A 56,055-nucleotide genomic window follows, 5' to 3' on the forward strand; every position below is an offset into this window, starting at 1 on the left:
TAGCGGGCCAGGTTCTTGGCCTTGCGCTCCAGATGGCGCGGATTGGGAATCTTCTCGCCCGTGGACAGGACGGCGAAATCGCTCACGCCGAGGTCGACCCCGACCTGGCCGCCGGTGGCGGGCACCGGCTCGGGTCCGGTTTCGGCCTCCACCGACAGGGAGGCGTACCAGCGGCCATCAGGGTCGCGGGAGACGGTCACCATGGCCGGGTTGATCGTGGCGGGGTCGACCTCGGGCCAGGACCACACGAACGCGATCGGGCCGTCCATCTTCGCGAGGAACAGCCTCCCGTCGCGCCAGCCGAACGCCGAGCGGGTGTAGGTCGCGCACTGACGGCTATGCCGCGACTTGAAACGCGGATACTTGGCGCGTCCGGCGAAGAAGTTCACGAACGCCGCGTGCTGGTGCCGCAACGCCTGCTACAACGGAACACTGGACACCTCGTACAGGAAGTCATGGTCCCCGTCGCGTTTCAACTCGGTCAGATACCGGTCGGTCTGCGCATACGAGGTTGCCACGCCCTCGGCACGGTAGCGGGCCTGCCGCCATGCCAGGACCCTGTTCCAGACCAGGCGTACGCAGCCGAACGTGCGGTTCAACACCGCGGCTTGTTCGGCGGTGGGGTAGACCCGCACCTTGTAAGCCGTACGCACGTTCGAACTTTACAAGCGTTTTGCCTAACCGGTCAGCAGAAGGAGCAAAGTCGTGAGCGCTTCTCGTTCAAGGCTGTCCCGGCTTCGCCGGGCCACTCCTGACGGGGTCCGGATTCCTCCCGGTCCTGAAGAACCGGGCTTCCTCCGGAGGACCCGGTGAGGATCCGGTTCCGCGCCGGCCGGTCAGTTCATCCGGGCCGTGTCGGAAGGCATGGCCACCGGATGGCGCAACGCGTCGGCGCGGGTCGGATACACGGTGAGCCGCGAGATGAGGCCGAGCAGCGAAAACAGGTGACGCATCTGCGGGCTCATCCCGCAGACGGCGCCGTCACCGTCCTTCGGCGGGGTGCGCACGCAGGCGTCGATGAGCACCCTCATGCCGGCGCTGTCGATGAACCGCAGCTTCTCCACGTCGAACAGGATGCGCGTCGCGGGCCGGGCCAGAAGGGGAGCCACCCGCTCACGCAGCTTCGGGACCGTGATCACATCGAGTTCGCCACTGAGGGTGACGAGGGTGAAGGGAGGCGACTGCGCCACCGACACCTGGAAGTCGTGCAAGGGTCCCACCTCCGCTGGTGAGACGACCCTATCCGGACCGCTTCCGGCCTCGCCCATATTACGCGCGAGGGGTGATTAATCCCATATAACCGACGAAAACTCTGTTCAGGTTTCACTTCCGCCGCTCGGGTAGTCGCGGTCCATGGGCATACGAGCAACGGCGGTCGTCTGCCTCGCGCTGGTCGCCCCCGCGCTGATCGTCACAGGGTGCGCCTCAGCGGAGGACACCTCGGTCGCCGGGACGGCGGAGCGGTTCCTGTCCGCGGCCGGAGAAGGCCGGGGAGGGGAGGCATGCCTGCTCCTGGCACCCAGGGCCGCGCGGTCACTGGACGACTGCGAGAAACAGATCGTGTCGGCCGGACTGCGGGCGGGCGCGGTACGCGGTGTCGACGTCTGGGGCGACGAGGCGCGCGTACGGGTGGACGGCGACACGCTCTTCCTGCACCGGTTCCCCGACGGCTGGCGGGTGCGCGCCGCGGGCTGCGAGCCCCGCCCGGAGCAGCCGTACGAATGCGAGGTGGAGACGTGAACGGTGCGCGCACGCTCTACGCGGTGCTGCTGGTCACGATCGCGCTGGTCCTCGCGTACGTGATCGTCGTCGGCCTCGCGGGGAGGTAGCGGCGATGAAGCGTCTGGTCAGGGAGAACGCGCTCGCGCTGTGCTTCCTGCTGCTGTTCCTGGTCACCCTGGCCGGGCAGTCGGTCGCGGGCGCGGCGGCCTTCAACGAGGAACAGGTGGCCGAAGGCGGCTCCCCCGTCACCTGGGCCCACTACGTCACCTCGTCGAGCTTCGCCGTCGACGTGGCCGAGAACTGGCAGTCGGAGTATCTGCAGTTCTTCCTCTACATCCTCATCACCGTCTGGCTGATCCAGCGCGGCTCGCCGGAGTCGAAGAAGAGGGGCGAGGAGGGCCTGGAGTCCGATGCCGAGCAGAAGGTCGGCCCGCACGCCGGCCCCGGCTCCCCCGCCTGGGCGGCGGCGCCCGGCTGGCGGCGGACGGTCTTCAGCCATTCCCTGGGCATCGTGATGGGCCTGCTCTTCCTGCTGTCCTGGCTGGCCCAGTCGGTCGCCGGTCTCGCGGCCTACAACAACGAGCAGCTCGCCCAGCTGGAGGACCCGGTCGACTGGGTCGGCTACGTGACCTCCCCCGACTTCTGGAACCGCACGCTGCAGAACTGGCAGTCGGAGTTCCTGGCGGTCGCCTCCATGGTCCTGCTGGCGATCTTCCTGCGCGAGCGGGGCTCACCGCAGTCGAAGAAGGTCGGCGACCCGCACTCCGAGACGGCGTCCACCGGCTGACGGACCCCACGCCACCGGATGACAATCCCGGTCAAAGCCTCCGAATGTCCACGTTTGTCGCATTCCACGGTTTGGGTACGCCCAGCGCCAATCGTGGGGAGGAGCACCGAGATGACGTTCAATCCGCTGCAGGAGCGGGGGATCCCGCTGGATCGGCAGGTGCGCAACTGGCGCGAGCTGAATGTCACGCCGATCGATCCGGATCGCGCCGATCCCTACACCCGGTGCCGGATCATCACGATGAACGGCATCGAGATCGAAGCGATCATGTTCAGCCATCATTTCGCCAGGCGCTGCCCCGACCTGGAGGTGCGGCAGCGCCTGGCGGAGGTGCGCTACATCGAGGCCCAGCAGCAGAAGGCGGTCAACTGGCTGCTGCCGGGGCTGGCCTCGGTGCTGGAGACGACCCTCGCCTACGAGCAGGTGGCGGTGGACCTGACCGCCTGGGTGGCCCGGATGGAGCCCGACCCCTATCTCAAGCAGGCCTACCAGTTCGGCGTGCTGGAGGACTTCGACCACCTGTACCGGTACGCCAACCTGTACGAGATGATCGAGCACCGCAAGGCCGAGAAGATCGTCGACCAGCTGACCGAGGTGATGCCGGGCCGGCCGACGAAGATGCACCACCGGCACCCGGCCGACAACGTCCGGGAGCACTACAACCGGGAGACGGCGCAGGCGATCTCCAAGCTGCACGCGTTGACGATCATGTCCGCGGAGCAGCAGACGATGAACTTCTACATGAACGTCGGCCCGATGTACATGGAGCCCATCGCGCGGCAGCTCTACCAGGAGATCGGGCTCATCGAGGAAGAGCACGTCACGCACTACGAGTCGCTGCTCGACCCGGGCGAGACGTGGTGGGAGCAGTGGCTCAACCACGAGTACAACGAGTGCTACCTGTACCACTCGTTCATGGAGACCGAGTCCGACCCGAGGATCAAGGCGATCTGGGAGCTGCATCTGAACATGGAGCTGGAGCACCTGCGGATCGCCGCGGACCTGTTCCGGCAGCACGACGGGCGCGATCCGGAGCAACTGGTGGCCCGGGAGTTGCCGAAGCCGGTGACGTTCGAGCCGAACAAGGAGTACCTGCGCGAGCTGATCGCCACGCAGATCGACTACACGACGCTGGGCACCGGGTACGTCCAGGAGGCCCACGAGCGGTTCCAGCGCTGGCAGGAGCAGCTCATGGGCGGGGAGGAGCCGCCCAGCGAGCGCGTCATCGACGAGAACCGCGCCAGGTCGGGCGACGAGTACCGCCTGGAGACCGAGGGCAGCCACCCCCTCTACAGCCTGCGCACCCACTGAAAACAGGGCCCGGCCCGGGCCCGCACGCACGCGTACGGACCCGAGCCGGGCTCACGCTCCTACCTGCGCAGCGCCTGGCGGATCAGGTCGCGCGCCCGATCCATGATCGCCGCGGGCGGGCCCAGCAGCAGGTTCCTCGTCATCGACTCCACGCCCGGGTGCGGACGGGTCGGGGCCATCGCCTCGGCGGCCCGGACGCCGAGCGCCATGGCCCGCCGCTCCGCGGCCGTCGTCTCGGCCCGGAGCCTGGCGAACTCGTAACGCTCCTCGGCCCGCGCGTGCGTGAGCACGGCCATCCGCAGCTTGTCCAGCTCGGGCATGAAGCCGGGGTGCTCCGGGCCCATTTCGTCCAGCCTGCGGAGCATCTCCTTGGCCTCGCGCTCCTCCTTGAGCCGGTCGGCCACCACTTCCGTTCCCCCGTCCACCCGCAGCCGCGTGTAAGGATGGACGATCTCCTCCTCGGCCGTCTCGTGGACGGCCAGCATGCGCACCAGCCGCCGGAACGGCTCGTGGCGCCTGCCCGGCGCGGCGTGCTCCACCTCGTCGAACATGTCCCTGATCAGCGAGTGCTGGTGGACGAGCAGGTCGACGACGTCGCCTTCCTTCATCAGTTCGGGCACCGGGTGCTGCACGTCGGTCATGTCCCTCTCCCCTCGGATACGGCGCCCGGCCTCCGACGGGAGGCCGGGCGCCGGACGAAACGGGACCACGGTCGAACCTGACCGCACATGGCGGACACCCGGCTATCTACCCCTGCCGTGCGGTGATCAGCAGCCGATGGGGCTCGATCCCAGCGCCACGTCGTCGTACCAGATCGTGTCCGAGTCGCCGCCGTAGCTCTCCCAGCCCAGACGGAACGTCGTGGGCCGCGGCGCGGTGGAGCGGCGCAGCCACTGTGCGTCCACGTCGGTGGTCGGCGTGCCGTCCACCCGCAGGCCGGCGATCTCCTGGTCGTCCAGGTACGTACGCATGGCCTGCTGCGTGGTGTCGATCTGGAAGCGCAGGCAGACCCAGCGGTTGACGGGCAGCGGGGCGCTCAGCGCGACGCCGGAGGGGCTCTGCTCGGGCAGCGTGGCGTCGTCGACTCCCGGTTCCACTGCAGCGCGCCGTTCTGGCCGCCGATGCGCAGGTCCTTGCCGCCGTCCCTGGAGTCCGACATCGTGATCATCGCGACGTGGCCGGCCGGGAGCGCGGTCGTGTGGCGCACCCACATGCGCCCGTACACCACGGGTGAGATGGCGGAGACGTTCTTGGTGGTCCCGGCGAAGATGTGGTTGCAGTAGTTGCCGCCGCCGTTGATCCGCAGCGACCTGCCGCCGCTGTGGGCGGTGGCGGTGTCGATCGTGGCGGTGCCGGTCCCCGAGCAGTTCGGAGTGGTCACCTGCCACTCACCCGACGGCGTGCCCGACTGGTCCTCGAAGCCGGAGCAGACGACCAGGCCGTTCCCCGAGCAGCCGGACGGCGAGGGCGTCACCGAAGGACTGGGCGAGGGAGACGGCGAAGGGGACGGCGAGGGCGAAGGAGACGGCGACGGCGAGTGGTCCACGGTCGGCGAGGGAGACGGCGACGGCGACGGTGTCGGCGAGAGTGAAGGAGACGGAGAGGGAGAGGAGGTGCCGCCGCACGGCACGCCGTTCAGCGACCAGTCGGACGGCGTCGTGAGGCTGCCCGACCAGGTGCCCTGGAACCCGAAGTCGGCGGTGCCGCCCGTGGCCAGCGAGCCGTTCCAGGCGACGTTGGTCGCGGTCACGGTGGTGCCCGACTGGCCGACCTGGGCGTTCCAGGCGTTGGTGATCTGCTGGCCGGTGCCCGCCGTCCAGCTCAGCGTCCATCCGCTGACCGCCGAGCCGAGGTTGGTGAGCCGCACCGACGCGGTGAAGCCGCCCGGCCACTGGTTGGTCGTGTAGTCCACCTTGCAGACGGGAGCCGCGGTCGCGGGGCCGGGCACCAGCACGACCACGAGGCCGGCGACCAGCGCGGCCAGGGCCGCGACCAGGCGCGCCGCCGGAGAGCCCGGCAGGTCGCGGGCGGCGGGGCGATGCCCTCGGACGGGACGGAACTGCTTCATGCGTACCTCGATTTCTGCGCATCTGCTCGTTCGGCACGCCACCCGGCTCGCGCGTCCCGCCCTCCTCCCGAAACGAGCACGGACAGGCGAGGTCAGGCGCTCCCGCTCGGGGCCGCGGCCACTGGGACAGATGGGTCGCGACGCTGCGGCCCCCGGACGCAGATGTTTTCTCCGGGTCGCGGAACCGGTCAACGGACGCCGCCGCTCCCGGGCCGGTCCCGCCCGAGCGGCGACGACGCCCGCGCAGCTCACGGGCACGACATGGGCCGGAGACGGCCGGGCGCGGGCGACGGGGCGAACTGAATCTTTCACCGCGGGCACCCCGGCGCGCCCGCCCACGTGACGCGCCCTGCCTGTCCGGCCCCCGGCCGGTGCCCCCGAGCGCCCGACTCTCGTAGTCTTCGCACTGACACGCGCGAACGCAAAGGACAACCCCCAATGGCAGATGCAGGGTCCTGGGTCGTCGTCGGGCTCGACAACGGCGGCACAAGCAACAACGCGACCGTTCTCGACGCCTCAGGGCGGTTCCTCGTGGACCGGATGGTCGAGACGCCCAGCCTCGTACGGGAGGGTCCTGAGGTCGCGGTCGAGCAGCTTCTGCTCGCCCTCGACAACGTGCTGGAGCTGACCGGCACGCCGCGCTCCACCGTACGGGCGGTGGGCCTGGACACTCCCGGCCCGGCCAGCGCCGACGGCGTGATCTCCTCGAAGGGCGCGACCAACTTCGTCGATCCCGGCTGGTTCGGCTTCGACTTCCGCGGGGCTCTGGAGTCCCGGCTGGGGCTGCCGGTCGTCTACAACAACGACGGCAACGCCGCCGCCCTCTACTCCCACCACGTACGCTTCGGGCCGGACGCCTGGCAGCACTCGTCGGTCTCGGCGATCGTCGGCACCGGCCTCGGCGGCGGCGTCATCCAGTCGGGGCACGTGGTGAAGGGCGCCGCCGGGATGGCCGGCGAGCTCGGGCACGTCCACATCCCCCTGCAGGGCCTGCTGGAGGAGGGCCAGCCGCTGCCCGAGTGCAACTGCGGCTTCGTCGGGGACGCCGAGAGCGTCGCCTCGCTGACCGGCATCGAGAAGAACCTGCTGCCCTACTGGCTGACCCGCTTCCCGGGCCACGAGCTGAACGGGGTCGAGCCCGTCGGGAAGGCCGCCAAGCTGCTGCGCGGCTACGCCGAGAACGGCGACCCGCTCGCGCTCAAGGTCTTCGAGCAGCAGGCCATGGCCATCGGCAGGCTGTTCACCATCGCGGCCAACTTCACCGACCCGGACGCGTACTTCCTGGGCGGCGGGGTGGTCGAGGCGGCCCCGCACTTCCGCGAGTGGTTCCTGGAGAAGGTCCGCGAGCACACCCTGCTGCGCGAGGAGCAGCGGCGGGTGGCCACGGTGACGCTGGTCGAGGACCTCGACATGGCCGGCGCCCGGGGCGCGGCGCTCGCCGCCCTCGCCGAGATCGTCGGCCGCTGACACCTGTTCGCGATCGGCCCCGGTCGCGGCGGGTGATCTGGACGGATCACCCGCCCGGCCGGGGTCCGGCGAACGGAACGTCCAGAGCGGGTTGCGAATCTCGTTCGGTTCGGCACGATGCGGGATCGTGAACGACACAGACCTGCTCAACGGCCGCCGCTTCGTCATGATCAGCTCCACGGCCAGCTCGGTGGACGCCGACGCCCCCACCGAGTTCGCCTACGAGGAGTCGGGCGGCGTCATCTGGGGGCACTACACGGGCGACACCGTCGTCCACGGCCGGTTCGTCGGCACCCGGGACGCCGACCGCATCGAGCTGTCCTACGTCCACCTGCTGAAGACCGGCGAGCGCGCGAGCGGCCGCAGCACCAGCCGCATCGAGACGGCCGAGGACGGCCGGCTGCGCCTGGTGGAGGAGTTCCAGTTCGAGGGCGACGACGCCACCCACGTCAGCGTCTGCGCCGAAGTGGTCTAGCTAGGTCGCGTCGCGCAGCGCCGCGCGGCCCTCGGCCGCGCCGACGAAACGCATCTTGCCGAGCGGCAGCCCCTGCCCCTGCCCCTGCCCCTGTCCCTGCTCGGGGTCCGACGAGGGCGAGGGGCCGGGCCGCCGCGGGGCGCCGCGTCCCCGGTCCCGCTCCCGGTCGCTCGGCAGCACGTACGGCCGCCTGAGCACCTCGTCGAGGATGAACACGGTCTCGGTGGCCTTGACGGCCGGGATGTTGGCCAGGCGTTCTGTGACCATCGCGTGCACCTCGGCCACGTCGGCCATCCTGACCTGGATCATGGCGTCGTGCTGCCCGGTGGTGATGGCGCAGTACTCCACCTCAGGCATCTGGGCGAGCTGGGCGCGGAACTGCCGCCACATCTGCTGGCGCACGGTCACGAAGATCAGCGCGACGATGCCGAGGCCGGCCCGCTGGTGGTCGATCTCGGCCGTGAAGCGCCTGATCACGCCGTCGGCGCGCAGCGCCTCGAAGCGCGTGTAGGCGTTGGCCCGGGAGATCCCCACCCGCTCGGCGAGGGCGGACACCGAGACCCGCCCGTTGTCCCTGAGCACCTCGAGGATCTTCAGATGGGTGGCGTCCAGCTCCAGGCCGATGCCGATCCGTCCAGTGGTGCCGCCCCCGGACCCCGAGTTGCTTGACATTTCGGTCACTGGTTCTTCCTCCATGGGAGATTCGTCTCGGCTTGGCCGCAGGAGCTGGACTTTCTGCCGGACAATCCTGGACGATCGGCGACCAAACGTCCACACGGCCAAGGGTTGGCCAATTTTCGGAGGACCACAATGACGACCCGTTCGTGGCAGGCGAGGGCCGGCCTTCTGCCGGTCGCGCTGACCGGCGCACTCGCCCTCGCGGCCTGCTCCGGCGGCGGCTCGTCCAGCAGCACCCCAAGCGGCGCCGCGGGCAAGACGCTCGTGATAGACACCTCGTTCGACCTCAAGACGGCCGACCCGGGACGGACCTACGAGCCCACCGGTCTCATCGTCGACAAGGCGACCTACGACACGCTTCTCACGTTCGAAGGCTCCGACGTCACCAAGCCGGTGCCCGCGCTCGCCGAGTCGTACGAACTGTCGTCCGACGGCAAGGAGCTCACGCTCAAGCTGAGGCAGGGCGCCAAGTTCGCCGACGGCTCCCCGGTGACCGCCGACGACGTGGTGTTCTCCCTCACCCGCGTGCGCGACATGAAGGGCACCCCGTCGTTCCTGCTCGACGGCGTGGAGATCGCCAAGACCGACGACACGACCATCACGCTGACGTCGAAGAACCCCAACCCGGCGCTTCCGTACATCCTGCCGAACCCGGCCCTCGGCATCCTCAACTCCAAGGTGGCCAAGGAGCACGGCGCGACGAACGACCCGAACGACAAGGCCGAGCAGTACCTGAACTCCGCCTCGGCCGGCTCGGGTCCGTACACGATCGAGTCGTTCAACGTGAGCAGCCAGGTCGTGCTGAAGGCGAACGCGCAGTACTGGGGCGCGAAGAAGCCGTACTACGACAAGGTGGTCATCCGCAACGTCGAGTCGGCCACGCAGAAGCTCAACGTGCAGCGCGGCGACAGCCAGGTGGCGCTGAATCTGTCCGGCGACCAGGTGGCCGGCGTCTCCGGCGGCCTGCAGGTCAAGCGGACCGCCTCGGCGTACGTGTTCTTCCTGCTCGCCAACCAGGACTCGGCCGTCAGCAAGGTCACCTCCAACCCCAAGTTCGTCGAGGCCGTGCGCAAGGGCATCGACTACCCCGGCCTGCTCGAGCTGGCGGCGAGGGCTCGACGCAGGCGTCGGGCATCATCCCGTCGATGTTCCTCGGCGCGCTCCCGCCCGACCAGGCGGCCAAGCGCGACGTCGAGGGCGCCAAGGCGGCGCTCCAGCAGAGCGGCGTGACCGACCCCACGGTCAAGCTGGAGTACCCCAGCGAGCTGACCGTGAACGGCCTGTCCTTCCAGCCGCTGGCCGAGCGCATCCAGGCCAACCTCAAGGAGGTCGGCATCACGGTCGAGCTGACCCCCGCCCCGGTCACCACCGCGCTGGACAACTACCGCAACGGCAAGGAGGAGCTGGGCCTGTGGTACTGGGGCCCCGACTTCCCCGACCCCAGCAACTACCTGTCGTTCGCCCCGGGCAAGCTGGTCGGCCTGCGGGCCGGATGGAAGGCGGGCGCGGACAAGGACGTCGAGGCCGCGGCCGACAAGGCCGGCGCCGCGGTGACCGACGACGACCGCAAGCAGGCGTACACCGACTTCCAGCAGAAGCTCAACGCGACCGGTCCGTTCATGCCGCTGATCCAGCCCGGCCAGAACATCGTGACGGCGGCGTCCGTCACCGGTGTGGAGTACCACCCCGTGTGGACGATCAATGTCGCCGACCTCGGCGCCAAGTAACCGCCGTACGGGGAACCGGGCGCTGCGCAGCCCGCTCGCCCGGTTCCTGGTCCGGCGGATCGTCACGGCGCTGCTGCTCGCGGTGGGGATCACGCTGGTCACCTTCGTGCTGACCAACCTGGTGCCGGGCGACCCGGTGTCGGCCAACCTCGGCCAGCGGGCGCTCGGCGACCCGGCGATCGTGGCCCAGTGGCGCGCCGATCACGGCCTCGACCGGCCGCTGCCGCAGCAATACCTGATGCACCTCGAAGGGCTGCTGCACGGCGACCTCGGGACGAGCCAGCAGAGCCACCGCCCGGTGCTGGACGACCTCGCCGAGTCCGTGCCGGCCACGCTGGAGCTGGCCGGGGCGGCGATCCTCGTCTCGCTGATCCTCGGCGTCGGATTCGGGGTGATCGCGGCGCTGCGCCGCGACCGTCTCTCCGACCACGTGCTGCGGGTGCTGAGCCTGGTCGGCATCTCGGTGCCGACGTTCTGGCTCGCGCTGGTGGCGTTCTACGTGTTCTTCTTCCGGCTGCAGGTCACCCCGGGCAGCGGCCGCATCGATCCGGGGATGACCCCGCCGCCGCAGGTCACCGGCCTCTACACGGTCGACGCCCTGCTGTCGGGACGCTGGGACGTGTTCTCCTCGGCCGTCGGCCACCTGGCCGCGCCGGCGCTCGTGCTGGCCCTCTACACGATCGGCCTGCTGACGCGGTTCACCCGCTCGGCCGTGCTGGAGGTGCTCGGGCAGGACTACGTACGCGCCGCCCGCGCCAAGGGCCTGCCCGGCCGGGTGGTGCTGTTCCGTTACGTCCTGCGCCCGGCGCTGGTGCCCGTCATCACCGTCGCCGGCCTGGCGTTCGGCAGCCTGCTGTCCGGCACCGTGCTGGTGGAGGCCGTCTTCGCCTGGCCGGGGGTCGGCCAGTACGCCTACAAGAGCGCCACCACCCTCGACCTGCCCGCCATCATGGGCGTCGGTCTCGTGGTGGGCGTGGTCTACCTCGTCATCAACCTGGTCGTCGACGTGCTCTACGGCGTCATCGACCCGAGGGTGAGGGTCTCATGAAGCGCGCCGGCCTGTTCGCGCGCACCCGCGTGAGCCGGCTCCCGCAGGCGTGGCGGCGGCCGCTGGCGATCGTCGGCACCGTCGTCGCACTGGCCTGGATCGTGGTCGCGCTGGCCGCGCCGGTGCTCGCGCCGCACGACCCGCTGGCGCAGGAGCTGCCCAGGCTCGCGCCGCCCGGCCCCGGCCACTGGCTCGGCACCGACCAGCTCGGCCGCGACATCCTCAGCCGGATCATGTACGGCGCGCGGGTGTCCATCCCGCTCACGCTGCTGCTCGTGGTGCTGTCGGTGCTGATCGGCGGCCTGCTCGGCGCCTGCGCCGGATACTTCGGCCGGTGGGTGGACGAGACGATCATGCGCCTGGCCGACCTCGTGTTCGCCTTCCCCACCGTCATCCTCGCGATGGTCGTCGCCGCCGCCCTCGGCGCGAGCCTCGGCAACGCGGTGCTCGCCGTGCTCGTCGTCGCCTGGCCGGCGTACGCGCGGGTGACCCGCGGGCTCGTGCTCGGCGTACGGGAGCGGGAGTTCGTGCTGAGCGGGCGGCTGCTGGGCTTCTCCGCCTGGCGCTCGCTGCGGGTGGACGTGCTGCCGAACGTCACCGGACCCGTCCTGGTGCTCGCCACCCTCGACATCGGCACCGCGCTGCTGCTGCTGTCGGGCCTGTCCTTCCTCGGGCTCGGCGCCAAGCCGCCGTCCCCCGAGTGGGGCGCGATGGTCGCCGCCGGGGTGGACGTCTTCGACAGCTGGTGGGTCGCGACGTTCCCCGGGCTCGCGATCCTGACGGTCGTCCTCGCGTTCAACTTCCTCGGTGACACGCTGCGCGACGCGCTCGACCCGCGTACCGCCCGGGCGATCAAGGAGCGTGCGCTGTGACGGCAGAATCAGGGACGGCCGCGTTGTCGATCGAGGGGCTGCGGCTGTCGATCGGCGGCCACGACGTCCTGCACGGCGTCGACCTGAGCCTGGAGGCGGGCCGCGTGCACGGCCTCGCCGGCGAGAGCGGCTCGGGCAAGACCATGACCGGTCTCGCCGTGCTCGGCCTGCTCCCCCACGGCTCCCGCGTGTCGGGGCGGATCGCCTTCGGCGGCCGCGACCTGCTGGGGATGCCGGCCCGTGAGCTCAACGAGGTGCGCGGCGCGAAGATCGCCATGGTCTTCCAGGACCCGGCGACCAGCCTGCACCCGATGCTGACGGTGGAGCGGCAGCTCACCGAGCACATGCGCCACCACCTGGGCGTCGGCAGGAAGGAAGCGCGCGAGCGGGCCGCCGGCCTGCTCGCCAAGGTGCGCATCCCCGGCCCGGAGGAGGCGCTGAAGCGCTATCCGCACCAGTTCTCCGGCGGCATGCGGCAGCGGATCGCCATCGCCGTCGCCCTGGCCTGCGAGCCCGAGGTGCTGATCGCCGACGAGCCGACGACCGCGCTCGACGTGACCGTGCAGGCCGGGATCCTCCGCCTGCTGCGCGGCCTGTGCGACGACCTCGGCCTCGCCGTCCTCCTCGTCACCCACGACCTCGGCGTGATGTCGGCGGTCGCCGACGAGGTGAGCGTGATGAAGGACGGCCTGGTCGTGGAGACCGGCCCGCGCGGCCAGGTGCTGCGCGAGCCGCGCCACCCCTACACCCGTTCGCTGCTCGACGCCCTGCCCGTGCCTCCTGGGGAGAACTCGCCATGACCGTGCCTCTGACTGGGCCCCTGTTGTCCGTGGAGGACCTGGTCGTGGAGCACCGCACGCCAGGCCGCCCGGTCGTGCGGGCCGTGGCCGGGGCCAGCCTGCACGTCGCCGCCGGCGAGGTCGTCGGCCTGGTCGGTGAGTCGGGGTGCGGCAAGTCCACCCTGGCCCGGGCGGTGTGCGGGCTGCACGGCGCGGCCTCGGGACGGATCCTCGTCGGCGGGCACCCGGTGTCGCCCCTCGGGCTGCGCCGCAGGGACCCGGCGCTGACCGGCGTGCAGATGGTGTTCCAGGATCCGTACTCCTCGCTGAACCCGCGCCGCCGGGTGGGCGCGCAGATCGCCGACGGGCTGCGTACGGCGGGCGACACCGCGACCGAACCCGCCGACCTGCTCGAACGGGTCGGGCTGCCGCGCGCGTTCGCCGGCCGATACCCGCACGAGTTCTCCGGGGGGCAGCGGCAGCGCGTCGCGATCGCGCGGGCGCTCGCCGCCCGGCCGTCGCTGCTGATCGGGGACGAGCCCATCTCCGCCCTGGACGCCTCGGCCCAGGCGCAGGTGGCCCGGCTGATGCGCGACCTCGCCGTGGAGTCCGGCGCGGGCCTGCTGTTCATCAGCCACGACCTGTCCGTCGTACGGCTGATCGCCGACCGGATCGCGGTCATGTACCTCGGCAAGGTCGTGGAGACCGGGCCGACCGCGGAGGTGTGGGCCGACCCGAAGCACCCGTACACGCGGGCGCTGCTCGCCGCGATCCCCTCCCCCGACGGCGCCGGGGTGCTGCCCGCCGAGCTGCCCGGGGACGTGCCCGACCCCGCCGATCCCCCGGCGGGCTGCCGGTTCCACCCCCGCTGCCCGTTCGTCATGGACGTGTGCCGGGAGCGGGAGCCGGACTTCGGACCGGCGGCCTGCTGGCTGCACGCGCCGGAGTCGTCCTCAACGTCATGATCGACCCGCTCATGCTGGAGGACGTGCGCGCCGGGATGGCCGGGGCGGGCATCGACGCCCTCGTGCTGCGGCCCTCCCCGGACTTCCGGTATCTGCGGGCGGCCCCGCTGTCGGCCGCGGGCGGCGAGGAGAGCTACCTCGTGGTGGCGCTCGACGGGCCGCCCGCCCCGGCCGACGACCCCGCGCAGGCGGCGGCCCTCGTGCCGCCGACGGCCCGCCGCGTGGCGGTGGACCCGCAGATGCACGCCGCCGAGCTGTTCGCGCTGCGCCTGGACGCGGAACTCGTGCTGGCCTCGGCCGTGCTCGCGCCGCTCCGCCTGCGCAAGCGGGCCGACGAGGTGACCGCGATGCGGCACGCCGCCGCGGCGGCCGACGCCGTGCTGCTCGCCGCGCGCGAGCTGGCGTGGTTCGGCGCCACCGAGCTGGCGATGGCCCCGCAGGCTGCGGGCGATGCTCGCCGAGACGGGCTGCGAAGGGGCGCCCTCCGTGCTCGTCGCCGCGGGCGAGCATTCCGCCGACGCGCGCCACCGGCCGTGCGAGCGGGTGATCAACCCCGGCGACGCGCTGCTCGTCTCGGTCGGCGGACGCTGGAACGGCTACTGCGCCGAGGTCGCCCGGGTCTTCGCGGTGGCCGAGCCGCCGGAGGACTTCGACGCCATGTATTCGGTCGTCCTCGCCGCCCAGCGGGCCGCCGTCGACCGCGTACGGCCCGGGGTGGCCTGCGCAGAGGCCGCGACGATCGCCGGCGAGGTCATCGACGGCAGCGGTTACGGCGACTACGCCGCCGTCCGGGCCGGCCGGGGCATCGGACTGAGCCCGGCGGAGGGGCCCTGGCTGGCGGCCGGGGAGAGGTTCGAGGCCGGGATGACCGTGTGCCTGGAGCCCGCCATCTACCTGCCCGACCTCTTCGGCGCCCGGGTGGCCGACGTGGTCGTGTGCGGTGTGGAGGGGCCGGAGCTGCTCAGCACCGGCTCCCGGGCGCTGCACGTCCTCGACCGGTAGACCGGCCGAGCCGTCAAACCGGAGGCTGCAGACGCTGGTCATCAACGGCACACGTTCGCGCTGGTCCCGCACCCACGCGAGGTGGTCCGGGTCCTTGAGCTGGGGACGGGTCCCGGCCCCGCCCGGGTGCACGAGCACGTCGAGGCGGCCGTGTCATGCCCGCCATCCTCACGCAGGGGCGTTCGGAGACGAAAGCACCGGCAAAAGTAGGCAAATAGTCGCTATCAGCACCAGCAACCACAGGAGGCCCGATAGAGGATAGAAAGGTCATTTTCCCGAAGCTCTCGCGGGTCGGGCACAGATCCGCGTCGGGAGACACGTCATCGGGGGAGGATCCATGACCACGACCGAGGCGACGCCGGGCACGACCACGGCAGGCACGGCCACGACCGGCACGACGACCGCCCGGGGCCGGACGACACGTGCCCGGACGACGACCAAGCCGCCCACGCCAACACCCACGCCCACTCCGGCTCCGCCCACCGGCCCGGGCATGGAGATGAAGGAGGAGCACCGGCCCCAGCTGGACCTGAACCTGCCGTTCCTGAGAGTCCAGCTGCGGGCGCCCGAAATGCACCTGCCGCACGTCGGCATGCCGCACATCAGCGGCCAGGACGTCGGGCACGCCGTGGACGTCGCCCGCACGTTCCTTCCGCCGCCCGAGCGGATCATGTACTACGGCGGTCTCGGCGCGCTGGCCGCGCTCGGCATCCTGGAGTGGCCGGTGGCGGCGGCGATCGGCGCGGGAACGATGATCGCGCAGCGCGCCAGGGGCCGCGAGCAGCGCTGGTCCCCGTTCGGCGGCCCGCAGAGGGAGACCCGCGGGCCGGCCACGCCCACGCCGGGGACGACCCCCGCGGGAGCCGGAGCCATGCAGGAGCCGGCGGCGCCGGCGGCAGGGCGGGCGGCCGGGAGGAGAAGCACCACGGCCAAGGGCGAGGCGAAGACCCCCGCCACCACCGCCCGGCGCACCAGGGCCGGCGCCAAGTAACGCGGGGCGCCTCGCGCGGGTCCGCGAACCGCGGCACCGCGCGATCGGCGCACGCCACAGGCAGACCGGCGCATGGAACGCGACCCTGGCCGGGTGCATCAGCACCGCCGGGTTCGTGATCTCCGCACGTGGACCGCGGTCATGCCGACGAAGCGGAGGCGCCGGCATCCGGCAGCGGGAGGCGTCGCAGCTGGGGTTTGCGGATCTTTCCCGAGCCCGTCTTCGGCAGGTCGTCCACGACGTCGAAGAAGAACGGGATCTTGTACTTGGCCAGGCGGGGACGGAGGAAGTCGCGCAGCTCGTCGGCGGTGACCCGGGTGCCGGGGCGGAGGACCACGAACGCGCGGCCCACCTCGCCCCACTTGGCGTCGGGTACGCCGAGCACCGCGACCTCGGCGATGGCCGGATGCTCGAAGAGCGCTGCCTCGACCTCGGCCGGGTAGACGTTCTCCCCGCCCGAGATGTACATGTCCTTGACTCGGTCGACGACGTACAGATAGCCCTCCTCGTCCAGAACGGCGAGGTCGCCGGAGCGGAACCAGCCGCCGTCAGAGAACGCGGCGGCGGTCGCCTCCGGGTTGCGCCAGTAGCCGGGGGTCACGTTCGGCCCCTGGATGAGCACCTCACCCGGCTGTCCCACCGCCGCGTCCGTGCCGTCGGGCCGCACGACCCGCACGTTGGCGAAGAACACCGGCACTCCTGCCGAGCCCACCTTGCGCACGCTCTGACCGGCCTCGAGAAAGGTGGCGCCCGGAGCGGTCTCGGTGAGCCCGTATCCCTGGCAGAACACCAGGCCCCGTTCCTGGTAGGTGCGGATCAGCGCGGCGGGGATCGCCGCGCCTCCGGCCATGAGGTTGCGCAGCGACGACAGGTCCGCGCCGGCCCACCTGGGCGACCGGGCGAACGCGGCGAACATCGTGGTGACCCCGAACATCCAGGTGACGCCGTACTTCTCCATGAGGTCGTAGCACTCGTCCACGTCCCACGACGACATGATCACGGAGGAGCCGCCCTTGAGGAAGGTCGGCAGCAAGGTCTGGTCCAGGGCGGCGACGTGGAAGAGCGGCGCGCTGATCAGCGTCACCTCGTCGCTGGTGACGTCGACGCCGAGCAGGAGGTTGAAGCAGTTCCACACGAGGTTGCCGTGGGTGAGCATCGCGCCCTTGGGACGCCCGGTCGTACCCGAGGTGTAGAGGATGAGCGCCGTGTCGTCCAGCCGCACAGGCGTGTCGATCGGGGTGGGATCGCCCTCCGCGAGCCAGGTCTCGTAATGCCGCTCCCCCGGCCCCGGAGCACCGAGGGCGACGATCTGCCGGAGGGGAGCCGCGAGGCCCGGCAGGGCTCGGATCACCTCGGCGCACTCGGGCGCGTATATCAGGACCTCGGCGCCCGAGTGGTCCAGCATGTAGGCGATCTCGGGTGCGGCCAGACGGAAGTTCAGCGGCACGAAGATCGCCCCGAGCAGGTGCGAGGCGAACATCGTCTCGACGAAGGCGAGATGGTTGCGACCGAGGTAGGCGACCCGATCACCGGCCCGCACCCCCGCTGCGCGCAACCGCGACGCCAGCCGTGTCGTCCGATCATGAACCTCGGCGTAGGTGACGGGCCGGTCCGCGAAGATGAACGCGGTCCGGTCCGGTGTCATCTGGGCCCGGCGGGCGGGCCACCCTCCCAGTCCGGCGTTGCGCAACGGTGTTCGACCTCCTGTGGGCTGGGGGATCAGGGAAGGCACCACAACCGAGCAGGTACGGCAGGATGCCGATCCGGGAGTCGGCGGAGACGGCGCCGGATCACAGGTCAGGCGTAGTGCCGGTAGATCGCCCGGGCGACGCAGGCGGGCTTGGCGGACCCGTCGATCTCGACGGTGAAGTCGAGATGCATCTGCACACCGTCGCCGGGAACGTCCTCCACCGCGGCGACAACGGCGGCGAGGCGGATCTTGCCGCCCACCTTCACCGGACTGGGAAAGCGGACCTTGTCCAGGCCGTAGTTGATGCTCATCCTCACGCCCTGGATGTCGAGCAGTTCGGTGAACAGCGGGATGACCAGGGACAGAGTGAGGTAACCGTGGGCGATCGTGCCGCCGAACGGGCCGCCGGCGGCCCTGTCGGGGTCGACATGGATCCACTGATGGTCGTCGGTCGCGTCGGCGAAGGTGTTCACCCGCTCCTGGGTGATCTCCAGCCAGTCGCTGTGGCCGAGATCCACGCCGGCGAGCGCCCTGATCTCGTCGAGCCCGCGGGCCGTGGTGGTCATGCGCCTGTCGTCCTCTCCTGCGTGCCGAGCCCGAGCAGGCGTACGGCGTTGTCCTTCAAGATCTTCGGACGGACCTCGGGCTTGATCTCGAGTTTGTCGAAGTCGGCCAGCCAGCGGTCCGGGGTGATCACCGGGTAGTCGGATCCGAAGAGCACCTTGTCCTTGAGCAGCGTGTTGGCGTACCGCACGAGCTGCGGGGGGAAGTACTTCGGCGACCATCCGGACAGGTCGATGTAGACATACGGCTTGTGCGTGGCCACCGCCAGCGCCTCGTCCTGCCAGGGAAACGACGGATGCGCCAGGATGATCCGCAACTCGGGAAAATCCACGGCCACGTCGTCCACCAGCATCGGATTGCCATATTTGAGCCGGATGCCGCCCCCACCCGGAACGCCCGCGCCGATGCCGGTCTGACCGGTGTGGAACAGCGCGACCGCGCCGAGCTCCTCGATCGCCTCGTACAGCGGGTACGCCACGGGATCGTTGGGGGCGAAGCCCTGGATGCTCGGGTGGAACTTGAACCCGCGCACGCCGTACTCCTCCACCAGCCTGCGCGCCTCCCGCACACCCGCCCGGCCCTTCCACGGGTCGACACTCGCGAACGGGATCAACACGTCGGCGTGCTCGGCACAGCTCTCGGCGACCTCCTCGTTCGAGATGCGCGGGTGCCCGGTGGCGTGCTCGGCATCCACCGTGAACACCACCGCCGCCATCTTCCGCTCACGGTAATAGGCGGCCATCTCGGCAATGGTCGGCTGCCGGTGCCCGTGCGCCTTGAAATACTCCTCCGACGCCCCGAACAGCTGCGGGCTCAGCGACCCGTGCCCATCCTTGGAGATCTCCGCATGGGTGTGCACATCGATCGCAACCAGATCGGCGACGTCCACGACCGTCATGTCAGGCCCCCTGAGCGTCCGAGGCGGGAACCTTCGGCGCCGGGATGCCGTAGCTCTCCGGCTCCGCCCCCACCCCCGTATCCCAGGAGGCGGCGATGGTCTCGGCCGTCCACCCTCCGTCGGCGAACGCCACCGCCTTCTCGCTCGGGTGCGACCACAGCGCGAGGCGGTCTCCGCCGATCCCGATCGCCTGACCCGTCACACCCGCCGAGGCATCCGAAGCCAGGAACACGATCAGCCCCGCCACGTCCTCGACCGTGCCCAGCCCCTCATCCCTGCGCAGCCAGCCGGGCAACGGCCGCCCGGTCCGCTCGGACTCCTCGATCACCGGCGCGAACGCGGGAATCGTCTTGGTCATCTCCGTGGCCGCCACCGGAACCACCGCGTTCACCGTGATGCCCGCCCTGGCCAGCTCCATCGCCCAGGTGCGGGCCATGGCCACGATGCCGGCCTTGGCCGCCGCGTAGTTCGTCTGACCGAAGTTGCCCCGCTGACCCGCCGGCGAGGAGATCAAAATCAACCGGCCCCCGCTGCCCTGCTCACGCATCCGCACCGCCGCCGCCCGCGCGCAGGTGAACGTCCCCCGCAGGTGGACATCGACCACCGCGTCGAAGTCCTCGTCCGACATCTTCCACAACACCCGATCACGCAACACACCCGCGTTGGTGACCATCACATCCAGCCGCCCGAACTCCTTCACGGCCGTATCCACCAGCCGCTCGGCCACCTCCGCCGAACCGACCGCGGCCACCACACTCCGCGCCCGGCCACCGTTGCCGCTGATGGCCTCGACGACCCCCCGCGGCCGCCTCGCCGTCCACATCGTTGACGACCACCGCCGCCCCGGCCGCCGCCAGCGCCTCGGCATACGCCCGGCCGAGCCCGCGGCCCGCACCGGTGACAACGGCCACCTTGCCGGAAAGATCCATGAGATTCCCCCTGAGTTGTACGGGTGGATGATGCAAAAATATGTCACTTATATGACGATCGTCAAAGTTTTGCCGAACGTCTGCGCCCGATGAGGCGTAACCGCTGGTGACGGCGACGGGCAGGCGTCACCGGCAGGCCGGACCCGGCCCGGACGAGCCCGGGAGACACTCCGGGTCAGGCCAGGACGACGCTCTCCAGCCACCGGCCGACGCGCTTGACCATCTCGTCGTCGAAGGTGCGAGTGTCGACGTTGTCGGCGTGAATCTCGATCACCGGGAAGCCGGCCGCCTCCAGCGCCCTGGCAGTGAAGTAGCTGCCCCGGGGGTCGTCGGAGACGAGGTGGACCACGCCGTCGATGCCGTGCAAGCGGGCCTCCTTCACGTACCACTCGCTCGACCACGGCGGGGTGTAGAGCTGGTCGGTGAAGGCGGCGAAGCGTGCCGCCAGGGCCCTCATGGGGTCGTCGCCGTAGCGGATGTACCCGTCGGCGGCGACGGCGAGGTACATCGACCAGACGAAGACCGCCCCGTATTCCTCCTGGAAGCGCTGGTAGAAGCCCATGTCGTACCAGAGACCGCGGCCGATCCACATCAGCCGGGCCCGCTCGCCGGGGCACGCGGCATGGCCTGCGTCGACCCGATCGCGCACCTCCTCGTAGAAGCGCTTGGCGATGTCGCGGGCCCACTCGGTGCCGCGATGCCACTGAGGGAGCATGACGCTGGGGATGCTGTCGACGACGCCGAGCGGAGCGGGCCGGGTGCGGGCGATGAGGTCGCGGGTCTTCCTGTTCCACTCCTCCTGCTCGTTGACCAGGGCCATCACCTCACGGAAGCGGGACTCGCCGAATCGTCTTCCGGTGGTCGTCTCCAGGAACCTGACGAGGTTCTCCAGCTCCGCGGTGAGCAGGTCCAGTCTGGCCGGGCCGACGGCCTCTTCCCACCGATGCGGCATGAGCTCCCACCAGTTGACGGGGACCTCGTTCTCGGCGGCGCTCTCCAACGGGTAGAAGGTGACCCCGGGCTCGTGACCCCAGATGTCGAAGATCTTGCGGGTGACGTCGCCGGAGGCGTCGCCCACGACGATGTCCGGTCTGGGCAGGCCCCCCCAGGGGGCGGCCTCCGGTTCAGGATCGAACGCGGAGCCGAGGGTGACCGAGTTGTACTGCTCGGAGTAGTCGGGGTAGCCGCGCTGCCGCACCAGCTCCAGGTAGTGCCCCGAGCGCTGCTTGGCGGCCACCAGGGACGCCCACCACTGGCTGACCGCGTACGGGATGTCCATAGTGCGGAAGATCTCGTGCGGGACGTCCGCGTTCAGCAGGGCGAACGGCTCGCCGGCGGCGACCCGCCGGCGCAGGTCGGCGAACCATTCGCGCTGGTGTCTGCCCGCCTCGGCCGCCGTGGCGAGGGATTTCACACTGCGCATGGGTGTTCCTTCCGCAGGGCGGTCAGGTCGGCACGCCCGTATTCCTGGCGCTCCAGCAGCACGGCGGGGATGTCCAGCGCCGCACGCTGCGCGGGGAAGTCCCAGGCCGGGGCCTCGTCGCCGATCCTGGAATAGGCGACGAAGAGCTCGGCGCGGCAGTGCCGTACGGCTGTCGCCGCGTGCGCGGCGCGCTCGCTCGCCGTGGCGCGGTGGGCCGTCGGACCGCTGTAGTGGTAGTGCTCGGCCAGCGCGTCGAGCCCGCCGGCGCCGATCGGCTCCTGCAATAAGAGGTCGCCGAAGGAGTGGTCCTCACCGACGATCACGTAGCCCTCGGACTCGACGGCCTCGTACACGTGCGGCGTGTCGTGGTCGCTGCCGCTCAGGAAGACGCGCCGCCCGGCGTGTTCCTCGAGCCGTCCCGCCTCGGCAAGCAGCCGTTCGAGCAGCGCGATGTGCTCGTCCACGGGCAGGGCCGCGTTGGCCACCGCGAGGAACTGCCGCCCCGTCAGGCGGGCGGGCACGGCCCTGCGCAGCTCGGCGACGGCCGCGAGCAGACGGCGCCGCTCGTCGTGCGCCGCCACCGCCCCGGCGACGTCGAGGGGCCGGCCGGTCCAGGCCTCCAGCCTGGCCGCGAACTCGCCGATCCTGCGGCGGTTGTAGCGGGCGGTCGTGCGGTGCGGCAGGTGCAGGATGTCCACGAGGTACACCTCGGGCAGTCCCGTTCCGGGTTCCACGCGGCGCAGCTCGCGCAACGCGTAGAACAGCCGCAGGGAGGCCTCGCAGTCATGCGAGACCACGACGCGATCCAGGTCGCCGAACGACCCGGCGAGCAGCCGGGCGAGCACCGAGCGGGCCATCGGGTCCACCCCGCCGCCCAGGTAGCGGTCTCCGAGCGCGAAGCCGGACTCCGGGTCGCCGGTGAGACGGAACGCGCGCACCCCCGCGGCGGTCAGCAGTTCGACCGGCACGTCCGCCCCGACGTAGCCGACGACCGGAGTCCGGTCGTCGGCCCGGCCGTCGATCCGGCTGTCGCTCCGGTCCTTCGAGGCGGCCGGAGGTGCGCCGCGCCGGGCGTACGCCTCCTCTAGCTTGGCCAGCGCTGTGGGCATGTCAGATCACCCCCTCCTCGGCCAGTGCCTTGAGCTCGTCGTCGGAGTAGCCGAGCAGTCCGCCGTAGACCTCGGCGTTGTGCTCGCCGAGGCCGGGCGCCGGCCGGTCGAGCCCTGCCTCCGAGGCGGAGAAGCGGATCGGCACGCCGGTCCCGTACAGGTCACCGCGGCGACCCTGGCCCGGACGGTGGCGCGGATGCTCCAGGGGCACGACCTCCTCGCGCTCCAGCACGAGCGGGTCGCGTACGGCGTCGCCGGGCTCACGCACCTCGGCGGCGGGCACGCCGTGCCGGGTGAGCAGGTCGAGGATCACGGCGAGCGGGCGGTCCCCCGCCCACGAGGCCACCAGCTCGTGCAGCTCGCCGGCGTTGGCCACGCGCGCGTCCCGGGTGGCGAACCGCGGGTCCACGGCGAGGTCGTCGCGTCCCATCGCCGCGAACAGGCCGCGGGCGAAGGCGTCGGTGGGGCCGCACAGCGCGAACCAGCCGTCCGCGGCGGGGAACGTGCCGAACGGCGCCAGTCTGGGCACGGTCGTCCCCGTGCGCATGGGCAGGCCCAGCTTCTCGTAGGCGTCGAACGGCTCGCACGCGACCAGCGAGGTCAGCGCGCCCAGCATGGACACGTCCACGTGCTGGCCCTGGCCGTCGCGTCCGCCCGCAGGACCGCGGCGAGCGTGCCGATCACCGCGTAGAGCGGCGCGACCAGGTCGCCCACCGGCAGCCCGAAGCGGACAGGCGGCTCGCCGGGCGCGCCCGCGGTCATCATCACGCCGCTGAGCGCCTGGATGATGGTGTCCATCGCCTTGCCCGAGCCGGGACCGCCCTGCGCGCCGAAACCGCTGATCGACGTGCACACGATGCGCGGGTTGACCGCGCTCGCCCAGTCGTGGCCGATGCCGAGCCGCGTCATGACGCCGGCGCTGTAATTGTCGATCATGATGTCCGCCACCCGGACCAGGCCGGCCAGGATGTCGCGGGCCTTGGGGTGCTTGAGATTGAGCGTGACGCTCTGCTTGTTGCGGCCCCGCAGGAGCATCGACACGGACATGTCGTCGTCCCCGCGGCGGGCCAGCGTCAGCCCGTCGGCACCGATATAGGGGGCGTTGTTGCGGGAGCTGTCGCCGCCGGTCAGCGGATTCTCCACCTTGATCACCCGGGCGCCGAGCCCGGCCAGCAGCAGGGTCGCGTACGGTCCGGACAGTGCGGTGGTCAGATCGATCACCGTGCGGCCGGCGAGCGGACGGTCAGCCACGCAGCACCACCTCGTCTCCCTCCCAGTGGAACTCCGTCTTCAGGCCCGCCTGACGCGTGATGCGCTCGATGTACGACACGACCCGCCGCCCCTCCTCGTCGTCGCCGAGCGGCACAGGACGGCCCGCGTCGTCGATCCAGCAGGGCACGATTCCGGCCGAGACCAGGCCGGCCGAGCCCAGGCCGTCCCGGTCGAACCGGCAGACCGCTATCGCGGTGTTCCGGCTCTCGGGATGGAAGGGGTAGTACGGCATGTCCGGGTCGGGGGCGAAGCCGTACAGCTCGACCCTGCGGCGGGCCCATTCGGCCCGTTCGCCCGCGTCGCCCGAGGTGGGCGTCAACGCGTGGGTGACGGTCACGAAGTTGCCCAGCCCGTGATAGATCGGCCTGCCGCGGTACATCTCGACGCCTCGCATGATGTGGGCGTGGTGGGCGAACACGGCGTGGGCGCCGGCGTCGACGGCGGCATGGGCGACGGGCCGCTCGTACATCGCCAGGACGGCGGGGGTGTGCCCGACGCCCTTGTGCAGCGACACCAGCACGACGTCGGCCTCGGCGGCCAGGGCCGCCACGTCCTCGGCCATCCGCTCCAGAGAGGCGGGGTCGGCGAAGGTGTAGACGGCGGGCGGCCCGCCGGGGCTGGCGTGGTCGAGTTCGTAATGGGTCAGCACCTTGATGTACGCACAGCCCGGCTTGCGGCTGGTCGCCCAGGACTCGCGCGGACCGACGCAGTTGTAGCTGAGCACGCCGATCCGCAGCCCGTCGCGCTCCACCACGGCGGGACGGCGGGCCTCGTCGAGGGTCATGCCGGCGCCCGCGGTGGCCAGCCCGGCCCCGGTCGCGTGCTCGATCGTGTCGGCCACCCCCTGGTCGCCGACGTCGTAGACGTGGTTGCCCGCGAGCGTCACCACATGGAAGCCCGCATCGGCGACCGCGGAGAGCGCGGCGGGATCGGCGGGCGGGGCGGGAACGTCGGTGCTGACCTGGGCGGTGGACGTGCTGTGGGGCACCTCGATGTGGCCGATCACCACATCGCCCCGGCCCAGCGTCCCCCGGGCCGGGGCGAAGAAGGACGCGGGGTCGGGCTCGTCGACGACGAGGTCGCCGACGGCCATTACCGTGAAGCTCAAGAGGTGGACTCCTCCTCCAGCACGCGTTCGTCGGGGGTTCGCGCCGCGCGCCCGGAGTAGCGCGACAGGAAGGCGCGCAGGCGGGGCGAGGCGGGGTTGTCGAAGATCTTTTCGGGAGCGCCGGTCTCGACCACCCGGCCGTTCTCCATGAAGACGCACCGATCGGCCACCTCGCGGGCGAAGCTCATCTCGTGCGTCACGATGATCATGGTCATGCCGCCGCGGGCCAGGTCGAGCACGACGCTCAGCACCTCGTCCACCAACTCGGGGTCCAGAGCACTGGTGGGCTCGTCGAACAGCATGATCCGTGGGTTGGTGGCCAGGGCCCGGGCGATGGCGACGCGCTGCTGCTGTCCGCCGGAGAGCATCCGGGGATGGGCGTCCGCCTTGCCGGCGAGCCCCACACGCTCCAGCAGCCGCAGCGCCTCCTCGCGCGCCTCCTCCGGCCTCCGGCCGTGCACCAGCACCTGCGCCTCGATGACGTTGCGCAGCACGCTCCAGTGCGGGAACAGGTTGAACTGCTGGAAGACCATGCCCATGCGGCCGCGCTGGGCGGCCACGCGCCGGTCCGGCAGGGGGCGCAGGTGCCCCCTGTGGAACTCGTAGCCGAGCAGTTCCCCGTCGAGGTGCATGGCGCCGCCGTCGATGCTCTCCAACTGATGGACGCAGCGGACCAGGGTGGACTTGCCCGAACCGGACGGGCCGATCACGGTGACGACCTCGCCCTCGTGCACGTCCAGGCTCACCCCGTCGAGCGCCACATGGTCGCCGAACCGCTTGCGCACGTCGCGGACGCGCAGGACCGGCGTGTCGCTCACCGCTGCCCCTTTCCGAAGTGCCGCTCCAGGCGCCGCTGGCCGAGGGACAGGCTGATGACCACCACCAGATACCAGGCGCAGGCCACGATCAGCAGCGGCACGATCTCGTAGGTCCTGTTGTAGATCACCTGCACCGAGTACAGCAGGTCGGCCATCGCGATCACGCTGACCAGGGAGGTGCCCTTGAGCAGGCTGATGAACTCGCTGCCGGCGGGCGGGACGATCACCCGCATCGCCTGCGGGAGCACGACCTTGACGAAGCTCTGCCTCGCCGTGAACCCCATCGCGCGGGCCGCGTCACGCTGGCCGCCGTCCACGGCCAGGATGCCGGCCCTGACGATCTCGGCCATGTACGCGGCCTCGTGCAGGGTGAGCCCGATGACGGCCGCGGTCAGCGAGCTGATCACGGAGTTGGTCGGCCACGAGACGAACGTCGGGCCGAACGGCACGCCCAGCGGGATCCGCGGCAGGAGGTAACCGAGGTTGAACCAGAAGATCAGCTGGACCAGGGGCGGGATGCTGCGGAAGACCGTGACGTAGACGCCGCAGGCCCAGGCCACCGGCCGGAAGCCGCTCAGCCTGCCCGCCGCGAGAAGCACCCCGAGCACGCTGCCCAGCAGCATCACGATGACGGTGAGCAGCAGCGTCATGCCCAGGCCGCGCAGGACGTTCGGGTCGAACAGGTACGTGCCGACCACCGGCCACTCGAACCGCGGGTTGGTGACGAGGAACCAGGCGAACTGCGCGACGAGCACGAGCAGCGCGACTCCGGCCACCCAGCGCAGGGGGCGGATGCGCGGACGGGCGGCGGCGACGTCCACGGCCTGTGGCGCCACGACCTGTGGTGCCACGCTCATTGCGTCGCCGCGGTGTTCATCTTGGGCTCCTGGACCGCCACCTTCTGGAGCCCGTACTTGTCCATGATCTTCTTGTACTCGCCGTTCTTGAAGATCTCCTTGAACGCGTCGAGCATGACTGGGCCGAGCCCGCTGGACTTGGGCACGAGCATCGCCAGCTGGTCGACGCCGGCGCCCTGCTCCTCGGTCTGCGTGACGTACGTGAAGGCGTCCTTCTCCTTGGAGAGCACGTCGAGCGCGGCGCTCTCGGTCATGCCTGCCGCGTCGGCCCGGCCGGACTTGGCGGCGAGGATGGTGCCGTTGGTGTCGGCGAAGCCGATGAAGTCGAGCCCCGGCTTCCCCTGCTTGGCGCACCATTCGGTCAGGCGCTTGGCCTGGTCCTCCACGATGCTGCCGGCGGTGCCGGCGACGCGCTTGCCGCACAGGTCACCCGAGCTGCTGATGGCCGAGGACCCGCCCTTGGGGATCAGGTAGGAGGTCCGGGTGACCATCCACACGAGCGCGTCGAACTGCTTCTCACGATCGGCGCTGTCCTTGACCGGACCGTTGAAGGCGTCGTACCTGGAGGCGAGCATGCCGGACAGCGCCGCTGGCAGGCCGCTGACGATCGAGATCTCGGTGCGGACCCCCAGCACCTTGCCGAGGGCGTCCTGCAACTCCTTGTCGATGCCCGTGACGGTCTTGCCGTCGTTGGCGACGATCCGATAGGGCGGGTGGGAATCCCCGGCAAATCGGATGACGCCCGCTTCCTTGATGCTGTCGGGCAGGGCGTCGTACAGAGCCGTCGCACCGGCCGGCCGCTGCGTCTCGCCGTCGCCTCCGCCGCAGGCTGCGACGCCGGCGAGGGCCAAAGCCGCCGCACCCGCGAGGATGGTCCTGGGGATTCTCATGGTGATCCTTCCGCGACCAGCTAATGCTGCAGTTATCTTTGCGGTCGTGGGGATAAGTGTCACACCTAGAGACGCACACCTGTCAAGGGGTGGCTGTGCAGAGGCGGAGACGAGCGGGGCGAGCCGAAACACCGCCCCGCCGTCGAGAGCGATCAGGCGAGCGCGAGGATGGAACTGGTCCGGTGGTGGGCGACCAGCTCGGCCAGCCCGGGCTCGAACTCCGCGACGATCTGCTTGACGCGGAACTCGGCGAGCGGCCCGAGGGTGTCGTAGACCTCCACGAAGAGGTCTCTGGCCGCGGCGCGCGGCCAATCGGCCGGCAACAGCTCCTTCGGCAGGTCGGGGTCGTGGTTGGGGAACGTCCGCCAGGTGTCCATGATCCCCGTACGCGCGACCAGCGCCTCGGACGCGCCGACCACGCCCCTGCGGACGCGTTCCAGAAGAGGCGAGTACTGGGCCACGAAGCCCTCATAGGTGCGCCGGAGCTGATCGAAGTCCCACGCTTCCTGCGGGGCGCGCATGCCCGCGAGGTCCAGGGCCTCGGCGCGGAAGATCGTCGACATGGGGATCTCCAGCTCGGTGAGCACGGCCGCCGCGCTGTCGGCGTTCGCGGTCGGCGAGACCCACAGCCCGTCGTAGAGCGGGGCGAAGCCGAGCCAGCGCAGCCTGGCGCGCAGCGCGTGGCGCAGGTCGCGCTGTTCCTCGGAGATGGAGAACGCCGCCATCACCCATCGTCCGTCCCACGCGCCCTGTTCCAGGCCGAAGGACATGATCCGCTGCCGCCCCTCCAGCATCACCGCGGCGGCCCGATCCGTCAGGCGATAGTACGTGCGCCGCCCGATCTTGGACGACTCCAGCAGATCCCGCTTCGTCAGGCGACTGAGCGCGGCCCGGGCCGCCACGGCGGAGACACCGAACTCCTCGGTCAGCCGCACCAGAGCCGCCGACGGCAGCTGCTCGGGCCGGCTGATCCAGTAGTCCCCCAGAAGCGTCGTGATCAGGTGCTGCGGGGGTGCGCCCACCTGGAAGCGCGGAAAATCGACGTCCTCCGCCTCAGACCTCTCTCGATCATTCACATCAGGAGTATATTGACAACGCTTGAGCGTGCGCTCGTTATCAGAACGTCATGCTTTTGCGCGACCTCGCGTCAACGTGCCGTGGCCACCGCATCAGCCGTCCAGGTCGCCGCGGGCGATGAGGTCCAGCCGGTCGCGGTCGGTCGTCTCGTCGAAGCTCGTGTGACGGCGAGTCGCGGGCGGCTCCAGGGCGGACACCTGCGCGAAGGTGTGATGGGCGGCCAGCCCGGCCAGCTCCGGGTCGAACTCGGCGAGGATCTCACGGAAGCGCCGCTCCGCCGGCTCCCCGAGCGAGTCGTAGATCTGCACGCACAGCCGCCTGGCCTCGTCGCGCGGCCAGCCGGCGGGCAGCAGCTCGGCGGGAAGGTCGGGGTCGAGCGTGGGGAACACCCGCCAGTCGGTCATGATCGCGGTCCGCAGCCGCAGCGCTTCCGCGGGGCGCGGGGCGGACTGCGCCAGCCGCTCTGCCACCGGCCGGTGGGCATCGATGAAGCGCAGGTAGCGCTCGCGCAGCACGGCCGTGTCGAAAGCGTGGTCCAGCACCGGGTCCAGGTCGTCGTCTGCGACCTTGCGGGCCCGGAACACGACCGCCCCGCGCACGCCCAGCCTTCGCACGAGTTCGACGACGTCGTCCGTCTTGTCGTGCGGGGACACCCACACCGCGTCGAAGACCATGCCGAAGTGCAGCAGGCGCAGCCCGTCGCGCAGCGCGCGTCGGGTGTCCCGCTGGTCCTCGGGCACCGAGAACGTGACAACCGTCCACTGCCCGTCCCAGCGCGGTGTGGTGGCGCCGAACGTCAGCAGCCGGCGCATGTGCGCCACGATCACGTCGGACGCCCGGGGCGGCAGTCCGTACGCGGTGGTGCGGCCGTCGCGGGAGCTGACCAGCAGCCCTCGTGCGGCGACCCTCCGCAGGGCGGCGCGGGCGCTGGTCGCGGTGATGCCGAACTCCTCCAGCAGCCGGACCAGCGCCGCCGACGGGATGTGCTCCTGCCGCCAGAACCAGTAATCGCCCAGCAGCGTGGTCAGCAGCCGCTGCGGTTCGGCCCCTTGCCGCGCCCTGGGCAGGGAGCCGGGTTCCGGCGACGCGGTCACCCGGCGTCCCTCCATGGTCAGACTCCTCAGCCGGTGTAGGTGCCCCAGCCGGCCACCTCCCGAACACGGGCGCGTTTACCGGGCTCGAGCTGCCCGAATCCTACGTCACCCGGCTCCGCGTCCGGACTCCTCCCGGCGATCCCGGTCGCGGTCCGGCGGTGCCGGGACGACGATCGCGCGGGAGGTCTCCTCATTCTTCACCTCCGGGGACGTGGGGGCGCAGGAAGCGGTCGGGGGTGTAGTGGACGAACTGCGCGGCGCCCAGGTCCGGGTCCTCGGCGGCCAGGCGTGCGGCCAGCTTGCCGAGCTGATGAGCGTCCACGTCCGTCCAGCGGCCGGTGGTGACCCGGTTCCGCAGCGTCTGCACCGCGGCGACGAACTCGGCTCCGGTATAGCGGCAGTGGCCGGGCCGGTCGACGAACGCCTGGCGCAGCATCGCCTGGTTCCCGGCGCGCCGCACCACGTCGGAGTAGGCGCGGGCCTGGGTGACGGTGGGGTAGTTGTCGCCGCGCTCGTGCATCGTGAGGACCGGGACGCCGAGCGCGCCGCGCGGGGTGAAGTAGTCCTCCATGTAGGTGACGGCGCCAGGGTCGGCGGAGACGCGCGGCGCCGCCGCCAGGGCCGCGAGGTCGGCGTCGAGGTCCAGTCCCGCGCTGCCGTAGAGGGCGCGCACCTGCGTCATGCGCCCGGACTCCCGCAGTTCCCGGCGGTAGTCCACGCCGGTGTTCCAGGAGAAGTTCCCGCCTGCCCGCTGTTCGAGTGGGTAGCGGGGAGAGAAGACCGTCGCCATGAAGGCCGCGTACTCCTGGGCCTCCTGCGCCGCCCAGTCGCGCGCCGCGGGTTCGGCGGTGCCGGTCACCGACCAGGTCGAGACCTGGGCGAAGGACGCGGCCAGGGCGATGCGGGCCCGGCCGGCCGGAGTCTGCTGGGCGGCGTCCAGGACGGCGCGGGCGGCCGCGACGCTCCGCGTCTCCTCGTCGGCCGAGGCCGGCCGGACGAGTTTCACCGCGTCGTCGCCGGGGGCGAGCAGCGTCTTGAACGCGAATGCCGCGTCGAGCGACTGGTTGAGCATCGCCACCGGCCCGGCCACCGAGGCGCAGTACGGCAGCGCGCCGTCGATCAGGTCGGGGCGACGTTCGGCCAGGCCGGCCGCGATGGCGCCACCCATCGAGCCGCCCCAGGCCAGGGTGGTCGTGGGCTTCCCGGCGACCTCGGCGAACACGGCGAGCGTGTCGGCGGAGTCCCGCAGGGTCTCCTCGACGGCCCAGCCGCTCCCGTAGGGCCGGGTGCCGGTCAGGGCGTACCCGTGGGCCAGCAGCCAGCTCTGCGCGGCGGCGTTGCCGCCGAGGTCGGCCGGCAGGTGCTGCGGGCCGGCGCCCTGGCCATAGCCCGGGCTGAACGTCAGCACGGTGCCGTTCCAGTTCCGCGGGACCTCGATCGCGTAGGTGGCGCCGCTCGGGTGGACGCCCGTGACGCTGATGGGACCAGCCTGGCCGGACGCCGCCGAGGCGTGCGGCAGGCCGACGGCCGGCGGGAGGGCGAGTGCGAGAGCCGTGGCCGTGAGCGCAGTCACGGCACGGGTCGCCCGATTGATCACTGAACGGGGATTGATGTCCGCCTCCATGAGTGGGAAGCTGCTGCGACACCGAGATGCGCAACAGTTCGTTGTACGGTCGTCTAAATTCCGCCGCTAATCATGTTCGGCAGAAATCTTACGGTCGTCACAGAAATGTTGACAATGCTCTCGGGCCTGCTTACTTTGGCCCGACCACCTGCATGTGAGGAGCCTCGATGTTCCGAAAGTCAGCTCCGGGCGTCGTCGCGGCGGGTGCCGCGATCGCACTCCTGTCCGCCTGTGGTGCCGGTCCCGGTAGCACCCGGAGCGCATCCGCCGACGGTGGCCGGCCCGACGAGCTGGTCTTCGCCGCGATCCCGTCGGAGCAGAGCGACAACCTCGAGGCGTCGTTCGCCCCGATCGTCTCCGCACTGCAGAAGGACCTCGGCGTCCCGGTGCGGTTCCAGGCCGTCACCAGCAACGCCGCCGTCGTGGAGGCGCAGGTCGCCAAGCGGGTGGACGTCGCCGTCTACGGGGCCTTCAGCTACTACCTGGCCCGTAGCCGGGCCGACGTCGAGCCCGTCGCCGTCCCGCTGGCCGCCCCCGGCGGCGACCCCGGCGCCTACGCCTATGGGGTGACCCGCGGCGACGACAAGAGCATCGCCTCGCTCAAGGACGTCGCCGGCAAGGACGTCTGCTTCACCGACCCCGGCTCCACCACCGGCTACCTGCAGCCTCTCGCCTCGCTGCGGGAAGCCGGCGTCGACGTGGACAAGGACGTCAAGAAGGTGTTCACCCACGGGCACGACACGGCGGTCGCCTCGCTGCTGGCCGGAGACTGCGACATCGCCTTCGTGGGCGACGTGTTCATCGACCAGTTGCTGCCCGCCCGCGGCTTGCTCAAGCCAGGGCAGGTCACCAAGGTGTGGACCTCGCCGCTCATCCCCGGGCCACCGATCGTGGTCGGCACGTGGCTTCCGCAGGAGGTCCGCGACAAGATCGTCAAGACGGTGACCGGGCTGACCGCCACCGGCGCCGCCTCCGCCGGGCTCTGCAAGGGCAGCGAGATCAAGGGCCCGAAGAATTGGGGCCAATACGCCGGCGCCGCGGCCTGCACCCTCGGCGCCTCCACCGCCTGGACGTTCGTCAAGGCCACCGACGCCACCTACCAGCCGATCGCGCGCATCTGCGAGATCACCAAGGCCGAGGTCTGCACGTCCGGTGGCTGAGGAACCCGCCGTGATCGGCGACCCCGTGCTGCGGCTGTCGGAGGTCGGCAAGGGCTTCCACGGCACCACCGTGCTCGACGGCGTCTCACTGGACGTTCCGCAGGGGCAGTTCGTCGCGTTGGTCGGCCCCTCCGGGGCCGGCAAGTCCACGCTGCTGCGGCTGGTCAACGGCATGCACCTGCCGGACAGCGGCACCGTGCGCACCCTGGGCGAGAACCCGGCCGCCTGCTCCCGGAGCCGGCTGCGCGCCCTGCGCGCCAGGGTCGGGTTCGTCTTCCAGCAGTTCGGTCTCGTCGGACGGCTGTCCGCGCTGGAGAACGTGCTGATGGGGTCGCTGGCCACCCTGCGGCTGCCGAGATACGGGGTCATGAGCTATCCCCGCGCGCTGCGGGTCCGCGCCGTGGAGCAGCTGGACCGGGTCGGGCTGGCGGACCGGCGGTTCCAGCGCTGCGACACGCTCTCCGGCGGGCAGCAGCAGCGGGTCGCCGTGGCCCGGACCCTGCTGCAGAGCCCCGAGCTGATCCTCGCCGACGAGCCGGTCGCCTCGCTGGACCCGGCGGCGAGCGTGCTGGTGCTCGAGACCCTCAAACGGATCAGCACCGAGGACGGCATCTCCGTGGTGTGCAGCCTGCATCAGATCGAGCTCGCGCTCGCCACCGCCGAACGGATCGTGGCGCTGCGCGGCGGCCGGCTGGTGCTGGACGAGCCGTCGTCCGCCCTCACCGCCGAGCGGCTGCGGGCGATCTACGACACGGCGGGCGTCCGCGATGGTTAGCACCTGCCCCGCCACGCACTCCCCGCCCGCAGCGGACCCAGGCCCGCTGCGGCCGCCGTGGAGCGCCCGCGCCCTCATCGCGGCGGGGCTGCTCGTCGCGGCCGTGGCCGTCACCTGGCTGACGTTCTGGTGGATCGGCCTGTCCCCCGCCTCGCTGGCCGCCGGGTTGGACGACACCGCGAGACTGCTGCGCCGGATGTGGCCGCCGGACCTGCCCGACGCCGGCGACGTCGCGGGGATGATCGCCGAGACGCTGCTCATCGCGGTGGCGGGCACCGGCCTGGCGGCGCTGGCCTCGGTGCCGCTGGCCTTCGTCGCCGCGCGCACCCACCGCGGACCCCGCTGGCTGCGGCCTGCCGCCCAGGTGGTCGTCGTGCTGACCCGGGCCGTGCCGACGCTGGCCTTCGCGATCCTGTTCGTGCGGATCTTCGGCCTGGGCCCGCCCGCCGGTGCGCTCGCCGTCGCCGTGCACTCTGTGGGCATGATCGCGAAGCTGCTGGCCGACGCCGTCGAGGAGGCCGACCCCGTCCCCGCCGAGGCGGCCCGCGCGTGCGGGGCCGGCGAGGTGCAGGTGGCCGTCTCCACCGTGCTGCCCCGCGTGTTCCCGGCGCTGACCGGCATCGTGCTCTACCGCCTCGACATCAACATCCGGGCGTCGGCCGTGCTCGGCGTCGTCGGTGCCGGCGGCATCGGCGTGGCGCTGCAGACCGCGCTGGGCAGCCTCAACTACCACCGGGCGGCGGGCATCATCTGCGTGATCGTCGTCCTGGTGCTGCTGCTGGAACTGCTGTCGGTGGCGGTCCGCCGCCACACGGTCCAGCAAAGCACGGGCCGCCGAAGCACGGTCCGCCGAAGCACGGTCCGCCGAAGCACGGTCCGCCGAAGCACCAGGGCCGGCCGGTCCGGCGGGGACACGGCGGGTACGGCGGCGCTGCCCGCCGGGCGCGCCCCGCACGACGTCGGCTGGGACCGCGGCCGGGTGCTGCGGGTGGCCGGCGCGGTCGCCACCGGAGTGGTCTTCCTGGTGTCGCTGTGGTCCCTGATCCCCGACCCGGGCCGGCTGTCCGGCGCCTGGCCGAACCTACGAGGCGTACTCGCCGGCATGTGGCCGCCCGCGTTCTCCGGCGACCTGCTCATGGCGGTGCTGGAGAGCCTGCTCATGGCGCTGGGCGCCGCCTCGGCAGGCGCCGCCTGCGGGCTGGTGCTGGCCCTGCTCACCGCCGCCGGCACCACCCCCTGGCGGCCGCTGTCCGCGGTGGTCCGGGTGCTGCTGGTGGTGGTCAGGGGCATCCCCGACCTGGTGTACGCGCTGCTGTTCGTGGCCGCGCTGGGGCTCGGCCCGTTCGCCGGTTTCCTGGCGTTGTGGATCTCCTCCACCGCGCTGGCGGCCAAGTTCTTCGCCGACTCCCTGGAGCAGCTCGACCCGCTGCCGCACGAGGCGCTGACCTCGGTCGGCGCCCGCAGGTGGCAGGCGTTCGCCGCCGGGATCTGGCCCCAGTTCGTGCCGTCGTTCACCGGCCACAGTTTGTTCGTGGCCGACCTGGCGCTGCGCGAGTCGGTCGTGCTCGGCATCGCCGGCGCGGGCGGCGTCGGCTACCTGATGCAGGAGTCGATCGCCACGCTCCGCTACGACACCACCGCCGCGATCGTCATCGCGATCGCCGTCGTCGTGTACGCCATCGAGACGCTCGCCCGGGTCGCACGCAGGCACCTGCTGTGAGCGGGCGGGCTCATGACGGGAAGGGAAGGGATTCCACCATGACCACCACCGCCGGCGGCCCCGGGCGCGCCTCCGACTGGGACCCCACCGCGCCGGAGACGTTCGACAGCTCCCACGAGGTCTACGCCGAGCTGCGGCGACGCTGCCCGGTGCCGTGGAGCGACGCGTTCGGCGGCTTCTGGGCCGCCACCCGTTACTCGGACGTGGTGCGGGTGGCCCGGGACAGCGAGACGTTCAGCACCGCGGTGCAGAACGTCGTCCCGCACGTGCCGCGCGCCCAGCGCCGGCCGCCGCTGCACTTCGATCCGCCCGAGCACGGAATCTACCGCGCTCCGATGGACCGGGTGCTGCGCCGCAGCGTGGTGCGGCGTCTCGAACCGGCCTTCGCGGAGGCGGCGCGCGAGCTGCTGGGACCGCTGCTGGCCCGCGGCGGCGGCGACTACTCCCAGGAGTTCGCGCTGCCGTACGCGGCGCAGTGCTTCGCGCTCTTCCTCGGCCTGCCGGTCGACCAGGTGCTGGAGATCCGCCGGATCGGCGTCGAGTACAGCTTCGCCATCCAGGAGATGGACCGGGCCCGGGTCATGGCGGCCAGTGAGGAGCTGTACGCGATCGCCCGGGCCATCGTCGAGGACCGCCGGGCCGCCCCCCGCGACCCGGACGAGGACCTCGTGACCAGCCTGCTGCGGGCGTCCGGCGACCCGCAGCGGCCGATCCCGCACGACCTGGTCGTGGCCACCGTCCGGCAGACCATCGTGGCCGGCATCGGGGCTCCGCACGCCGTGCTGGGCAGCGCCGCGGTCCACCTGTCCCGCGACCCCGACCTCCAGGACAGGCTGCGCGCCGACCCCGGGCTGCTGCCGGCGACGGTCGAAGAGCTGCTGCGCCTGTACGCCCCCTACCGGGTGTTCGCCCGCACCGCCACCCGGGACGTCGATCTCGGCGGCCGCACGGTGCGGGCCGGTGAGGCGATCGCGATGATCTTCCCCTCGGCGAACAGGGACGAGACGGTGTTCGACGACGCCGACCTGCTCGACCTGGAGCGACGGCCCAACCGGCACCTCGCGTTCGGCCGGGGCGCGCACCGCTGCCCTGGCGCGGCGATGGCCAGGCTGGAGATGAGGGCCGCGCTGGGCGAACTGCTCGCCGGCACCACCCGCGTCGAACCGGACGGCGAGGTGGAGATGTTCAACTGGCTGGAGTTCGGGCCCAGGTCGGCACCGCTGCGCCTCGTCCCCCGCCGCTGATCTCCGCCGCTGGACCCCTGCCGCTGACCCCGCGCCTCCGGAGCTGCCGGACGCCGGTCGCCGCCTTCAGGTGCCCGCCCCTCGGCCCCGGCGTCGAAGGGGCGCGCCCCGCGTTGCATATGACATTTATGGATACCAGCGCCGCGTGGATGTCGCTCGTCACACCGCAGGCGAGGCGCGTCAACCCAGCACGGCGGGCGGCTCGAACATCTCGCGACCTGACCGGATCGCGGCCGGTCGCCCTATCTCCACAGGCATGCTCGGGCGTTCACCGGGCTTCGCCCGCGCCACGGCGCCCCGATGTGCGTCCCGAGCGCTCCGCACGCCGCCGAGGCGGCAAACGGATATTGACATTGGTGACAGAAAGCTGAACGATCGTCTCCGTTGGCGACGGCAATGTGCCTCACAACAGCTGCCAGGCGCCCCGCCGGCCATTCGCGGACCTCATCGGGCCCCGAGCCAACACCCCCTGCCCGTCCATCAACCGTGGAGGAAACGCGACATGCCTGCCCGCTCCATGACCGCGCGGACCCTGCTGGCGGCGACCGTGGGGGCCGTCGTCCTCGCCGGCTCCGGTGCCGCCGCGGCGTCGTCCGCCCAGAATCCGCCACCGCCGAAGACCCCCTCGGCCGGCGCCTCGACGCCGGCGTGCTGCCCACGGTCCGTGAAGCCGCCGAGGGGTTGCCCGGACACACCGTGTACCGCCCGGCCGATCTCAAGGCACTGCGCAAGGGCAGCCTGCCCGTGATCGTCTACGGCAACGGCGCCTGCGCGACGAGCAACCTGGAAGGGATCACGTTCCTCACCGGCCTGGCCTCCCAGGGATACATCGTCGTGGCCAACGGCGCGGTGGACGAGTTCGCCGTCCCCAACACACCCGAGAACACGATCGCGCACCCGGAGGCGCTCCTCGCGGCCGCCCACTGGGCCACCGAGTCGAAGCAGGCCCGCAAGCAGTTCGACGGCCGGGTGGACACGACGCGGGTCGGCGTGCTCGGCCACAGCTGCGGCGGCGTCGAGGCCCTCGCCGCCGGGACCGACCCCATGATCGACGCGGTTGCCGGGTTCAACACCGGGTACTTCCCCGACCCGGCCTTCGGCGGCTACGGGCGTGACCGTCTCGCCGATCTGCACACGCCGACGCTGCTGGTCAACGGCGGCCCTGACGACGTCGCCTACCAGAACAGCATCGACAACTACGCCCTGCTCGACGTCCCCGCCGCCCTGGTGAGCGACACGGCGGCCGGCCACACCGGCCTGATCGCGGGGCTCGAGGCCACCAAGGGCTGGCAGGTCGCCGCGGACTGGTTCGACTACGTCCTGCGCGGCGACCGGGCCGCGGGGGCGCGCTTCATCGGCCCCGACTGCGGACTGTGCGGCGAGAACGGGTGGAAGGTCGAGTCGAAGGGGCTGTCGCTGTGATCCGCCGCAAAGCGACCGCGTGCCTGGCCGTCGCGCTGGCGACCGTCGTCGCAAGCGGACCCGGGGCCGCGGCGTCCGCCAGGCCTCCCGGCGGCACACCCTGCCTGACGGACTCCCCTGCCCACCCCACCTGTATCAGCGGCACCCTCGACGACGGCACACCGTACGAGTTCGTCGTCCCGGCCGACTGGAACGGCACCGTGGTGGTCGCCCTCGACTTCGCCGGCTCGGGCCGGAACGAGCCCCTGACCGCGCGATTGCTGGCCGACGGCGTGGCCCGCGGCGGGACGAGCCGGGCGGTCACCGGCTGGGACATCCGGTCCGCCATCGACAACCAGGCCGAAGCGCTGGCCCGCTTCGAGGCCGCCTACGGCCGGGCACGCCAGGCGATCGCCTCCGGCACCTCGATGGGCGGTTTCGTCGCCGCCGGCGTCGCCCAGGTCCATCCTGAGGCCTTCGACGCCGCCGTCCCGATGTGCGGCGGCCTCGGCGGGTCCGTCGGCCAGTGGAACCAGAAGCTCGACACGCTCTTCGTGCTCGAGCGCCTGGTCGCACCGGGGCTGCCGGTCGTCGACATCCCGGAGGACGTCGAGTCGGCCAGGAAGGCATGGATCGACACCCTGGCCGCGGCGCAGCAGACCCCGGAGGGGCGGGCCCGGATCGCGCTTGCCGCCGCGATCGGCCAGCTTCCGGCCTGGGGCCGGAACCCCGACGGGTCCACGCCGCCGCCTCCGGACAGCGGGGACGCGAACGCGCTGGAGCAGGGCGCCTACCTCGCGCTCGCCGGCGGGCCCCTCCCCTACGTCGGGCAGGCCATGAGCAGCCGGCGCCAGATCATGGCGGTGGTCGGCGGAAACCCGTCCTGGAACACCGGCGTGGACTACACGAAGCAGCTGCGCCTGGCCGATCCCGCCCTCCGGCGTGCCGTCGGCGAACTGTACGAGGCCGCAGGCCTGGAACTCGGGGCCGACTTGAAGAACCTGGCGGACGCGCCCCGCATCGCGGCGGACCCGGACGCCGTCAAGCGGTTCTCTCGCGGCATCGTCCTGGACGGCAACCTGCGGATCCCCGTGCTGACCGTGTCGGGCACCGGTGACCAGATCTCCACCGTCGCCCAGCAACAGTCGTACGGGGAGAAGGTGCGCCGGGCGGGAGCGAACTCCCTGCTGCGCCAGACGTACACCGAAACCGTCGGGCACTGCGACTTCTCACCGGCGGAGCAGGAAGCGGCGCTGGCGACGATGCTCGACCGACTGCGGAGCGGTCACTGGCCCGCGACGTCCGCCCCGGCCATGAACGCCCGTGCGGCGGCGCCGGCGGCCGACCCCGCCCCCCGGTATCGTCTCCTTCACCCCGCCCCCGGTTCAACCGCCCCTATCCCGGCTGACCCACACGGGCCGGTGCCCGGGACGGCGTGCCGGGCCGGGTCTCGGGTGGGGGACGCGGTCGGGGACGCATGATCAGGACGTGTATCCGCAACGGTCACCGATCGTTCACCGAACGGTAACCTTAACTACGCCGTTTTGGGAGGTTGATGCGTCACTCTTCCATAGAAGCCGATTTGTCCCATTGAGGTGTGAAGTGTCTGAGTTCCTCGCCGCCGTACTCTCCCGGGCGGCCATCATGGTCCTGGAGGCGCTGCTCGTGCGTCTCGTTCAGGCTCTTGTGACGTCGACCTTCCGCGTCCGGCTGCCGCACGCGGCCTGACCGGCGAGCGTCTTCGTCGTCGCGGGCCGGTAACGCCGGCCCGGAAGCACCGGCTCTCCCCGAGACGACCGTCTCGCCAGGTGATGACGCCAGGTGAACGGTTCGATGAACGGCCTTGATGAATGGCCCAGTGTGAACGCGGAAGCCGGCTCCCCGGGGAGCCGGCCACTCTCCACACCGTCAGGGGGACGGGAGCGCCGGGAAGTCGTGCCCGGCTCGGCGGCCCCTCGTCCCCTGGCGACGGCCACCGGCCCGTCCGTCCGGGCCCGTCGCGGCCTGCCGCCTCCCGCGGGATCGTCGTCCCCGCGCGGATCAGTCCTTGAAGGCGTCCTTCACCTTGCCCGCGGCGTCCTTGACCTTCTCGCCGGCCTGCTTCATGTGGCTCTTGGACTGGTCGGCCCGGCCCTCGGCCTCCAGGCTCTCGTCGTCGGTGACCTTGCCGAGCCCTTCCTTGGCCTTGCCGGCGACCTCTTCCGACTTGTTGCGGAACTTGTCCTCCGTGCTCATCCGGGCGCTCCTCTCGGTTCCAGAAGCTGACGAACTCCCTCTTTCCCCTGGTGAAGGGGCTAAACGCCGCCCGGCGTGTCGCCGCTCACACCCCGCAAACACAATCCCACCAAAACGGGAAAAAGTGACGAATCGGGCGTACGCTAGGAATAAGAACTTCAGCACACACCTCTGAAGGGTGGTGTGACGTATGACACACGGTGCCGACATCGGGACGCATCCCGACATCATGCAGATGCGCGCTCGCTACGAGGCCGCCGCGGCGAATCCCGCCGCGCAACTCGCCGACGGGCTCACGCTCCTGAGCGGCCTGTATCTAGCGCTCTCGCCGTGGATCGTCGGATTCAGCGGCACGCGAACTCCGCTTGCCGTGAACAATCTGATCACGGGCCTCGCCGTGGCGCTCCTGGCGATGGGGTACAGCTCGGCGTTCGGGCGCACCTACGGAATCTCCTGGGTCGCCCCGCTGCTCGGTATCTGGACCATCATCGCCCCCTGGGTGATCCGCGGGGGCATGGCGACCACCGCGACGATCATCAGCAACGTGGTCGTGGGCGCGCTCATCCTGCTCTTCGGCCTGGCGACCATGCGGTTCGGCATGATGGAGCGCGGGCAGCCCGGCGGCTTCCGCACGACGGGATCGGCGCACATGGGCCCGGCCCACTGACCGGACCCCGGCCGACGGCGGGCGGCGCCCCCGCCCCGCACCGGTCACGCGCGGCGCGCAGGCGCGGCACCGCCGTCCCCGGGATGCCGTGTCGGCGCCGCCGACGCCGTGGCCGTCATGTCACCGGCTCCCGTTACTCTCGTCTCGTCGGAGACGAGAGGACGGTGGCGGCGTGACGACAACGGCCCCCGTGGCGAGTCCGGTGGACTTCGCGGCCTACGGCGACTACACCATCAAGGCGGCCACCCGGCCGGACGGGTCGTTCGAGCGGCCCCTGTACGGCTTCCGCGACCGCGTGACCGCCGACGGGAGCGGCGGATATCCCGCCGAGCCCGGCCGGTATCACCTGTACGTGTCACTGGCCTGCCCGTGGGCCCACCGCTCGGTGATCGTGCGGGCGCTCCTCGGCCTGGAGGACGTCGTGTCGATGTCCGTCGTCGATCCCGTCCGCGACGGGCGCGGGTGGGCGTTTCGCGAGGGCCCCGGCCATGGCCCCGACGACCTCAACGGCTTCACCCTGCTCCGGGAGGCGTACGAGGCGACCGAGCCCGGCTACGACGGCCACGTGTCGGTGCCCGTGCTGTGGGACCGGCGCACCCGCCGGATCGTCAGCAACAACTTCCCCGACATCAGCCTCGACCTCGGCCAGGCGTTCGCACGGTGGGCCAGGCCGGGAATCGACCTCTACCCGGAGGACCTGCGGGAAGACATCGACGCGCTCAACGAGCGCGTGTACGCCGACGTCAACAACGGCGTGTACAAGTGCGGCTTCGCCGAGAGCCAGGAGGCGTACGACGCGGCCGTGAAGACATTGTTCACGGCGCTCGACGAGCTCGAGGAGCGCCTGGCCAGCCGCCGCTACCTGTTCGGCGACCGGCTCACCGAGGCCGACGTCCGCCTGTGGGTCACACTGGCCCGGTTCGACACGGTGTACGTGACCCACTTCAAGGCGAACCTCCGCCGCCTGGCCGACTACCCCAACCTCTGGCGCTACGCCCGGGACCTGTACGCGAACCCGGCCTTCGGCGGCACGACGAACTTCGACCACATCAAGCGGCATTACTACGGCACCCACCCGAAGATCAACCCGCTGCGCATCGTGCCCGCGGGGCCGGTCATCGACTGGAGCCTCTAGGGAGTGTCCCGTGATCTTTTGCCGTATCACGGGACACTCCCTAGCTCACCTGGAGGGCAGCGCCTCGCACAGCCGGTCCAGGTCCTCCTCGGTGTTGTAGTAGTGCACCGAGGACCGCACGAGGGAGGGCAGGGCGCGGGCTTCGAAGTCCCACCGGGCGGAGGACGCGGCGGACACCGAGACGTTGACCTTCGAGGCCGACAGCCGGGCGGCCACGTCCCGGCTGTCGTGCCCGTCCACGGTGAACGTCACGATGCCGCACCGCCGCGCGCCCCGGTCGTGCACGGTCACTCCGGGGAGCGCGGCCAGCCGCCCGCGCAGTGTCTCGGCGAGGCCGGTCACCCGCTCCTCGATGGCGTCGAGCCCGAGGCTCAGCGCGTAGTCGGCGGCCACGCCGAGACCGATCTTGCCCGCCACGTAGCCCTCCCAGTTCTCGAACCGCCGGGCGTCGCCGCGCACCTCGTAGGAGCCGGCGGAGGTCCAGGTGGCGGCGTGCAGGTCGAGGAACGGCGGCTCCAGGCGGTCGAGGATGCGCCGCGAGCAGTACAGGAACCCGGTGCCGCGCGGCCCGCGCAGGAACTTGCGGCCGGTCGCCGACAGCAGGTCACAGCCGATCTCACGGACGTCTACCCGCAACTGCCCGACCGACTGGCAGGCGTCCAGCAGGAACGTCACCCCGGCCTCCCGCGCCACGGCGCCGATCTCGGCCGCCGGGTTGACCAGGCCGCCCTGGGTCGGCACATGGGTGACGGCGATCAGTTTGACCCGCTCGTCGATCATGTCCCGCAGCGCCTCGACGGACAGGGCACCGGTCTCGTCGTCGGGCACCACCTCGACCCGCACCTCGTGCCGTCTGGCGATCTGCAGGAAGGCGATCGCGTTGCTGGCGTACTCGGCGCGCGAGGTGAGGATGCGGTCGCCCGGCTTCCACGGCAGGGAGTAGAAGGCCATGTCCCAGGCGCGGGTGGCGTTCTCCACGAGGGCGATCTCATCGCGGTCCGCGCCGACGAGCTCGGCCAGCGCGTCGTAGGTCCGCTCGGACCGGTCGAGGGCGGCCGCGGCCGCCTCGTAGCCGCCGACGCGCTCCTCCAGACGTAGATGGTCGACCACGGCCTCGGTCACCTGACGGGGCGGCAGGGACGAACCGGCGTTGTTGAGGTGGACGACGTGCTCACATCCCGGTGTGTCCGCCCGTACCCGTCCGACGTCGATGGTCACGTGAAGCCTCCCGAAGATCCCGAAAGCCCCATTCTGCCCGGTTTGCGGCACACTTCTGCGCGTGCACGTATTCCTCGGCGGCCCGGGCGGTTTTCGCCGTGGCGGTGCCGCGGGTGGCCGATCTGGGTTTCGTGAATCCAGCATCGCATAATGAGGTATGAGCACCTCCTCCCCCGCGGGCGGCTGGACGTTTCTCACCAACCACGCGCACGTCCTGCTCGCGCTGTCCCGCGATCCCGACGCGCGGCTGCGGGACGTCGCCGAGTCGGTCGGCATCACCGAGCGGGCGGCCCAGGCGATCGTCTCCGACCTGGAGGCGGCCGGCTACCTGCGCCGTGAGCGCGTGGGACGGCGCAACCACTACACGATCAACCCGCTGGCCCCGTTCCGCCACCCGATCGAGCGGCACCGGCACATCGGCGAGCTGCTCGAACTGTTCGGGGCCCCGGTTGACGCACGAAGCTGATTTCGTGAATACTTGAACACAGTTCGAGGGGGAGTACCCGGCTTCCTCAGCGTCGTCATCACGGCCGCCGTCGTAGGGCGTCCCGGCGCGAGGGTCACCGCTTGCGGTGGCACGGGGAGACCGTCGGCCTGCCGAGCCCGCCCATGCGGCGGTGAGGAGGTTGACGATGTCTGTGCCCCTGTGGGTCTGGGCCGCGGTTCTGGCGGTCATCCTCGCCATGCTCGCCGTGGACCTGTTCGCCCATCGCCGCGCCCACGTGGTGGGCGTCCGCGAAGCGCTGGCCTGGTCGGGAGTGTGGATCGCGCTGGGCCTCGGTTTCGGGGTCGTGGTCTGGCTGGTCTGGGGGCCGGACGCGGGCGGACAGTACCTGGCCGGTTATCTCATCGAGAAGTCCCTGGCCGTCGACAACGTCTTCGTGATCGCGCTGCTGTTCTCGTTCTTCGCCGTCCCCCGCGAACTGCAGCATCGCGTGCTGTTCTTCGGCGTGCTCGGCGCGCTGGTCTTCCGTGCGATGTTCATCGGCGCGGGCGCCGTCCTGCTCGACCACTTCCACTGGATCCTGTACGTCTTCGGCGCCTTCCTGCTCTACACGGGCGTGAAGATGGCCAGGCATTCGGCGATCGAGGTGCACCCCGACCGCAATCCGGTGCTGCGCGCGATGCGCCGGCTCATCCCCGTCACCGACTCCTACCAGGGCCAGCGGTTCCTCGTACGGCAGGACGCGGACGGGCGGCCCGGCGGCCGGTGGGCAGCGACGCCGCTGCTGGCCGTCCTGGTCGCGGTGGAGACCAGCGACATCGTCTTCGCCGTCGACTCGATCCCGGCGATCTTCGCCGTGACCTCCGAGCCGTTCCTCGTCTTCACCTCCAACGCGTTCGCGATCCTGGGGCTGCGGGCGATGTACTTCCTGCTGGCCGGGGCCATGCACCGGTTCGGCTATCTGCGGTACGGCCTGGCGGCGATCCTCGTGTTCGTCGGCGCGAAGATGCTCCTGGCGGACGTGTACAAGATCCCCGTATGGGCGTCGCTCACGGTCATCTGCGCCTGCCTCGTGATCTCCGTGGGCGCGAGCCAGTACAGGAACCGCCGCGAGGAGCGCGCGGCAGCCCTCCGGGAGGAGGCGGCCGACGCGGCCGGCTCGACGCCAGACCGGTTCCGGTCCACGGATGGCCCCGCAGGTCGCCTGCCGTGATCGAGCGTCGATCGGGAAGCGGCAGTGGACCGCCCGTGGCCGGGCAGGCCGGCGGAAAGTAAGCCATTGTCTGCGATAACCTCGGTGCCCTCCTGGGAGAACACTCCGCCGCGGCGAAGGTGACTCCCACCGCTTTTCCGCGACAGCGCTTCGGGGGGCAGCATGGGGGGACGGTGCACCGCCGCATGATCAGCGAGATCCTGCCTCCGTGGGTGGCGTCGGCCGAGAAGTTCGGCGACGTTCCGGAGGAGACGCTGTTCCCGGAGGAGAGGCCACTGATCGCCCGGGCCGTCGACCGGCGGCGGCGCGAGTTCGTCACCGGACGCCACTGCGCCCGGCTCGCGCTGGCCCGGATCGGCGTGACGCCGGTGCCGATCCCGCGCGGCGAGCGAGGCGCGCCCGTCTGGCCCGCCGGCACGGTCGGCAGCATCACGCACTGCTCGGGTTATCGCGCGGCGGCCGTCGCCTCCACGGACGTCGCCCGCGCGGTCGGCATCGACGCGGAACCGCACGAACCCCTCTCGGAGGAGGTCCTTGTCACGATCGCCTCACCCGGGGAGATCGCCGCCCTCCGGGCGCTGGGCGACGCGGACGGCGAGGTCTGCTGGGACAGGATCCTGTTCAGCGCCAAGGAGTCGGTCTACAAGGTGTGGTTCCCGCTGACCGGCCGCTGGCTCGACTTCTCCGAGGCGGTCGTGGACATCGAGCCCTCCGGCACGTTCCGAGCACGGCTCCTGGTCGCCGACCCGGCCATGGGAACGCGCGCCCTGCGGGGCCGGTGGGTGGTGAGCGACGGGCACATCGCGACCTCCATCGCCCTCCCCCGGCCCTGACGATCCCGCACCGGCGCAGCGGCCGGGTCACCCGGCACGGAAATAGTGGCCCTTGTCGAGGTCGTCGATCAGCCCCGGCTGCACCGGCTGCCATCCCAGCAGTTCACGGGTCAGCGCACTGGACGCCGGGGCGTCGGTCCCGATCATGCCGCCCAGCCAGGAGAAGTGCTCACCCGCCTCCTCGTGGGGAATCGAGACCACCGGCAGGTCGAGGTGGCGGCCGATCACCTCGGCGACGGCGCGGATCGGCACACCTTCGTCGGTGACCGCGTGCAGCACGGATCCCGCCGGGGCCTCCTCCAGTGCGAGGCGGAACAGGTGCGCGGCGTCGAGCCGGTGCACCCCGGGCCAGCGGTTGGACCCGTCGCCGACGTAACCGGAGACGCCCCTGTCGCGGGCGATGCCGACCAGGGCCGCCATGAAGCCGTGGTCTCCCTCGCCGTACACCGTGGGGGGCAGGCGCAGCACCGACGAGCGGACGCCCTGGGAGGCGAGGCCGAGCGTCCTCAGCGCGGTGGCCTGCCGGGCCCGCGGGCCGTCGTGTCCCGCGTCGGAGCCGGGACCACGCCCGTCCCGCTCGGTCGCCACCCGCCCGGGCATGAGCCCGAGGAGCCCGGAGGCGAGGACGAACGGCCGATCGGAACCCGCAAGGGCCTCGCCGAACGTCTCGACGGCGCGGCGATCCGCGTCTGCGGCGCCCTGGAAGTCGCCGGTGAAGGCGATGTCGTGCTTGAACGCGAGGTGGATCACGCCGTCCGACGCCGCGGCCGCGCTCCGCAGGGTGTCGAGATCGTCGATGGTGCCGCGGCACACCTGCGCCCCGGCCCTGGTGAGTGCGGCGGCCGAGGCGTCGGACCGCGCCAGGCCGACGACCTCGTGCCCCGCGCCAATGAGTTCGGGGACGACGGCGGAGCCGATCCAGCCGGACGCGCCGGTGACGAATACGCGCATGACGTGCTCCAAGTGGTCGATTGCCATCCGCACCGGTGCACACCCGTACTCCCGTGCACCCCGAGCGGATGACGATGTCAGTGACTGTCGTCAGCGTAGCACTGATGTCAGCTGCTGTCATCAGGGTAGGATCCAGGGCATGGGTCGATGGGAGCCGAACGCGCGCGGCCGTCTCGCGCAGGCGGCGCTCGAGCTCTACGTCGAGCGCGGATACGAGCAGACCACGGTGGCGGAGATCGCCAAGCGGGCGGGGCTGACGGAGCGCACGTTCTTCCGGCACTTCGCCGACAAGCGCGAGGTGCTGTTCTGGGGCTCTGGCTCGCTGCGGGATCACCTCGTGAACGCCGTCGACGCCGCGCCGGACTCCGCGGCGCCGATCGACGTGATCGCCGGAGCCGTCGAGAGCGTCGGCGTCCTGTTCGATGAGCGTCACGAGAGCGCCCGGCGGCGGCAGGCCGTCATCGCCGCCAACGCGGAACTCCGGGAACGCGAGCTGATCAAGCTCGCGTCGTTGTCCGCGGCGCTCGCCGACGCCCTGGGGCGGCGCGGCGTCCCTGACCCGGCCGCGAGCCTGGCCGCCGAGGCGGGGATCGCCGTGTTCAAGATAGCGTTCGAGCGCTGGATCAGCGGGACCGGCGAGCCGGACCTGAGCCGGCTCGTTCGCGAGGCGTTCGACGAGCTGAAAGCCGTGACCGCGGGCAGGTGACCACCACCGCCATCACGCTGCCGCCCGGCTTGGCGAGCAGCCTGTCCGTCGAGGGGCCCTCACCCGAGGGTCTCCGATGCGGAGGAACGAAGTCCCTCCGCATCGGAGCCGTCCCCTCGCCAGGAAGGTGACGGTCAGCAGCCGTGTCCCGCGTCGAGCCGCGCGGGTCGAGGCGGATGCGTGGTGCGCCTGGTCAGAGCGCGGTGATGGTCCACTGGTTGTTGGTGCTGCCGTTGGGCGTCCACATGCCGACGGCGGAGCCGGCGGTGGTGTAGCCCATGCCGTCGAGGGACGTCCCGGTGCCGCGGTTGACGATCTGGTAGCGGCCGTTGCCGAGATCGGTGAGGCGCCACTGCTGGTTGTTGCCGCCGTTCCAGGCCGCCTGCCTGGCGTTGGCGCCGTTGGCGGTGTTGCCCCAGCTGTCGGCCACCATGCCGTTGGTGCGGTTGACGATGCGGTACCACCCGCCGCCGAGGTCCACCAGCTGCCACTGCAGGTTGGTGCTGCCGTCCCAGTTCCACTGCTTGAGGTTCGACCCCGACGCCACGTTGCCGCCGCTGTCCAGCACCAGGCCGGTGGCGACGTTGGCGATCCGCACGTAGCCGGTGGGGGTGCCGCCGGAGCCCAGGGCGGGGATCTGGCCGTTGAAGGTCAGCTTGACCACGTACGCCGGGGCGCTGAACGGGGCGTTGGACGAGGGCATCGAGATGTGCAGGGCGGAACCGTCCTGCGTGCGGTTGGGCAGGGTGGTGTACTGGCCGGCCGAGGGGCCGAGCAGCTGCACCGAGGCCAGGTTGCTCAGGTTGATCCGGTTGGCGCCCAGAGTCGTGATGTGCAGGGTGCTGCCCGGCCAGCCCAGCACGGTGGCGTACAGCACGGTGTTGTCCTTGCTGCGGGTGAAACGGATGTCGGTGTTGGTGCCCGCCCGCGGCGTGGTGAAGGAACCGCCGCCCATCTGGGTGGGGCCCTCGCCGTAGGTCGCCCAGGCCCGGGTGGCGTAGATGGACTCGCCGAATCGCGTGAGGTAGTCCCCGATGCCGAGCAGGATCGACCGCTGACCGGACGGGATCGTGCCGTCGGCCATAGGGGCGATGTTCAGCAGCATGTTGCCGTTCTTGCTGACCCGGTCGATCAGCGAGTGCAGCATGGCGTTGAGCGAGTAGTAGCCGATGCCGACGGTGTAGCACCAGCTGGAGCTGGAGATGCTGTCGTCGGTCAGCCAGTAGGGGTTCTGGATGGCGGCCGGTCCGCCGCGCTCGTAGTCGAAGACCTCGCCCCGGGTGTTGAACCCGTCCTTGTACGTCGCGACGACGTCCCTGTTCCAGGCCACCGCCTGGTTGTAGTAGTACGCCAGGAAGTCCAGCCGCCGGGACTCGTCCAGCCGGCTGAGGTTGAAGTCCTGCCAGATGATGTCCGGCTGGTAGCCGTCGATGACCTCCTTGAGCTTGTCGTACCACAGCTGCTGCTCCTCGGCGAAGCTGAGCTGGCCGTACAGCTTCTTCAGGGAGGTGGTCGGCTGGGCCGGCACCCACTGGTAGAAGCCGGTGAAGTTGTACGTGTGGTGCATGGCCACGAGCAGTTTGAGGCCCTTGGCCCGGATGGCGTCGGCGTGCAACCGCAGCAGGTCGAGCCTGGGGCCGGTGGCGACCGAGTTCCACTCGTTCACCCGGCTGTTCCACATCGAGTAACCGTCGTGGTGCTCGGCCACCGGCCCCGCGAACCTGGCGCCGGCGTCGGCGAACAGCTGCGCCCACTCGGCGGGGTCGAAGTTGCCCCCGGCGGACTTCAGTTTCGGCGCGAACTGCACCCAGTTGCCGGCCTTGTCCCGTGCCCCGTTGATGAAGTTGTGGTACGGCCACACCGACGGGTCACCATAGACGCTCTTGTGGTGGTTGTTCTCGTTCGACCCGTTGTTGTACATGTTCCGCGGATACCACTCGTTCGCGTACGCGGGGACGCTGAAGACCCCCCAGTGGTAGTAGATGCCGAACTTCGCGTCCTGGAACCACTCGGCGGCCGGTGGGTGCTGGTCCACCGACGACCAGCTCGGGGTGTAGCTCTGCGGACCGGCGGTGGCCCACGCAGGACCGGTCTTCAGCACACCGGCAGCCGTGGCGACCGCGGCCGCGGCGAGCAGCTGCCTGCGACTGAGCCGGAACGAGGATGCGGACATGGGGAGGCACCTCTCACGATCGGGGAGATTCGGCAACGGTACGTATGAGCACGATCCCTTGGATGTTTCACGAAGATGAAAGGACGGTCACCGCGGAGACATTGGATGTCGTTGTATGCCAAGGGCGGCGATATGTCCACACTCCCCCGCCACCGGACGTGACGGTGACGCGATCTGGCCCAGCGGAGCGTGGGGCGTACGACAAGCGGAGATGAGCGTTAGGCGCGCGAGTTCGCACGTTTGCGCATGCCGCGTCGGCATTGTCGCCCCGGGGGTGACAGGGGCGCGCAGTCAACCCATGTCTACGAGAGCGTTGATCCCGTTGCTGCCCAGAAATGGGATGTCTGAAATTTTCATCGAGTGTGCGAGATCACGGAGCGGGGCGATCGGCATGCGTGAGCCGGGGGCGCGGCGCGGGTCGTCCCACGCCGCACCCCCGGCCATGTCGTCCGGCTCGTTCAGGTGGGTGCTATCCGCCGATCGCGACGGCGAAGATGTGCATCGTCGCCACCCCGTTCGCCGCCCGCGCGCTGATGTTGGGCAGGTCCACGCGGGACACCTCCTTGTTCTGCAGGGCCACGCCCGCGTAGTAGATGGTGGCCGCGGTGTTCTGCCGCTGGTTGTTCGGCCGGTTCTGGTAGGCGGCCACGACGGCGGCGTCGCCCTCCGGCCTGGGTCCGCCGTACCAGTCCGGTGAGCTGAGGGTGAAGGTCTGTCTCGTGCCGTCCTTGTAGACGACGGTGGCCGGTCCGGACACCGCGCCGTACGTGCCGGACAACAGGAATCCGAGCGTCTTGCCGGTGCCGGTCACCTTGAGCGACTGCCCCGAGGCGATGGCGTTGTCGGGGGTGCCCACCGCGCCGCCGGGCCAGGTGAAGTTCAGCCCGTTCTTGGTGACGGTGCTCCCCGGGGTGACCCCGGCCTGGGCCAGCGCCTGGGCGGAGATGCTGGCGCCGTTGCCGTCGAAGTTCCCGGGAGCGGTGTTGGCGTCGTCGGTGACGGCGACGTTGCTGAAGAGCTCCTCCAGCGGCTTCTCCCGTCCGTCCCATACCCGGACCGTGGCCTTCGCGGACGCGGTCCAGTCGCTGCCGGCCTGGGTGCCGCTCGCCGTGCCGATCAGGGCCACGTCGCCCGCGGCCTGGCCCTGGGCGGGGATGACGGTGAATTCGACGGTGCGCTCCGCGCCGGGCCGCAGGGGCTGCAACTCGACCTTCTCCGGTGAGACGCTCCACCCTTCCGGCGCCTCGACGGTCACGATCGTCCTGGGCGCCAGCGGCATCTCGACCGCCCGGACGGTGACGCCGACCTTCGCCTCCTGGCCCGGGCTCACCTCGGCGGGCGCGCTGATCTTGACCTTCTGCAGGGCGTAGGCGCGGTAGGTGTGCCCGGCCTTCCCGGTGAGTTCGATCAGGTCGGACTCGGCCTTCTCGGTGCGGGCCGTGCCGCCGCGCGTGTCGTCGACCACCTTGTAGCGCCCGGCGAAGATCGCGCCGCGTACCCTGACGACGCCGTCACGGTCGGGCGTGACGAGGTACTCGTCTGCCTGTCCGTCGCTCCACGCCGCGCCGACGGTGTAACCGCCGCGGCCCCGCAGGCCCTTGACCCGTCCCTTCGGCCAGGCCTCCGGCAGGGCCGGCAGCAGGTGCAGCTCGCCGTTGCGGCTGTGCAGCAGCATCTCCGCGATGCCGGACGTCGCGCCGAAGTTGCCGTCGATCTGGAACGGAGGGTGCAGGTCGAACATGTTCGGGGCGAGCCTGGCCGGCGTCACGAGGAGGCGGACCAGGTCGTGCGCCCGCTTGCCCTCCTCCATCCGCGCCCAGTAGTTGATCTTCCAGGCCAGCGACCAGCCCGTGCCGTCGTCGCCGCGCAGTTCCAGCGTCCGCCGCGCGGCCTCGAACAGCTCCGGGGTGTCCCGCTTGGTGATCTGGTGGCTGGGGTGCAGGCCGTAGAGGTGCGAGATGTGCCGGTGGTTCCGCTCGGTCTCCACCCAGTCGTACAGCCACTCCTGGATGTTGCCGCGCGAGCCGATCTTCATCGGAGCCAGCCGCTTCCGGGCCTCCAGGACCTGCGCCCGGAAGCCGGCGTCCAGGCCGAGAACCTCGCTCGCCTCGGCGCAGCCGTCGAACAGGTCGCGCAGGATCTGGTTGTCCATCGTCGGACCGGCGGCCACGCTGGCGTTCGCGTGATGGCTGAGCTCGGGCGAGTTCGATGGGTTCGTGACCAGATATCCCAGCTTCGGTTCCTCCACGAGGGTGTCGAGGAAGAACTGGGCCGCGCCCTTCATCGCCGGGTAGTTCTTCCGGAGGAACTCGACGTCGCCGGTGTACAGGTAGTGGTCCCAGATCATGGTGGCCAGCCACGCGCCGCCGGTCTGCCACATGCCCCAGAACGCGCCGTCGACGACCGAGGTCGCCCGCCACGCGTCGGTGTTGTGGTGGGTGACCCAGCCGCCGGCGCCGTACTGCACCTGGGCCGTGCGGGCACCGGTCACCGTGAGGTCCTGGATCATGTCGAACACCGGCTCGTAGCACTCGGACAGGTTCGTCGAGCCGGCGGGCCAGTAGTTCATCGGCAGGTTGGCGTTGATGGTGTACTTCGAGTCCCACGACGGGGTCAGGGAATCGTTCCAGATGCCCTGCAGGTTGGCCGGCTGGGTGCCGGGACGCGAGCAACTGATCAGCAGGTACCTGCCGAACTGGAACAGCAGCGCGGAGAACTGCGGGTCGTCGACGGCCGAGTGCTGCGCTATCCGGACGTCCGTGGGCTGGTCGGCCGCGTCCGTACGGTCCAGTTCGAGTGTCGTCCGCTTGAACAACGCCTGGTAGTCGGCCACGTGACGGCTGCGCAGCCTGTCGTGGGGCGTCTGCTGGGCGGCCTCGAGGTGCCGCCGCGCGATGCCCTGGTAGTCGCCGCTGACGTCCTTGTAGTTCACGTAGCTGGAGCCGATGGAGATCAGCAGGGTCACGCTGTCGGCGGCGGACACCTGGAGTGTTCCGCCGGAACTGGTGACGCTGCCGCCCTCGGCGAGAGCCCGGGCCAGCGCCAGGAACTTGACCGAGCCGGGGATGCCCTCGAAGTCGCCCGAGACGCCGTCGAGCGCCACCGTCGTGCCGTCAGGGCTGGAGCGTGTCGTGCGCTGGGGACTGTCGAACGTCGCGGTGAACGTGATCGAGCCTGGCTTGTCGGCGGTCAGGCGGACGACGATGACCTGGTCGGGTGCGCTCGCGAACACCTCGCGCTTGTACCGCACGCCGTTCAGCAGGTAATCGACGGACGTGGTGGCGGTGGTGAGGTCGAGCCGGCGGTTGTACTCCGAGAACCCGCTCGTGCCGGGGAAGTTGAGCCTGAGGTTGCCGACCGTCTGGTAGGCGAGCTGGCCCGCGGGCTTCCCCAGCATGTTCTGGTCGATCAGGCTCTGGGCCTCGGTCCATTTGTCCTCGAAGACGAGCCGGCGGATCTCCGGCAGCGCCGCCAGGCCCTTGGGGTTGCTCTGGTCGTACGGTCCTCCGCCCCAGACGGTGTCCTCGTTGAGCTGCAGCCGCTCGGCGTCGACGTTGCCGAACACCATGGCACCGAGGCGCCCGTTGCCGATGGGGAGAGCGCGGAGCCAGTCCGTGCCGGCGCCCTTGTCGTACCACAGCGCCAGGTCGTCTGCGGCGCGCACCTCCGGAGGCGCCACCGATCCGGCTCGGGCGACCGCTGTCCATTGCATCGGCAGCATCAGAGCTCCGGCTCCGACCGTGCCGATCTTCATCAACTGCCTTCGCGTCAGATCTGGCATTCGCTCTCCAAGCGCGCTGCGGCCTTGCCGGCGGCCGGCACCGCGCCAATGGAGCTGCGAACCCGGCTGCGTGACGAGGCTGTGTAGGGGGTGATGGCAAAGCTACAAAGATTTGATGTATCGGTCAACGATTCGTCTACAAACGCCCGAAAGGCGGCCATCTGACCCTTACAACGGCGGGAAACATCTAACCTTTGGCTTGTCCACGTGGGTGGGATGGGTCGACGGCGACGTACGGGCAGGCCGCGTCCGCTTCCTGGCCGTCCATGGTGGACGGGTGAACTCCCCGCTCCGGCCGGACTCTGGGAACCTACCTGCCATGTCACGCACAGACGATGTAGTGGACAGCATCAAGCGGATGATCCTCGACGGCGTCCTGCGGCCCGGCGACCGCCTGCCCGTCGAGAAGGACCTCGCCGAGTCGCTGGGCGTCTCGCGCGGGGCGTTGCGCGAAGGGGTGTCGGCGCTGTCGATCCTCGGGATCGTCAGCACCCGGCAGGGTGACGGGACGTACATCACGAACCTCGACGCGACGCAGTTGCTGGCTCCGATGGGCTTCGTCGTCGAGCTGCACGGCCAGGGCGACCCGCGGCACGTGCACTCCGTACGGCGCCTGCTCGAGTCCGAAGCGGCACGGCTGGCCGCGACCAGGATCACCGACGAGGCGCTCCGCCAGGCCAGGGACCTGCTCGGCGAGTCGGCCAGGATCGTCGGTCAGGCGCCCCACGACCACGAGCGTCTCATCGAGATCGACATCGCCTTTCACCGCATCATCGCCGCCCATACCGACAACCCGGTCATGGTCGGCCTGATCGAGGCGTTCGCCAGGCGCACCGTCCGCGGTCGGCTGTGGCGCAGCCTGCACGAGGAGGGGGCCGACCGGCGCACCCACGAGGAGCACGTGGCGATCTTGGCGGCGCTCGCGGCGCGCGATCCCGAACGGGCGCGCATCCGGATGGCCAACCATCTCATCGGGGTCGAGGAGTCCCTGCAGCGGCTGCCGACGACGGCGACGCGCCGTCCGAGCCCGTGTCCGGCTGACCTCGGGCCGGGCGAGGGCCGTCATGGGGTGACCCGGTGGGGGCACGGCGCGATGACCGGCGCGATCACCTCACCGGTTGGGGGTCCGCGCCGGACCGCGAACGGCCGAGGTTCTCCCGCAGCCAGGTCTCCGTGGTGCTGACGTGCATGAGCGCGACCGCCTGGGCGAGGGGGGCGTCGCCGGCCGCGAGCGCGCGGTAGATGGCGGCGTGCTCGGCGATCGTGCGGCCGGCCGCGTTCTCCTCGACGAGCCCGCGCCAGACACGGGCCCGGAGCGTCCGGCTGGCGATGCCGCCGAGCAGGGCGGACAGGGACTTGTTGCCCGTCGCGTCGAAAACGGCGCGGTGAAAGGCGTCGTCGTGGTGGTTGAGCGCTTCGATGTCGTCCTGCGCCGCGATCATCGCGTTGAGATGCCGCTCGACATCCGCGAGCTGGTCGGCGGTGATCCGGGCGGCGGCCAGACCCGTCGCCACCGGCTCGAACAGGCGCCGCACCTCGGTGATCTCGAGCAGATCGTCGCCCCGCATCATCTCGACGGCGAGGCCGACTCCTTCGAGCAGCAGCTCCGGCGACAGGCTCGTGACGTAGGTGCCGTCGCCCCTGCGCACCTCCAGCACGCGTGTGGTGACGAGGGAGCGGACCGCCTCTCTGAGCAGGTTGCGGGACAGGCCCAGCTCGGCGGCCAGCTCCTGTTCGGGAGGCAGCCGGGCGCCCGGGGGAAGCGTCCCGTCCTTGATGAGGTGCCTGATGCGTTCGATCGCCTGCTCGGTCAACGACATACCTGCATTTTGGTATGTCAGGACAGCGGACCTCCACACGGTCCCTCCGGGTGTGTGGGAACGCTGTCGGAGCCGGCCGCGCCCCTGCCGGATGAGGGGTGCCGTGACATGTGCTGCCTGGCACGGTCCCGTCATGCCACGCCTTCAGCCGGGACAGACATGCGATGTGTCGTGATCTCCAGTCCGGCCGGAGCAGCCGATACGTCGGATCCCTTGCCCACTGAGAGCCACCCAAATAACGGAATATCACCATTCTGTCCTCAAGGTCTGGACACTGACGGGGTTTGAGCATAGAAAGACATCCCATGTCCTGTGCGTGATGAGCCCGCTCACGGCGAGTCTCGCCAAACCCCACACGTGGGCGTCACCTGAGCGTGGCGCGGTCAGGGACGGCATGGCAGCCGTGGTGCATCAGAAGGAGAGACGATGGAACGCAGACGGTTCGCGCTCGCCGCGGCCTTAGCCATATCGGGGTGCCTCGCCGCGGCCTGTGGCGGGAACAGCGGCACTGGGAACGACAACTCCGGCGGGGACGACGCAGCGGCGAAGCCGGTCATCGGCGTCGACTACCCGCGTTCCGATACGGACTTCTGGAACTCCTACATCAGCTACGTGCCGAAGTTCGCCGGCGAGCTGGGTGCGGAGGTCAAGACCACCAACTCCCAGAACGACATCGCCAAGCTCACCGCCAACGTGCAGACCCTGGTTGGTCAGGGCGTGAAGGGCGTGGTCATGGCGCCGCAGGACACCGCGGCGGTGGCGCCCACGCTGCAGCAGCTCGAGAGCAAGAAGATTCCCGCCGTGCTCGTGGACACCCGGCCCGACACCGGCAACGCCTTCATGGTCGTACGGGCCGACAACCGCGCGTACGGGGAGAAGGCCTGCAAGTTCCTCGGCGAGAAGCTCGGCGGCAAGGGCAAGGTGGTCATGCTGGAGGGCGACCTGGCCTCCATCAACGGCCGGGACCGCACCGAGGCGTTCAACGACTGCATGAAGCAGAACTATCCCGGCATCAAGGTCTTCGGCGAGGCGACCAACTGGGACGGCGCCGTGGCCTCGCAGAAGCTCTCCACGGTCCTGACCGCGAACCCCGACGTCAAGGGCGTCTACATGCAGTCGAGCTTCGCCCTCGCCGGCACGCTGCAGGTGCTCAAGCAGCGCGGCCTCCTGGTGCCGCCGACTGACCCCAAGCACGTCTTCGTCGTCTCCAACGACGGCATCCCGCAGGAGCTCAAGGACATCGCCGCCGGGAACATCGACGCCACCGTCTCCCAGCCCGCGGACCTGTACGCCAAGTGGGCGCTGTCGTACGCCCAGGCCGCGATCGAGGGCA

Annotated in this window: 55 protein-coding genes and 2 pseudogenes (1 of these 57 only partly in view); 28 read left to right on the top strand and 29 right to left on the bottom strand. The window is 70.8% G+C overall.

The annotated features are described in order from the left end of the window. The 3 genes from B1L11_RS23825 to B1L11_RS23835 form a co-directional block, all read right to left on the bottom strand. A partial coding sequence (locus tag B1L11_RS23825; RefSeq protein WP_143737491.1) for a transposase occupies positions 1-413 on the bottom strand: 413 nt, incomplete at its 3' end. A gap of 6 nt (positions 414-419) precedes the next feature. Continuing rightward, complete coding sequence (locus tag B1L11_RS23830) at positions 420-653, bottom strand: helix-turn-helix domain-containing protein (protein ID WP_079316546.1); 234 nt, start codon at positions 651-653, stop codon at positions 420-422. 183 nt (positions 654-836) lie between these two features. Continuing rightward, positions 837-1,196, bottom strand: coding sequence for an STAS domain-containing protein (locus B1L11_RS23835; RefSeq protein ID WP_179155292.1), 360 nt, complete (start codon positions 1,194-1,196; stop codon positions 837-839). A gap of 157 nt (positions 1,197-1,353) precedes the next feature. Here B1L11_RS23835 and B1L11_RS23840 point away from each other — a divergent pair, with 157 nt between their 5' ends. From B1L11_RS23840 to B1L11_RS23850, 3 genes are all read left to right on the top strand, one after another. Further along, positions 1,354-1,740, top strand: a complete 387-nt coding sequence (locus tag B1L11_RS23840; RefSeq protein WP_079316548.1) for a hypothetical protein — start codon at positions 1,354-1,356, stop codon at positions 1,738-1,740. 94 nt (positions 1,741-1,834) lie between these two features. Then, positions 1,835-2,509, top strand: coding sequence for a DUF6766 family protein (locus B1L11_RS23845; RefSeq protein WP_079316549.1), 675 nt, complete (start codon positions 1,835-1,837; stop codon positions 2,507-2,509). A gap of 111 nt (positions 2,510-2,620) precedes the next feature. Then, positions 2,621-3,820, top strand: a complete 1,200-nt coding sequence (locus B1L11_RS23850; protein WP_079316550.1) for a hypothetical protein — start codon at positions 2,621-2,623, stop codon at positions 3,818-3,820. A gap of 59 nt (positions 3,821-3,879) precedes the next feature. Here the strand turns inward: B1L11_RS23850 and B1L11_RS23855 are convergent, their stop codons facing one another. Next, a complete protein-coding gene (locus B1L11_RS23855) occupies positions 3,880-4,461 on the bottom strand; it encodes a hemerythrin domain-containing protein (protein ID WP_079316551.1) in 582 nt (193 codons plus the stop codon). Positions 4,462-4,587: 126 nt separating this feature from the next. Further along, positions 4,588-5,888: pseudogene (locus tag B1L11_RS23860) on the bottom strand (cellulose-binding domain-containing protein). A 438-nt stretch (positions 5,889-6,326) separates the two neighbouring features. Between B1L11_RS23860 and B1L11_RS23865 the strand changes: the two are divergent. Together B1L11_RS23865 and B1L11_RS23870 are read left to right on the top strand one after the other, a co-directional pair. Then, positions 6,327-7,355 (top strand): ROK family protein, encoded by a 1,029-nt coding sequence (locus B1L11_RS23865; protein WP_079316552.1) that lies wholly within the window; start codon positions 6,327-6,329, stop codon positions 7,353-7,355. Positions 7,356-7,482: 127 nt separating this feature from the next. Beyond that, a complete protein-coding gene (locus B1L11_RS23870) occupies positions 7,483-7,830 on the top strand; it encodes a hypothetical protein (protein WP_079316553.1) in 348 nt (115 codons plus the stop codon). Here B1L11_RS23870 and B1L11_RS23875 read toward each other — a convergent pair whose 3' ends face one another. Continuing rightward, positions 7,831-8,502 (bottom strand): Lrp/AsnC family transcriptional regulator, encoded by a 672-nt coding sequence (locus B1L11_RS23875; protein ID WP_256862835.1) that lies wholly within the window; start codon positions 8,500-8,502, stop codon positions 7,831-7,833. Between the two features lie 138 nt (positions 8,503-8,640). On the opposite strand from B1L11_RS23875, the gene B1L11_RS23880 reads away from it, so the two are divergent. The 6 genes from B1L11_RS23880 to B1L11_RS23900 are packed head-to-tail and all read left to right on the top strand — an operon-like array spanning position 8,641 to position 13,899. Then, complete coding sequence (locus B1L11_RS23880; protein WP_372974715.1) at positions 8,641-9,738, top strand: ABC transporter substrate-binding protein; 1,098 nt, start codon at positions 8,641-8,643, stop codon at positions 9,736-9,738. Continuing rightward, positions 9,654-10,235, top strand: coding sequence for an ABC transporter substrate-binding protein (locus tag B1L11_RS55075; RefSeq protein WP_372974716.1), 582 nt, complete (start codon positions 9,654-9,656; stop codon positions 10,233-10,235). Before B1L11_RS23880 ends, B1L11_RS55075 begins: the two co-directional genes overlap by 85 nt. After that, positions 10,210-11,283 (top strand): ABC transporter permease, encoded by a 1,074-nt coding sequence (locus B1L11_RS23885; RefSeq protein ID WP_079316555.1) that lies wholly within the window; start codon positions 10,210-10,212, stop codon positions 11,281-11,283. Before B1L11_RS55075 ends, B1L11_RS23885 begins: the two co-directional genes overlap by 26 nt. Then, entirely contained in the window at positions 11,280-12,155 is an 876-nt protein-coding gene (locus tag B1L11_RS23890; RefSeq protein ID WP_079316556.1) for an ABC transporter permease, read from the top strand. Before B1L11_RS23885 ends, B1L11_RS23890 begins: the two co-directional genes overlap by 4 nt. Next, positions 12,152-12,955: an ABC transporter ATP-binding protein gene (locus B1L11_RS23895; protein ID WP_079316557.1), complete on the top strand. Its 804-nt coding sequence runs from the start codon at positions 12,152-12,154 to the stop codon at positions 12,953-12,955. Before B1L11_RS23890 ends, B1L11_RS23895 begins: the two co-directional genes overlap by 4 nt. Next, positions 12,952-13,899, top strand: a complete 948-nt coding sequence (locus B1L11_RS23900) for an ABC transporter ATP-binding protein (protein ID WP_079316558.1) — start codon at positions 12,952-12,954, stop codon at positions 13,897-13,899. Before B1L11_RS23895 ends, B1L11_RS23900 begins: the two co-directional genes overlap by 4 nt. Positions 13,900-14,032: 133 nt before the next feature. Here the strand turns inward: B1L11_RS23900 and B1L11_RS51725 are convergent, their stop codons facing one another. Continuing rightward, positions 14,033-14,317 (bottom strand): hypothetical protein, encoded by a 285-nt coding sequence (locus B1L11_RS51725; protein ID WP_256862825.1) that lies wholly within the window; start codon positions 14,315-14,317, stop codon positions 14,033-14,035. A 32-nt stretch (positions 14,318-14,349) separates the two neighbouring features. Between B1L11_RS51725 and B1L11_RS51730 the strand changes: the two genes are divergently transcribed. Beyond that, the gene (locus B1L11_RS51730) at positions 14,350-14,901 is read left to right on the top strand and encodes a M24 family metallopeptidase (protein WP_256862826.1); all 552 of its coding nucleotides are present in this window, start codon (positions 14,350-14,352) and stop codon (positions 14,899-14,901) included. A gap of 337 nt (positions 14,902-15,238) precedes the next feature. Beyond that, positions 15,239-15,892, top strand: a complete 654-nt coding sequence (locus B1L11_RS23915) for a hypothetical protein (protein ID WP_079316559.1) — start codon at positions 15,239-15,241, stop codon at positions 15,890-15,892. Positions 15,893-16,031: 139 nt separating this feature from the next. On the opposite strand, the gene B1L11_RS23920 is transcribed toward B1L11_RS23915, so the two are convergent. The 15 genes and pseudogenes from B1L11_RS23920 to B1L11_RS23985 all read right to left on the bottom strand — a co-directional run bounded on the left by B1L11_RS23920 (position 16,032) and on the right by B1L11_RS23985 (position 31,194). Then, entirely contained in the window at positions 16,032-17,582 is a 1,551-nt protein-coding gene (locus B1L11_RS23920; protein WP_079316560.1) for a long-chain fatty acid--CoA ligase, read from the bottom strand. Between the two features lie 107 nt (positions 17,583-17,689). After that, positions 17,690-18,148 carry a MaoC family dehydratase gene (locus B1L11_RS23925; protein ID WP_079316561.1) on the bottom strand — a complete coding sequence of 153 codons (459 nt, stop codon included), beginning with the start codon at positions 18,146-18,148 and terminating at the stop codon, positions 17,690-17,692. Beyond that, positions 18,145-19,044 carry an amidohydrolase family protein gene (locus B1L11_RS23930; RefSeq protein WP_079316562.1) on the bottom strand — a complete coding sequence of 300 codons (900 nt, stop codon included), beginning with the start codon at positions 19,042-19,044 and terminating at the stop codon, positions 18,145-18,147. Before B1L11_RS23930 ends, B1L11_RS23925 begins: the two co-directional genes overlap by 4 nt. A 1-nt stretch (position 19,045) precedes the next feature. Beyond that, positions 19,046-19,795 carry an SDR family oxidoreductase gene (locus B1L11_RS23935; protein ID WP_372974717.1) on the bottom strand — a complete coding sequence of 250 codons (750 nt, stop codon included), beginning with the start codon at positions 19,793-19,795 and terminating at the stop codon, positions 19,046-19,048. Next, positions 19,689-19,973 (bottom strand): SDR family NAD(P)-dependent oxidoreductase, encoded by a 285-nt coding sequence (locus B1L11_RS55080; RefSeq protein WP_372974718.1) that lies wholly within the window; start codon positions 19,971-19,973, stop codon positions 19,689-19,691. Before B1L11_RS55080 ends, B1L11_RS23935 begins: the two co-directional genes overlap by 107 nt. A 175-nt stretch (positions 19,974-20,148) precedes the next feature. Next, a complete protein-coding gene (locus B1L11_RS23940; RefSeq protein WP_079316563.1) occupies positions 20,149-21,396 on the bottom strand; it encodes a 2-hydroxyacyl-CoA dehydratase family protein in 1,248 nt (415 codons plus the stop codon). Next, on the bottom strand, positions 21,384-22,505 hold the full coding sequence (locus B1L11_RS23945) for a 2-hydroxyacyl-CoA dehydratase family protein (protein ID WP_079316564.1): 1,122 nt from the start codon (positions 22,503-22,505) through the stop codon (positions 21,384-21,386). Before B1L11_RS23945 ends, B1L11_RS23940 begins: the two co-directional genes overlap by 13 nt. A gap of 1 nt (position 22,506) precedes the next feature. Then, positions 22,507-23,756 (bottom strand): annotated as a pseudogene (locus B1L11_RS55085) (CaiB/BaiF CoA transferase family protein). Then, positions 23,749-24,885, bottom strand: coding sequence for a CapA family protein (locus tag B1L11_RS23955; RefSeq protein WP_256862829.1), 1,137 nt, complete (start codon positions 24,883-24,885; stop codon positions 23,749-23,751). Before B1L11_RS23955 ends, B1L11_RS55085 begins: the two are co-directional and overlap by 8 nt. Further along, positions 24,882-25,703 (bottom strand): amino acid ABC transporter ATP-binding protein, encoded by an 822-nt coding sequence (locus B1L11_RS23960; protein WP_079316566.1) that lies wholly within the window; start codon positions 25,701-25,703, stop codon positions 24,882-24,884. Before B1L11_RS23960 ends, B1L11_RS23955 begins: the two co-directional genes overlap by 4 nt. Continuing rightward, positions 25,700-26,560, bottom strand: coding sequence for an amino acid ABC transporter permease (locus tag B1L11_RS23965; protein ID WP_079316567.1), 861 nt, complete (start codon positions 26,558-26,560; stop codon positions 25,700-25,702). The genes B1L11_RS23960 and B1L11_RS23965 overlap by 4 nt, the downstream gene beginning before the upstream one ends. After that, the gene (locus B1L11_RS23970; protein ID WP_179155293.1) at positions 26,557-27,450 is read right to left on the bottom strand and encodes a transporter substrate-binding domain-containing protein; all 894 of its coding nucleotides are present in this window, start codon (positions 27,448-27,450) and stop codon (positions 26,557-26,559) included. Before B1L11_RS23970 ends, B1L11_RS23965 begins: the two co-directional genes overlap by 4 nt. A gap of 152 nt (positions 27,451-27,602) precedes the next feature. Continuing rightward, positions 27,603-28,526, bottom strand: coding sequence for a PaaX family transcriptional regulator C-terminal domain-containing protein (locus B1L11_RS23975; protein WP_256862830.1), 924 nt, complete (start codon positions 28,524-28,526; stop codon positions 27,603-27,605). Positions 28,527-28,619: 93 nt separating this feature from the next. Then, positions 28,620-29,636 carry a PaaX family transcriptional regulator C-terminal domain-containing protein gene (locus B1L11_RS23980; RefSeq protein ID WP_079316569.1) on the bottom strand — a complete coding sequence of 339 codons (1,017 nt, stop codon included), beginning with the start codon at positions 29,634-29,636 and terminating at the stop codon, positions 28,620-28,622. Positions 29,637-29,811: 175 nt separating this feature from the next. Next, on the bottom strand, positions 29,812-31,194 hold the full coding sequence (locus B1L11_RS23985) for an alpha/beta hydrolase (protein WP_143737492.1): 1,383 nt from the start codon (positions 31,192-31,194) through the stop codon (positions 29,812-29,814). A gap of 218 nt (positions 31,195-31,412) precedes the next feature. Here B1L11_RS23985 and B1L11_RS23990 point away from each other — a divergent pair, with 218 nt between their 5' ends. Genes B1L11_RS23990 through B1L11_RS24005 form a run of 4 tightly spaced genes read left to right on the top strand, consistent with a single transcriptional unit; the run spans position 31,413 to position 36,144 of the window. Beyond that, positions 31,413-32,405 carry a phosphate/phosphite/phosphonate ABC transporter substrate-binding protein gene (locus B1L11_RS23990; RefSeq protein ID WP_079316571.1) on the top strand — a complete coding sequence of 331 codons (993 nt, stop codon included), beginning with the start codon at positions 31,413-31,415 and terminating at the stop codon, positions 32,403-32,405. Next, positions 32,398-33,180 carry a phosphonate ABC transporter ATP-binding protein gene (phnC, locus tag B1L11_RS23995; protein ID WP_143737493.1) on the top strand — a complete coding sequence of 261 codons (783 nt, stop codon included), beginning with the start codon at positions 32,398-32,400 and terminating at the stop codon, positions 33,178-33,180. Before B1L11_RS23990 ends, phnC begins: the two co-directional genes overlap by 8 nt. Beyond that, the gene (gene phnE / locus B1L11_RS24000; RefSeq protein WP_079316573.1) at positions 33,173-34,900 is read left to right on the top strand and encodes a phosphonate ABC transporter, permease protein PhnE; all 1,728 of its coding nucleotides are present in this window, start codon (positions 33,173-33,175) and stop codon (positions 34,898-34,900) included. The genes phnC and phnE overlap by 8 nt, the downstream gene beginning before the upstream one ends. A gap of 38 nt (positions 34,901-34,938) precedes the next feature. Further along, positions 34,939-36,144: a cytochrome P450 gene (locus B1L11_RS24005; RefSeq protein WP_079316574.1), complete on the top strand. Its 1,206-nt coding sequence runs from the start codon at positions 34,939-34,941 to the stop codon at positions 36,142-36,144. A 480-nt stretch (positions 36,145-36,624) separates the two neighbouring features. Here B1L11_RS24005 and B1L11_RS47065 read toward each other — a convergent pair whose 3' ends face one another. Then, positions 36,625-36,837 carry a hypothetical protein gene (locus B1L11_RS47065; RefSeq protein WP_179155294.1) on the bottom strand — a complete coding sequence of 71 codons (213 nt, stop codon included), beginning with the start codon at positions 36,835-36,837 and terminating at the stop codon, positions 36,625-36,627. A gap of 3 nt (positions 36,838-36,840) precedes the next feature. On the opposite strand from B1L11_RS47065, the gene B1L11_RS24010 reads away from it, so the two are divergent. The 3 genes from B1L11_RS24010 to B1L11_RS51745 all read left to right on the top strand — a co-directional run bounded on the left by B1L11_RS24010 (position 36,841) and on the right by B1L11_RS51745 (position 39,273). Continuing rightward, positions 36,841-37,566, top strand: a complete 726-nt coding sequence (locus tag B1L11_RS24010; protein WP_179155295.1) for a hypothetical protein — start codon at positions 36,841-36,843, stop codon at positions 37,564-37,566. After that, positions 37,563-39,026 (top strand): S9 family peptidase, encoded by a 1,464-nt coding sequence (locus B1L11_RS24015; RefSeq protein ID WP_143737494.1) that lies wholly within the window; start codon positions 37,563-37,565, stop codon positions 39,024-39,026. Before B1L11_RS24010 ends, B1L11_RS24015 begins: the two co-directional genes overlap by 4 nt. Positions 39,027-39,147: 121 nt before the next feature. Further along, complete coding sequence (locus B1L11_RS51745) at positions 39,148-39,273, top strand: hypothetical protein (RefSeq protein WP_256862831.1); 126 nt, start codon at positions 39,148-39,150, stop codon at positions 39,271-39,273. Between the two features lie 312 nt (positions 39,274-39,585). Here B1L11_RS51745 and B1L11_RS24020 read toward each other — a convergent pair whose 3' ends face one another. Then, entirely contained in the window at positions 39,586-39,780 is a 195-nt protein-coding gene (locus B1L11_RS24020) for a CsbD family protein (protein WP_030506614.1), read from the bottom strand. Positions 39,781-39,970: 190 nt separating this feature from the next. Here B1L11_RS24020 and B1L11_RS24025 point away from each other — a divergent pair, with 190 nt between their 5' ends. Then, on the top strand, positions 39,971-40,447 hold the full coding sequence (locus B1L11_RS24025) for an SPW repeat protein (RefSeq protein ID WP_079316576.1): 477 nt from the start codon (positions 39,971-39,973) through the stop codon (positions 40,445-40,447). Positions 40,448-40,619: 172 nt separating this feature from the next. Beyond that, entirely contained in the window at positions 40,620-41,582 is a 963-nt protein-coding gene (locus tag B1L11_RS24030) for a glutathione S-transferase family protein (protein ID WP_079316577.1), read from the top strand. Between the two features lie 45 nt (positions 41,583-41,627). On the opposite strand, the gene B1L11_RS24035 is transcribed toward B1L11_RS24030, so the two are convergent. Next, positions 41,628-42,800: an aminotransferase class V-fold PLP-dependent enzyme gene (locus tag B1L11_RS24035; protein WP_256862832.1), complete on the bottom strand. Its 1,173-nt coding sequence runs from the start codon at positions 42,798-42,800 to the stop codon at positions 41,628-41,630. Positions 42,801-42,957: 157 nt separating this feature from the next. Here B1L11_RS24035 and B1L11_RS24040 point away from each other — a divergent pair, with 157 nt between their 5' ends. The 3 genes from B1L11_RS24040 to B1L11_RS24050 all read left to right on the top strand — a co-directional run bounded on the left by B1L11_RS24040 (position 42,958) and on the right by B1L11_RS24050 (position 45,291). Further along, positions 42,958-43,266: a winged helix-turn-helix domain-containing protein gene (locus B1L11_RS24040; protein WP_079316579.1), complete on the top strand. Its 309-nt coding sequence runs from the start codon at positions 42,958-42,960 to the stop codon at positions 43,264-43,266. A 166-nt stretch (positions 43,267-43,432) separates the two neighbouring features. Next, a complete protein-coding gene (locus tag B1L11_RS24045) occupies positions 43,433-44,458 on the top strand; it encodes a TerC family protein (RefSeq protein ID WP_079316580.1) in 1,026 nt (341 codons plus the stop codon). A 185-nt stretch (positions 44,459-44,643) separates the two neighbouring features. Beyond that, on the top strand, positions 44,644-45,291 hold the full coding sequence (locus B1L11_RS24050; RefSeq protein WP_079316581.1) for a 4'-phosphopantetheinyl transferase: 648 nt from the start codon (positions 44,644-44,646) through the stop codon (positions 45,289-45,291). A 27-nt stretch (positions 45,292-45,318) separates the two neighbouring features. On the opposite strand, the gene B1L11_RS24055 is transcribed toward B1L11_RS24050, so the two are convergent. Continuing rightward, positions 45,319-46,242 (bottom strand): SDR family oxidoreductase, encoded by a 924-nt coding sequence (locus tag B1L11_RS24055; protein WP_079316582.1) that lies wholly within the window; start codon positions 46,240-46,242, stop codon positions 45,319-45,321. Between the two features lie 139 nt (positions 46,243-46,381). On the opposite strand from B1L11_RS24055, the gene B1L11_RS24060 reads away from it, so the two are divergent. Next, the gene (locus B1L11_RS24060) at positions 46,382-46,948 is read left to right on the top strand and encodes a TetR/AcrR family transcriptional regulator (protein ID WP_079316583.1); all 567 of its coding nucleotides are present in this window, start codon (positions 46,382-46,384) and stop codon (positions 46,946-46,948) included. Positions 46,949-47,141: 193 nt separating this feature from the next. Here the strand turns inward: B1L11_RS24060 and B1L11_RS24065 are convergent, their stop codons facing one another. Continuing rightward, positions 47,142-49,121 (bottom strand): alpha-L-fucosidase, encoded by a 1,980-nt coding sequence (locus tag B1L11_RS24065; RefSeq protein WP_079316584.1) that lies wholly within the window; start codon positions 49,119-49,121, stop codon positions 47,142-47,144. 469 nt (positions 49,122-49,590) lie between these two features. After that, the gene (locus tag B1L11_RS24070; RefSeq protein WP_256862833.1) at positions 49,591-52,833 is read right to left on the bottom strand and encodes a glycoside hydrolase N-terminal domain-containing protein; all 3,243 of its coding nucleotides are present in this window, start codon (positions 52,831-52,833) and stop codon (positions 49,591-49,593) included. 388 nt (positions 52,834-53,221) lie between these two features. Between B1L11_RS24070 and B1L11_RS24075 the strand changes: the two genes are divergently transcribed. Further along, positions 53,222-54,085 carry a FadR/GntR family transcriptional regulator gene (locus B1L11_RS24075; RefSeq protein WP_079316586.1) on the top strand — a complete coding sequence of 288 codons (864 nt, stop codon included), beginning with the start codon at positions 53,222-53,224 and terminating at the stop codon, positions 54,083-54,085. Here the strand turns inward: B1L11_RS24075 and B1L11_RS24080 are convergent. Next, the gene (locus tag B1L11_RS24080; protein ID WP_079316587.1) at positions 54,009-54,722 is read right to left on the bottom strand and encodes a FadR/GntR family transcriptional regulator; all 714 of its coding nucleotides are present in this window, start codon (positions 54,720-54,722) and stop codon (positions 54,009-54,011) included. The genes B1L11_RS24075 and B1L11_RS24080 overlap by 77 nt on opposite strands. Before the next feature lie 426 nt (positions 54,723-55,148). Between B1L11_RS24080 and B1L11_RS24085 the strand changes: the two genes are divergently transcribed. After that, positions 55,149-56,055 carry the 5' portion of a sugar ABC transporter substrate-binding protein gene (locus B1L11_RS24085; protein WP_079316588.1) on the top strand. It continues 173 nt past the right edge of the window, so only the first 907 of its 1,080 coding nucleotides appear in the window; it begins with the start codon at positions 55,149-55,151; the stop codon falls past the right edge of the window.

The organism is Microbispora sp. GKU 823, from assembly GCF_002027145.1.
Lineage (GTDB): Bacteria > Actinomycetota > Actinomycetes > Streptosporangiales > Streptosporangiaceae > Microbispora > Microbispora siamensis.

Excerpts from the sequence above, each read along its gene's own strand:
- B1L11_RS24020 (WP_030506614.1), bottom strand. The coding sequence starts at position 39,780 with ATGAGCACGGAGGACAAGTTCCGCAACAAGTCGGAAGAGGTCGCCGGC.
- B1L11_RS23865 (WP_079316552.1), top strand. The coding sequence starts at position 6,327 with ATGGCAGATGCAGGGTCCTGGGTCGTCGTCGGGCTCGACAACGGCGGC.
- B1L11_RS23990 (WP_079316571.1), top strand. The coding sequence starts at position 31,413 with ATGTTCCGAAAGTCAGCTCCGGGCGTCGTCGCGGCGGGTGCCGCGATC.
- B1L11_RS23945 (WP_079316564.1), bottom strand. The coding sequence starts at position 22,505 with ATGCCCACAGCGCTGGCCAAGCTAGAGGAGGCGTACGCCCGGCGCGGC.
- B1L11_RS24055 (WP_079316582.1), bottom strand. The coding sequence starts at position 46,242 with ATGCGCGTATTCGTCACCGGCGCGTCCGGCTGGATCGGCTCCGCCGTC.
- B1L11_RS23940 (WP_079316563.1), bottom strand. The coding sequence starts at position 21,396 with ATGCGCAGTGTGAAATCCCTCGCCACGGCGGCCGAGGCGGGCAGACAC.
- phnE (WP_079316573.1), top strand. The coding sequence starts at position 33,173 with ATGGTTAGCACCTGCCCCGCCACGCACTCCCCGCCCGCAGCGGACCCA.
- B1L11_RS23900 (WP_079316558.1), top strand. The coding sequence starts at position 12,952 with ATGACCGTGCCTCTGACTGGGCCCCTGTTGTCCGTGGAGGACCTGGTC.
- B1L11_RS23845 (WP_079316549.1), top strand. The coding sequence starts at position 1,835 with ATGAAGCGTCTGGTCAGGGAGAACGCGCTCGCGCTGTGCTTCCTGCTG.
- B1L11_RS23925 (WP_079316561.1), bottom strand. The coding sequence starts at position 18,148 with ATGACCACCACGGCCCGCGGGCTCGACGAGATCAGGGCGCTCGCCGGC.
- B1L11_RS51730 (WP_256862826.1), top strand. The coding sequence starts at position 14,350 with ATGCTCGCCGAGACGGGCTGCGAAGGGGCGCCCTCCGTGCTCGTCGCC.
- B1L11_RS24005 (WP_079316574.1), top strand. The coding sequence starts at position 34,939 with ATGACCACCACCGCCGGCGGCCCCGGGCGCGCCTCCGACTGGGACCCC.
- B1L11_RS24050 (WP_079316581.1), top strand. The coding sequence starts at position 44,644 with ATGATCAGCGAGATCCTGCCTCCGTGGGTGGCGTCGGCCGAGAAGTTC.
- B1L11_RS24060 (WP_079316583.1), top strand. The coding sequence starts at position 46,382 with ATGGGTCGATGGGAGCCGAACGCGCGCGGCCGTCTCGCGCAGGCGGCG.
- B1L11_RS23930 (WP_079316562.1), bottom strand. The coding sequence starts at position 19,044 with ATGACGGTCGTGGACGTCGCCGATCTGGTTGCGATCGATGTGCACACC.
- B1L11_RS55080 (WP_372974718.1), bottom strand. The coding sequence starts at position 19,973 with ATGGATCTTTCCGGCAAGGTGGCCGTTGTCACCGGTGCGGGCCGCGGG.
- B1L11_RS24040 (WP_079316579.1), top strand. The coding sequence starts at position 42,958 with ATGAGCACCTCCTCCCCCGCGGGCGGCTGGACGTTTCTCACCAACCAC.
- B1L11_RS24025 (WP_079316576.1), top strand. The coding sequence starts at position 39,971 with ATGACACACGGTGCCGACATCGGGACGCATCCCGACATCATGCAGATG.
- B1L11_RS23890 (WP_079316556.1), top strand. The coding sequence starts at position 11,280 with ATGAAGCGCGCCGGCCTGTTCGCGCGCACCCGCGTGAGCCGGCTCCCG.
- B1L11_RS23855 (WP_079316551.1), bottom strand. The coding sequence starts at position 4,461 with ATGACCGACGTGCAGCACCCGGTGCCCGAACTGATGAAGGAAGGCGAC.
- B1L11_RS24080 (WP_079316587.1), bottom strand. The coding sequence starts at position 54,722 with ATGTCGTTGACCGAGCAGGCGATCGAACGCATCAGGCACCTCATCAAG.
- B1L11_RS23915 (WP_079316559.1), top strand. The coding sequence starts at position 15,239 with ATGACCACGACCGAGGCGACGCCGGGCACGACCACGGCAGGCACGGCC.
- B1L11_RS24045 (WP_079316580.1), top strand. The coding sequence starts at position 43,433 with ATGTCTGTGCCCCTGTGGGTCTGGGCCGCGGTTCTGGCGGTCATCCTC.
- B1L11_RS24065 (WP_079316584.1), bottom strand. The coding sequence starts at position 49,121 with ATGTCCGCATCCTCGTTCCGGCTCAGTCGCAGGCAGCTGCTCGCCGCG.
- B1L11_RS24075 (WP_079316586.1), top strand. The coding sequence starts at position 53,222 with ATGTCACGCACAGACGATGTAGTGGACAGCATCAAGCGGATGATCCTC.
- B1L11_RS23840 (WP_079316548.1), top strand. The coding sequence starts at position 1,354 with ATGGGCATACGAGCAACGGCGGTCGTCTGCCTCGCGCTGGTCGCCCCC.
- B1L11_RS55075 (WP_372974716.1), top strand. The coding sequence starts at position 9,654 with ATGTTCCTCGGCGCGCTCCCGCCCGACCAGGCGGCCAAGCGCGACGTC.
- B1L11_RS23880 (WP_372974715.1), top strand. The coding sequence starts at position 8,641 with ATGACGACCCGTTCGTGGCAGGCGAGGGCCGGCCTTCTGCCGGTCGCG.
- B1L11_RS23875 (WP_256862835.1), bottom strand. The coding sequence starts at position 8,502 with ATGTCAAGCAACTCGGGGTCCGGGGGCGGCACCACTGGACGGATCGGC.
- B1L11_RS24070 (WP_256862833.1), bottom strand. The coding sequence starts at position 52,833 with ATGCAATGGACAGCGGTCGCCCGAGCCGGATCGGTGGCGCCTCCGGAG.
- B1L11_RS23965 (WP_079316567.1), bottom strand. The coding sequence starts at position 26,560 with ATGAGCGTGGCACCACAGGTCGTGGCGCCACAGGCCGTGGACGTCGCC.
- B1L11_RS23885 (WP_079316555.1), top strand. The coding sequence starts at position 10,210 with ATGTCGCCGACCTCGGCGCCAAGTAACCGCCGTACGGGGAACCGGGCG.
- B1L11_RS23980 (WP_079316569.1), bottom strand. The coding sequence starts at position 29,636 with ATGGAGGGACGCCGGGTGACCGCGTCGCCGGAACCCGGCTCCCTGCCC.
- B1L11_RS23970 (WP_179155293.1), bottom strand. The coding sequence starts at position 27,450 with ATGAGAATCCCCAGGACCATCCTCGCGGGTGCGGCGGCTTTGGCCCTC.
- B1L11_RS23850 (WP_079316550.1), top strand. The coding sequence starts at position 2,621 with ATGACGTTCAATCCGCTGCAGGAGCGGGGGATCCCGCTGGATCGGCAG.